The organism is Thalassospira sp. B30-1, from assembly GCF_015767575.1.
Classification (GTDB): Bacteria; Pseudomonadota; Alphaproteobacteria; order Rhodospirillales; family Thalassospiraceae; genus Thalassospira; species Thalassospira xiamenensis.
On sequence record NZ_CP065232.1, the window covers coordinates 4,706,675 to 4,763,898 of the forward strand.

Genomic DNA, 57,224 nt, shown 5'->3' on the forward strand with positions numbered 1-57,224 from the left:
ATGGCACCGCTTGCGGCCAAGGCACAATCGTCGGTGGACCTTGACGATATCCTGACCCATGCGGGGGCGTTTGGAGCCCTTGCAGGCCGTGATGATCGCCCACCGTGGTGACGTGATCGCGACGCAGGGCTACCATGGTAGTTCCCCCGATCAGGCGGCCAATATCAAATCCGCATCGAAATCGATTATTTCGGCATTGGTTGGCATTGCCATAGAACGTGGTGTTTTGACCGGTACGGATCAGAAAATCGCCCCCCTTGCTGCGGGATCAGTTACCTGCCGATCCCGACCCCCGACTGTTTGATATTACCATCGGGCATCTTTTGTCGATGCAGGCCGGCCTGGGGCGGACATCGGGGCAATATTACGGTCAGTGGGTCGCGCAATCGAACTGGGTGCGTGCTGCTCTTGCCCGCCCGTTTGCCGACGATCCGGGTGGTGACATGCTGTATTCGACCGGCTCAAGCCACCTGCTGTCGGCCATCCTGACACGCCAAACCGGAAAATCGACGCTGGAACTGGCGCGTGAATGGCTGGGGCCATTGGACGGTTTTGCTATTACCGCTTGGGATCGCGACCCTCAGGGTATTTACTTTGGTGGGAATCAGATGGCGATGAGCACCAGATCGCTTCTGGCTTTTGGCGAACTTTACCGGAATGGCGGGCGTACCGCGGATGGCAGACAGATCATCACGCAAAGCTGGATCGATCAAAGCTGGCAGCATCGGACAAATTCACGCTTTACCGGCGATGAATACGGTTATGGTTGGTTTATGCGCGATCTTGCCGGGCAGGATGTGGTCTATGCGTGGGGATATGGTGGGCAGATGCTTTACATCGTTCCTAGCCTTGAATTAACCGTGGCGATGACATCGGACGAAACAAAACCCTCGGCCCGAACCGGATACCGCGATCAGCTGCATGGCTTAATGGCCGATATCATCGACAGGATAGAAGCAGATGCAGGCTGATCGGGGTGAGCGGACTTTTTATTGAGCCGCAATCCGTTCTGAAAGGTATTCGGCGGTGTGGCTATTGCCGGTGATCGGTCCGCGCAAAACAACATGCGGATGACCAAGCGAATTGCGTTCGACATGCCCATCAACCTGGTACACATCACGCAAAAGATCACGATCAATCACATTGGCGCATTCGCCAAATGCCACCATGCGGCCATCGCGAATCGCCATGGCGTGATCGCAATATTGCAGCGCATGGTTAAGGTCGTGGATCGCGATCAGGATGATTATTTTCTGGCGCTTGGCGATATCGCGCATGAAAGACAGGACCTCCATCTGACGATGCAGATCAAGGGCTGAGGTCGGCTCGTCCATCAGCAGGATTTCGGGTTCACGCACCAGCGTCTGGGCAATGGCAACCAGTTGGCGTTGACCACCACTAAGTTCGCCCAGATTGCGGGCGGCCAGATCAGAAATCCTAAGGGCGGCCAGAATATCGTCAATCCGGGCCAGTTCATCGGTCTGAACGCGCAATGACGATCCCTGTTTGGCGGCAAGGATAACCGACTCGTAAACAGAAAGAACCGCGTTTGATCCGGTGTCCTGCGGCATGTAGCAAATCGTGTTGCGGCTATAATTCGCCGTTTCGACATGCACTTTTCCGCCACCCTTGGCAAGACCGGCGACCCGTTTGAACAGGCTTGATTTGCCCGCTGCATTCGGGCCGATGACGGCAATTACGTCGCCCCCCATCAGAACCGGCGTACTAACACCGGAAACCACCTCGGCGCGGCCATAACGGGTGCCAATGTCTTCAAGACGAAGTGTTGTTACCATGATTTCCTCCGGCTTGCGAAAATCAGCGAGAAGAAGAACGGTACGCCGACAAGCGCGGTAATTACCCCAATGGGCAGGATTGCGCCGGGGACCAGAAGTTTTGACAGAACCGACGTCGCCGACAGGATCAACGCCCCGCACAGGACGGATGCCGGCAGGAAGAAACGCTGATCCTCGCCCACCAGCATGCGGGCGATATGCGGCCCGACCAGACCGATGAACCCGATGGTCCCGACAAAGGAAACCGGGATTGCCGCCAGCATACTGACCAGCAACATCGTCTTCAGGCGCAACGACTGGACATTTACCCCGAAACTTTCCGCTTTGGCATCTCCCAGCCGAAGGGCGGTGAGTGCCCAGGCCTGGCGGGTAAACAGCGGAAGGGCGATGGCAACCGCTATGGCCGTGATGGCAACCTTGGACCAGGTTGCCTTGACCAGACTGCCCATGGTCCAGAATACGACCGCGGCCAATGCCTGTTCGCTGGCGAGATATTGCAGCAACGCCAGAAGCGCGTTGAAGGTAAAGACCAGCGCGATCCCCAAAAGGACGATGGTTTCAACCGTGACACCGCGCATCCGGCTGAAGAAATGAATGATCAACGCGGTCGCCATCGCCATGAGAAAGGCATTGATCGGAATAATGAATTCGACAAAAGCCGGCAGGATCGCGACCCCGAGAACCAGTGCCAAGGCTGCACCGAAACCGGCCGCAGCCGAGATACCCAGCGTAAACGGGCTGGCGAGCGGGTTGGCCAGGATGGTTTGCATTTGCGCGCCCGCGGTCGAAAGGGCCGCACCCACGGTCAGCGCCATCAGGGCGACCGGCATGCGAATTTCCCAGATCACGACGCGCAACTGATCGCTGGCATCCGACGGGTTCAGCAGTGCGAAAATCACATCAGCCAGCGGATAATTGGCCGGGCCGGTTGCCAGATCAACAGCAAATGACAGGAACAGCGTAATTGTCATGCCGCTCAGGATCAGGATACGACGCAGGGAACGCGCCTTGTAATGCGCGCTCCCTGCCATAACGGTGGTTTGATCGGAGATCATGGAAATCAGTTCTGATCGCTGATGGAAATGAAGTAACCCGGCTGATAATCGATCGGTAGAAATCTTTCATGCAGTTCGCGGAATGATGACTCCGGTTCGATATCGGCAAACAAATCCGGGTGGAACCATTTTGCCATTTGTTCGATCACCACGAACTGATAGGGGCTGTTATAGAATTGATGCCAAACGATGTGGATATTGTTGTTTTTGGTCGCCTTGATATCCCGGAATGCCGGGCGTTCTGTCAGGCCAATCAATTTGCGTTTGGCTTCTTTCATGTCAGCTCCGGGACCAACAGGAACCCAGCCCATGCCGGGTGCATATGCTTCCCAGTCACCGCCAGTACCGACAAATTGGTCGGGGTTGCTGGCAACAACCTGTTCCGGGTTAATTGTGCCGAAAGTGCCCGGAATGATATCGGCTGCAATGTTTTTGCCACCGGCAAGTTCAACCATTTTACCGAAATTCTCATTACCAAACGACATGCAGCATTCGTCGGAATAACCGGCAGCACGTTCGATGAAGACGTCGGGTATTTTGGGGTTGGCCTTGGCAAGGCGATCAGTGACCCGTTTGATATGATCGGCGCGGAATTTGATGAATTCCTCGGCGCGCGTTTCCAGACCGGTTAACTGACCAAGAATGCGCATACTGGTTTCCGTGTTCTTCATCGGTGATTCACGGAAGTCGATATAGACCAGCGGAATACCTACAGCAGCGAGTTTTTTGTCAAGGCTGGCATCATCGGTCGCACCCTTTGCTTCAAGGTTCATCACAATGACATCAGGTTTAAGCGATATGGCCTGTTCGACATCGAATGTTCCATCCTTGATACCGCCAAACGTCGGCAAGCTATCAATTTCCGGATACTTTGCTGCATATATGCCGTAACCTTGCGGATCGGCTTTTTTAAGATCATCGCGCCAGCCAACGACTCGCTTGAACGGCGCGTCGGTATCAAGCGTCGCGAGGCCATAAATCAGACGACCTTCGCCAAGAATAAGCTTTTCTGCCGGAACTTTGACCGAAACTTCGCGGCCTGCCACATCGGTAATCGTGACGGTTTCTGCTGCGTGAACGGTCCCCGCGACCATTAACGCAACGGCAGCAATAGCGCCAAAAATTTTCATCCCCGTACCCTTATTTAGGATTGCCTGACCGCGGCATTATCATTTATTGAGAATGCAAATCAATACTTTTCGCAATAATTGATTTTTTTATGGATTTGGTGATATTTGGCGCGGTATCTGCCGCCGTGTGATCCCCGCAAGATCGCGCGGCCTTTTGCAGAGACAGGCTATTGGGGATTCTTCGAACGATGACGACGCATTCAAGCAATTTCAATCTGCGTGACGAGATCAAGGAATACTGGTCAATGCGCGCCGACACGTTCGATCAACAGCCTGGGCACGAGATTTTTTCAGATCAGGAACGTCTGGCGTGGCACGACCTGTTTCGCCGTCATCTGGGCGACGGGACCGGCAAACATGCGCTTGACCTTGCCAGTGGCACCGGCGTTATCAGCCATTTGATGCATGACATCGGGTTTGAGGTTACCGGGCTTGATTGGTCCGAAGCGATGCTGGAAAAGGCGCGCGCCAAATCGAAACAGCGTCAGTCCAATATCCGTTTCCTTCTGGGCGATGCGGAAAACACGCTTGAAGACGATAACAGCTATGACGTCATCGTCACCCGGCATCTGGTCTGGACGCTTGTTGATCCGACAGTAGCCTTTACCGAATGGTTCCGGGTTTTGAAACCGGGGGGTAAGCTTCTGGTGGTTGATGGTGATTTTGTTTCCCCGACCTGGATCAGCAGCTTAAACAAGGTGATGGCAGGTTTCCTGAAATCCCTTGGTTTGAAGCGCGAAGCAGCCGAAATACCGCAACTGAAAACCCATCAAGATATTCTGTCGCGCGTTCATTTTTCGCAAGGCGCGCGGGCCGATGAAGTGACATCGATGTTGAAAACCGCCGGATTTGATCCGGTTGTTGCCGATTTCAACATGCGCCAGATTCACCGCGCCCAGTCAAAACACCTTACGCTTGCCAAGGGCTTGGAACGGGGAGCCCAGCACCGTTATGCCATCTGCGCGACCAAGCCGTAGAAGGTCACACAGAATTGGCTGATTGCAGGCGACCGGAAAACATTGCGATGTCGTGGCGCATCGCATCCAGCAACGGGTGAAGTAGCGCAAGTTGCGCATCTTCCGTGCCCAGCTTAACCGTCAGGTAATTACCCTAATCAAGTTTGATGCTGATTTCGGTTTTGACCGAATTGGCAAGAAAGCAGGCCTCGTGGGCCGCGTGATGCAGTTCGGCCTCGACCTCGGCCGTCGGCGCTGCAGCGGCATAGGTGACCTTGGGGTAAAGTTCGACCCGGGTGATGACGGTTTTGCCGTCCTGCTTTTCCATGACACCGGTTGCAGCATCGACATAACTGTCGACGACGATTTTCCGGCGTGATGCGAAGTCAAGGAAGAACAGCATGTGGCAGCTTGAAAGGGCCGCCACATAGGCTTCTTCGGGGTCGACATTTTCGGCGACGGAATAGGGCAGTGGCACGACATGCGGGGATGAGGATGCGGGGACTTCGACCCCGCCGTCAAATCGCCAGAGATGACCACGGCTATAGCGGCGGTCGGCAAAGTTTGCGCCGTCGCGTTGCCATGTGACTTCTGCACCGAAACTGCTCATTGAGGGGCTCCGCTTTCGGGGTGGACGACAAGTTGTCGTGATGTGATGCCGATGTGTTTTTCAATGATTTCGACGGCTTTGTTGACATCGCCAAGGCTGCATACGGCTAGCAAGTCATTATGTTCTTCATAAAACGCTTTGCGCGCCTGCGATCCTGCGGGTTGCCGGTGATAGGAACGGCGCGCTTCGCCGCGTAATTCGTCAATCATCTGCAACAGGCGACCATTACCACACGGGGCATACAGGGTCCGGTGAAAGGCGATATCGAGTTCCTCAATGATCTCCGGGTCTTCTTCTTCAAAAAGTTCGTCGTTCAGGCGGATCCCCTTGCGCAGGTCGCGTTGTGTCAGATGCGGGATCGAGAGGATAAGAGCGGTTGATTCAAGTGAAATACGAATTTGCGACAGTTCGTGGGCCTCGTTAGCGCTTAAACCGTTTACCGCGAGGCTGCGGTCGGAACGTTTGGTTAGTAATCCGTTTGCCAGCAAGCGTTCCAGCGCTTGACGCACCGGCTGGCGGCTGACGCCAAATCGTTCGGCCAGCCGTTCCTGTTTCAGGATTGTGCCGGGCGAAAGGGTGCCGTTTTCTATTTCGCTTTGAAGCGTTTCAGTGATTTTATTTGGATCCATGGATCCAAAGTCATGCAAATTTGCCAAAGAGTCAAGTGGGTTCCGTTGGGATGAATTCACCCAAAATTAAATGCGACAGCGTCGAAAATCCTGGCCGCGGTTTATTTGTATGAGGGTTTAACTCGCGGTGTTGTGGAGGGGGCGTGGGCGTTGGGCGTTTGCCCGAGGGATGCTCAAGGGCTCCGGGGGCTCAGGGGGGATTCGTCGGGCATTCTCTCAGGTTATTGGGCCGGGATGGCTGCGGTCAAGGTGCTGTTGGTCGGGGCGGTTTTGGAGATGAAGTCGATCACGCGATTGACCGCATTGTCGATATCCTCGTTCAGGATGCCGTGCCGGTCGGATGCCAGCATCTGGATATCCAGTTTGCTGCATCCTGTGGCGTGGCGTTTGATCAGGGTGGCACTGGCGGGGTCAACCACCTGATCGCCGTCGCCCTGCAAAATCAGGATCGGACAGGCGATATCGGGCAGACGGTTTTGCATTTCGGCAACCGCCAGGCGCAGGTTGTGCAGGCCGCCAATCGGGATGTTGCGGTAATTGATATCGGGATGTTCGGATTCGTTAAGCCGGAAACTGAGCATTTCCTGTGCCGAAGGTACCCAGCCCATCAGTTTGTTGGCACCATAAAGCAACGGCACAAACATCAGGTTGCGGTTTCGGAATTTAAGCGGTGTTGATGCCACGACGAGCCCGGCCAGTTTTTCGGGCCGGTCGGCTGCCAGAATAGCCGACAGCGCCCCGCCGGTTGAAAAACCGACAACAATGATGTTGTCGCAAAAGGCCGACATGATTTCATAGCCGCGCCGAACCGATGCCAGCCAGTCACCCCATGTGCGTTTTTGCAATTCATGCGGTGATGTGCCGTGCCCGGCAAGGCGCACCCCCATTACGGCATAATCGCGCGCGGCCAGCCGATCCCCAAGATTGCGAAGTTCGGCCGGAGAGGCAAGGAAGCCATGCACGACCAGAACGCCGGTGGTAAAATGTTCGTTGCCATTGGGCAGCAATAGATAGGGGCGGCTATCGGCGGTGGCGGTTTCCTGATCGTTGATTGAGGCATATTTCGGTTTTTGATATTTCGCGCGGTTCCATTGCCATGCGCGGATTTCATCATCAAACCGGCGTTTGGCAAAATCGCGCGGTGTCAGGTGATCGACTTCGTCCCGCGCCTTTTCAAGCGCAGTCCAGGCCGCATTGATCGGGGCCATTTCATTGGCATAGACCATCACCGGATTGTCCATGCGGATCTGGTCAAAAGTGGCTTCTTCCTGCAATTTCGGCAGGAAGCAATATTTGCCATCAGCGCGTTCGATCAGGCCAAGTTGTACGGCGGCATCGATATATTCGCGGATCTGCGGGCATTTCAGATCAAAGATGCCAATATAATCTGCCGGGTTGCGCATGCCGCGATGCAGATGAACGCCTTCGGCCTGCTGGACATTTTTGATCGCCAGATAAAGGGTGCGGTCGAAATGGGCGATATCGACCTCGGTCACGCCATCGGCCAGCCACATCATGATCAGGCGCGATGCCAGATGACTGACATTGAGCGTGAGGTTCGAATACATCACCGCCATGCAATGATCGCGAAGCGGGCTGATATGGCGGGTAATGGCGTATTGCGTGATGCGATCAGGAATCTTTTCAAGCGTCTTGGCCGGGCGGAACAGATCATCGATGCAGGTCGCGGTTTCAACCCGATGGGCCAGCATACGCCGATCAATCCAGTTGAATTGATGGCGTGGATCAACCGGATCGCCAAGCCGGATATCCATATCTGTGCGTTTAAACAGAAGATTGCCTTCGATAATCAGTTCTTCGGCCATCTTGGGGCTAAGCCCGCCGGCGAAAAGATCGGCACCGCGCGCCAGCAGGTTCTGATCAACGCGGAGCGGATGGAAGGTGATGTTGGCGGGAAACATCAGGGTCGGCTTGGCAAGGGCGGCTTTGAGAATTTCGGGCGTGGTATCAATCGCAGTTGCCCAGCGATCAAGTTCATCGTGTTTGCCTTTGTCCAGCAGCATCGACAAACCGGTTTTAAAACCATCGATGCAAAGTGCGAGCAGGGCCGCGCCGCTATGATGGGCGCGCCGTTGATCGGCGGAGCGGGAATAGATGCTGTAATCCGGGCGTTTGGGATGCGGGCGTTCGGCGGCCAGAACGCGCCGGTCCTTGACCATGCCGCCTTCGGGAAAGATTACGACCTTACCGCCGCGCAGGATTTCTTCGGCAAGGAACGGCAGCAGACGTTCGTAATCATTGGGTACACCGCCAAGAGCCCGCAAGTACCGAGAAAATTTGTTGTCTTCGACGAAAAACTCGCCCGACGCGATGGACCGGCAAAACACCCCGGTTTCAAGCGCGATCAGATATTGCGGGATAAAGGTTTCAAACCGGGCGAAATGGTTGAACATGAAAATGTCGCCCTGGGCCAGATGATCGCGGTCGCCATGCATCTTGATGTTGATGTCGACCTTGGCGCGCAGTGCGGTCATGGCCCTGAGGGTCCATTCGCAAGTCTGGTTGCGGATCGCGAATTGTTCGCGTTCGATTTCCCGGAAATTCTGATGCATGGGTGATTTCGCCCCGAAGGCCTGAATGCCAAATTGATCGGCGTTATGATTAACTGGTGTCGTTTCCTTTAGGTCCTGATGCCTGAAACAGATATGTGTTTTCCCAATGGGTTTGAGAAGGCCAGCTACACGCATCAGGCGAACAATCTGTGGCACGCATCTTTGCGTATCCCTATAATCGTTACGATACGTTAAATTACTGTTCTGTCCGGATAGCAGGCCATTTCGCCCCAAATATGGCCGTCAAATGCAACCGTCCGGTGCAACATGATCCCGCCCCGTCATGAAAACTGGAAAATCCGTGCTGCCACCAACCGCCGAGCCATCCCGGAAATCGATCTTTCAGGATCGCAACTTTGTCCTGTTTCTGATCGGGCAATGCATCACCACACAAGGACTTTGGGTGCAGAAAATCGCCATGTCGTGGTTGGCATGGTCATTGACCGGGTCGGCATTCTGGACAGGGTTGATTGCGGCACTTAATTTCGCCCCGGCTTTTATTCTGGGGCCGGTTTTCGGCGTGATGGCGGATCGGGTCAATCTACGCAAAACGGCGGTGACATTGAACCTTATGATGGCGGCGACGGCATTTCTGTTGATGATGCTGTCGATGGCAGGGCAAATCAATCTGTTCTGGATGGTGGTTCTGGCCGGGGCGAACGGGGTTTTGGCCAGTGCGATGACGCCCATTCGGCTTTCACTGGTGCCGGTGATTGTTCAACGCGAATTCATGAGCCGGGCGGTGGCCTATGCCGCGATGAATTTCAATATTTCACGTCTGGTCGGCCCAGCGGTGGGTGGTGTCGTGATCGCGACATGGGGAACCGGGGCGGCATTCATGATCAATGCGGCATCCTATATCCCGATGATCTTTGTTCTGGCGACTGTCAAAATCCATGTTGAACGGGCACCCGATGCCAAAAGCAAACGGGTGCTGGCGGCCCTTGTCGACGGGGCCAACTACGCCCTTCATCACCCGATGATCCGGTCTGTTCTGGCGCTATCGTGTTTTGTCGCACTGGTCGGAACCGGGATGGTCGAACTGATGCCGGTCTTCGCCGAGGCGGTTTATGACCGCGGCGTCACCGGGCTTGGCATGCTGGCATCGGCAAGCGGGGTTGGCGCAGTTGCATCGACATTCATGTTGTCGCGGGTCAGATCCGATCCGGCCGCCTTTCAGCGGGTGACGGTTATCGGGGCCTTTGCCGCCGGATGCGGCATGCTGGGGCTTGGTTTTGCACCGTGGTACGAGCTTGCCGTGGTTCTGGTTGCGATTACCGGTTTTGGTTTGACGGCGGTCGGGGTTGGGTCGCAAACCGCATTGCAATTGACGGTGGATAACAAGCTGCGCGGTCGGGTGATGAGCTTCTGGAGTGCGACAAGCTTTGGCGGGATTGCCTTGGGCGGCACGATGCTGGGTGCGATATCGGAGGCCGGACACATTCAATATACCGCACGTGGATCAGGGATATTGATTTTGTGCGCGGCGGTTTTCGGGTTTTGGCGCTTGTATCGCATTGCGACAAATAGTTCGAAACCTGCCACAGAAACGGCAAAATGATCTTGTTTTTCGGGGCTCTTTGTAAACGCTTGTTTAAAACTCGTCGGGTTAGGGTGACGGATCATTTTGCATTTCTTGGGGGAATATCGCATGCGGCTGGCGGTCGTTATCGGATTTTGTATGCTTGTATCGGGATGCTTTGCATCTGCAAGTACGCCAAAACCCAATAGCGGCCTTGAAAGTGACGGCGTTTCGACCGTGACCAATGTCAGCTTGCCGTCATCGCGTCTGTTGCCCTTTGCCCCCACCGACGAATTTTTGCAATGCGTGCCTTATGCGCGTGCTGTGTCGGGCATTGAAATTTATGGCGATGCCTGGACATGGTGGGATCAGGCGAAAAATACCTATAACCGGGGCAAAAAACCCGAAGTCGGTGCGGTTCTGGCGCTGAAGAAGACATCGCGGTTGAGATACGGGCATGTGGCGGTGGTTGCCGCCATCCTCGACAGTCGCAAGATCATGGTCAATCATGCCAACTGGGGCAGCGATTCGCGTACGCGGGGCAAGGTGCATTATCGCCAGCCGGTTGTGGATGTTTCGCCCAATAATGACTGGTCCGAAGTGCGGATGATGAACACGATCGGCACATTCGGTCGGGTTTATCCGGCACATGGCTTTATCTATCAGCCACACGAAACCGCCGAAGCCCACTAGATTTTCCGTCCTTTTCCTGCCTGCTTCCCTCTTCCTGCTTTCCTGACCCGTTTATAAAAAAGGCGAAGGCCCAACTGAGGGGCGCTTCGCCAAGGGGAACCTTGCGCGGGTGGGGCGCACAAGTTCGGGGGTTGATGTGGATATTTTCAGGCCGCCGATGTCGGAACCGGACCAAGCGCTGTAAACAGGGCGGTATCGCTATCTTCTTCCGGGTTTGGTGTGGTCAAAAGTTTTTCGCCGTAGAACACCGAATTGGCCCCGGCCATCAGGCACATGATCTGGGCTTCGCGGGTAAGGTCGGTACGCCCGGCCGAAAGGCGGACGGTGGATTTCGGCATGGTGATGCGGGCGGTTGCGACCATGCGAACCAGTTCAAGGGCATCGACGGGCTCGCGGTCGGCAAGCGGTGTTCCGGCCACTGGTACCAGTGCGTTGATTGGTACACTTTCGGGATGTGGCGCGAAACCGGCGAGGACATGGAGCATTGATGCGCGGTCGCGGATGCTTTCGCCCATGCCGATGATCCCGCCGCAACACAGGTCAATCCCGGCACCGCGCACGGCAGCCAGCGTATCGAGCCGGTCCTGATAGGTCCGGGTGGAGATGATCTGGCTGTAATATTCCGGACTGGTATCAAGATTGTGGTTATAGGCGGTGAGGCCAGCCCCGGCGAGGCGTTCGGCATGGCGGGTTTCGAGCATGCCAAGGGTAACGCAGGCCTCCATGCCGAGATTGCGGACACCGCGCACCATTTCGATCACGGCATCAAAGGCCGCACCATCGCGCACGCGTCGCCATGCGGCCCCCATGCAGAAACGATCCGCCCCGGCGGCCTTGGCACGCGCCGCCATTTTCAAAACCATACCGGGGTCCATCAACTGTTCCCTGCCCAGCTTGACCTCGCGGTGGTGGGCTGATTGCGGGCAATAGGCGCAATCTTCGGGGCAGCCGCCGGTTTTGATCGACAGCAGGCTGGCCTTTTGCACGGCATTGGGATCGTGATGGGTGCGATGGACCGCGCTGGCGCGGCCCATCAGTTCAAGCAGGGGCAGGCGATAGATCGCCTCGATCTCGTCCACCGTCCAGTCGTGACGGATGGTTTGATCAATTGCCGGGTTTTGTGCGGGAAGGCTGTTCATCAGGCGGTGCCGCCTTTGTTGCGTTTGATGAAGCGGGTGCAGGCGGCGCTGCCAAGGGCAACGAGGGAGATTTTGATGGTGTCGCCCAGAATGAACGGGGTGAAGCCGTATTCAGCAACCTTTTCAAGCGGCACAAAGGCGGCAAGCCATGCCAGACCCAGAACATAGACCGGGATCATACCGGCCATCATGATGCCAAAACGCGCCAGCGTACCGCGCCCCTGTGCCAGTGCGCCGACCAGCCATGAGGCAATCAGATAACCCAGCAGATAGCCGCCGGTCGGCCCGGCCATATAGGCAAGCCCGATGCCACGTTCCGGCGTTCCGGCAAAGACCGGCAAGCCAGCCGCACCCGCCGCCAGATAACCCAGCATGGTGGCACAGGCGACGCGTGGGCCGGTGGCGAGTGCAATAGCCATGATCGCCATGGTTTGCAGGGTCATTGGCACCGGCCAGAAGGGAACGGTGATTTTGGCGCTGGCGGTCAGGATGGCGACACCGGCCAGAACCATCAGGCTATATTTCATTCCTATCGAGATGCGGGTTTCGGCCGGTTTAGAGACTGCATTGCTCATGGTGATTTCATCCTCCTCTGGATCGCATTCAAAATTATAGATAAAAAACGAATCTCATCTATTAATTACGCCGTGATCGGAGGGTGAAATCAATCCCCAAAATAGATAATCGGATGAAATTGGCCGATATTTGCGGAAATGTATCGTTAGTATATTGATTTATATGTTATATTTTTATCTATAAAATTGGAGATTTGCACATAAACAGGCGTCCTGCATTGCCAAAACGCAGGCAGGAACAGGTTCGAACCGTGGATTTTGGGTTCGGGAGACAGTTCTGGAAGGGGTCAGGAAAGGGTTTGCGGGCGGATTTTAGGCCCCGGTTTGGTGCCGATCCATTTGACGTGACGCGCAAGGGTGGCGGCAGAAATGTCAAACTGCCGTTCGCGGAGCGCCTTCAGGATGGCGCGGTGATCCTGATCGGTCGGGGCTTCCCATTCCATGCGGAAGCCGGAAAACAGGAAGCGGGCACTTGCGGCATGCAGATCGTCAATGGTTGCCAGCAGGCGGGGCATGCCGCACGGGGTCAGGATGAGGCGGTGGAAGGCGCGATTGGCTTCTTCCCATGCCCGGACATCGGGGGCATTTTCGCCCGCACGGTTGATCGCCTCTGCCTCGTCGAGAATGGCGCTGGTCAGGTGCGGGGCGGCATGGCGAAGGGCGAGGACTTCGAGGGATGCGCGCATTTCAGCGACTTCGCGGACTTCTGCGATATCAAAGCTGGCAACCCCGCACACCGCGGCGCGGTTCGCTGACGACCAGCCCCTGTGCTTCGAGGCGGCGAAAGGCTTCGCGCACTGGCACGTGGCTTGCGCCGAATTCCTCGGCAAAATGGTCTTGGCGCAACTTCGTACCCGGTGCGATATGCCCGGCGATGATGCGGTCAGCCAGTTCGCGGGTGATCCTGCCTGTAACGGTATTGTCCATGTCGCTTTTCATGATTTTATAGATAATTTGCGCGCCCGATTTTGTCGAGCACGCATATCCGTAACCGGTAAATTAATCGCGCGATATCAGAAGGTTTGTTTAGCAGTCCGGTGCACAATGTTCGTCAGGCATATCGGCGAATGCTTCGCGCAATGCCTGCGACCATGCGTCCGAAAGGGCTTTGAACCCGGCATCTTCGGCATCAATCCGGCGATGTTCGGAGAAATGGCACGATCCTTCGGGTAGGACGGCAAGATCAAGCGGCATGCCGACCGACAGGTTGGATCGCAATGTTGAATCCATCGACAGCAATGCGGCTTTGACGCCGTCGGCAATCGGCGTTTCCGGGGTGATCACGCGATCAAGGATCGGTTTGCCGTATTTATGTTCGCCGATCTGAAGGTAAGGCGTGTCTTCGGTGGCCTCTATAAAGTTGCCCGCCGCATAGACCAGAAACAGGCGTTGTGCCCCGCCCTTGCGCTGCCCGCCGACCATGATCGAGGCCGAGCTGCTTTCCTTGCGTTGTTCGAGCGTGTCCTGATATTTGTGCTGCACTTTCTGCATCGCCTCGCCCATCAGTTCGGCAACGCGGAACATGCTGGGTGCGCTCAGGATACAGTCGCCCGGTTCGGTTTCCGGGTTGTCGATGGCTTCCTGCAGGGTGCTCATGACTGCCTGCGTGATCGCGAGGTTGCCCGCAGTCAGCGCCACGATGGCGCGTTCACCGGGTACTTCCCAAGTGAACATCTTGCGATAACGCGAAATGTTATCAAGCCCGGCATTGGTTCGGGTGTCGGAGAGGAACACCATCCCCTCATCAAGCATCAAGCCCACGCAGTAGGTCATATTCTATTCTCGGGTCCGGCTATTGCTGTGATTGCGCAACGATGACTGTTACATCCAAATCCTCGTTTGCACCACCAGTATGTACACCCCGTATAGGTGTGGCACCCTGTGCATCAAGTCCAGACCCCAGACGAATATAATAATCGGTCGGGCAGCAGCGGTTTGCCGGATCAAACCCGACCCAGCCCAGTTCGGGCAAATGCAGTTCCGCCCACGCATGGGATGCTTCGTGTGATTTGCCATCCTGATCGGCAAACAGATAACCCGATACATAGCGTGCGGGAATGCCAAGATGGCGGGCGGCCGAAATCATGACATGGGCGTGGTCCTGACAGACGCCCTGACCATCGGCCAAGGCGTCGGCGGCGGTGGTATGGACATGGGTGCTGCCCGGGACATAGGCGACGGCATCGGACACGGCTGCCGAAAGGGCGTGGGCCCGTTCAAGCAGGTTATCCGGGCTGGTTTTCTTTTCGACTTTGGCGGCGAGTTTGCGGATCGCGGCACTGGATTTTGTTACGGGCGTTGAACGCAGGAACACGGTTGGAAAGGCGCGTTCCTTATGCCCGCGAAGCATGCCTGTGGTATCGGTGGTTTCGACTTCTCCGGACACAACGACATCAACAGAATCAACTGGCCCGGTTGCGGTCAGCGTGCTGATGGTGTCGCCATTGCCATCGACAAATTCTGAATTGATCACGCATCCCTCGGCCTTGATCGACCAGCGGATGATTTTTTGTCCGTCAAACAGGGACGGCGTCAGCTTCAGACTTTGCACGACATAGCGTGCCGACGGGGAAAACCGATAATGGGTGCGGTGTTCAACAGTCAGGCGCATCTTACTGGCCCCCGAAATAATAGGTTTCGGCAATTGCCGATGACAGGGTCTGATTTCGTTTGAGGAAATCAGACAGGAATTCGTGAAGGCCCTGGCTGAAAATTTCGTCCATGCGGGTTTGGGTCAGCAGGGAATATGTTTCGACTGCCAGGCTGTGCACCGGGCTTCGTTGGCCGTAATGGCGGGCCAGATGTTCCAGATGGTTGGTGATCTGTTCCGAACAATGGGCCAGCGACCGGGGACTGAACGGATTGAGGATCAGGAAATGCGCTATGTGATAGGGTGAATAATCATCGCGATAAACCCAATGGAAGGCACGCAGGGATGATGCTGCCCGCAGAACCGTCGTCCATTGATAGTTATCGACCCCGTCGCCGACCATGCTGGTTTCGGGTAGCAGGACATAATATTTCACGTCAAGCAATCGTGCGGTGTTATCGGCGCGTTCGATGAAAATGCCAAGACGGATAAAATCGTACCCGTCGTTGCGCAGGATTGTTGAATCGGTCGCGCCGCGAAACAAGGCACCCTGCCGTTTGACCCAGTCGATGAATTCCGGCAGATCGGTTTTTGCAAGGTTATGCATTGCCGTTCGGCGCAATTCCATCAGGGCATTGTTCAATGCTTCCCACATTTCGGCGGTGATGGCGGTACGCATGGCGCGCGCGTTGGCGCGTGCATTTTCAAAACAGTTCAGGATCGAAGACGAATTATCGCGATTGAAAATCAGATAATCGGCAACCTCGGCCTGACGGAGCGGCATGGCGGGATCGTAACCCTGGGCGCAGCCCGATGCAGACAGGACGGAGGCCCATTCTGACCGGTTACCGTCACCGGCGGCCGGCATCAGGGCCATGCGATAGCCCATTTCCATCAGCCGGGCCATGTTTTCGGCCCGTTCCACGTAACGGGACAACCAGAAAAGGTTGTCTGCTGTACGACTAAGCATGTGACTTCCCTTTCTTCTCTACTCGGCCATGATCCAGGTGTCTTTTACCCCGCCGCCCTGCGACGAGTTGACGACTAGTGATCCTTCGCGCATGGCAACGCGGGTCAGGCCACCCGGCGTCAGCCGGATGTCATCGCCGACAAGGCAGAAGGGCCGGAAATCGACATGGCGCGGGGCGATGCCGCTTTCAACGAAGGTTGGGCAGGCGGAAAGGGCAAGGGTCGGCTGGGCGATGAAATCGCCCGGATCGGCCTTGATGCGCTCGGCATAGGTCGTCTGTTCTTCCTTGGTGGAGGCCGGGCCAACCAGCATGCCGTACCCGCCCGAACCATGGACTTCCTTGACGACCAGTTCGCCAAGATTTTCCAGCACATATTTCAGATCGTCCGGGTTGGCGCATTTCCATGTCGGTACGTTATTCAGGATCGGTTCCTGCCCAAGGTAAAACCGGATCATGTCGGGCACATAGGTATAGATTGCCTTATCGTCGGCAACACCGGCACCCGGTGCCGAACAGATCGCAACCCCGCCTGATCGATAGACATTCATCAGGCCGGGAACGCCCAGCACGGAATCGGGCCGGAAACAGAGCGGATCGATAAAGGCATCGTCGATCCGGCGATAAATCACATCAACCCGGGCGGGCCCGCGCGTTGTGCGCATATAGACGCGGCCTTCGGACACGAACAGATCCTGCCCTTCGACAAGTTCAACACCCATCTGGTCAGCAAGGAAGGAATGTTCGTAATAGGCGCTGTTCATTGCACCCGGTGTAAGGACCACGATATTTGGCTCGCGATCGCACCGTTTGGGCGCGATGCTTTTGAGCGTCTTATGGAGCATGTCCGGATAGCTTTCGACCGGTTCGATCCGTAATTTCGAAAACAGTTCCGGGAACATCCGCATCATGATTTCGCGGTTTTCCAACATATAGGAAACGCCCGACGGGGTGCGGCAGTTATCCTCCAGCACATAGAAATCATCCGGGCCGACGCGCACGACATCAACGCCGACAATGTGGCTATAGACCTTGCGCGGGGGATCGATGCCGATCACGGCCGGCTCAAACGCGGCGTTCCTGAACACCAGATCGGCGGGGATGATCCCGGCCTTGATGATTTCGGCGTTGTGATAGACGTCATACAGGAAGGTGTTGAGCGCGCGTGCGCGCTGCTTGACGCCACGTTCGAGCTTGCGCCATTCCGTGGCGGTGAAAATGCGTGGAATAAGATCGAACGGGATTAGCCGTTCCGGATCGCCACCTTCGCCATAGACCGCGAAGGTGATGCCGATTTTGCGAAAAAGAGTTTCTGCCTCTAGTCGCTTCTGCTGGAGGGTTTCGGGCCCGCTGGCCTCCATCCAGTCAACCAGTGCGCGATAAGGTTCGCGTACTTCATCGTTCATCATCATTTCGTTGAACATGCACACTCCCCTTGCTTATCCTTTGATTAAAGGCGGTGCTGCAAGGGGCGGTCAAGCATGTTCACGGTTGAAATGTTTCTTTTTTCAGCAAAAACAGGATTTGCTGAAAATTTGGGCCGGGTCGTTTAACTGATTGTGCAAAAAACGGGCGTTTTACAGTTCGGTTACGGTTTTGCTGGCCGCAAAACATGGGTGTGATCGGCAGCATACAGGCGGGAATCGGTGAAATCCTTCCGCCCAAAGACCCCGCCCACCATGATCAGAGCCGTCCGGGTGATACCACTACCTTTGACCTTGGCGCGGATATCGCCAAGCGTCCCGTGGATGAATTGCTGATCGGGCCAGGTGACGCGATAGGCGACAACAACCGGGCAATCTTCCCCGTAATGCGGGATCAGATCGCGGACGACATTGACCAGATTATTGATCGAAAGATGCACCGCGAGGGTGGCGCGCGAACGACCCAATTCGGCCAGGCTTTCGCCTTCGGGCATGCAGGATGATCGCATGGCGGTGCGCGTCAGGATGACGGTTTGCGAAATATCGGGCAGGGTCAGCTCTGCCCCAAGTTCGGCGGCAGTGGCGGCATAGGCCGAAACGCCCGGCGTGATGTCATAGGGGATGCCAAGGTCATCCAGACGTCGGATCTGTTCGGCAATCGCGCCATAGATCGACGGATCGCCGGAATGCACGCGCGCGACATCCTGCCCCGCGGCATGTGCCATTTCAATCTCGGCCAGAATTTCATCAAGGTTCATCGGCGCGGTATCAATCACGCGCGCGCCGTCGGGGGCGGATTTGACGATTTCCTCGGGCACGAGTGACCCGGCATAGAGGCAGACCGGGCATTTTTCGATCAGTTTAAGCCCGCGAACGGTGATCAGATCGGGGGCGCCGGGACCGGCACCGATAAAATGAACGGTCATCAGTTTGCCTTATCGTTTTTGGGATCGTTTTTGGGATTATCGAGGCTGTGGACCGGGGCGTTTGCAGCGTCCGGGCCCTTTTTGGCATAGCCGCGCGGGGTATAGACCCAGCTGTTTTCGCCGCGTGTGATATGGCGGCTGTTGCTGGAGCCGACCAGAACGGTGGTCAGCATATCGACCATATCGACTTCAAGTTTCGCAAGCGGAACGACTGTTATCTGTTCGTCAGGGCGGCCAAGCTGTCGACCCAGCACGACCGGTGTTTCCGGCCCGCGATGTTCAAGCAGGATATCGCGGGCTTGTGCCAGAAGATCACGGCGGCGTTTGGATACCGGGTTATAGAAGGCGATGACAAAGTCGCCCTCGCCCGCGGCCTTGAGACGACGCAGGATATCCTCGCGCGGGGTCAGAAGGTCCGAAAGCGATATCGCACAGAAATCATGGCCCAGTGGCGCACCGATCCGTGATGCGGCGGCTTGCAGGGCGGAAATGCCCGGAGATACCTGCACGGCAACGCGGTTCCAGTCAGAACGATCTTCGCGATCCAGCAGTTCAAACACAAGCGTCGCCAGCGCATAAATCCCGGCATCGCCAGACCCGATCAGGGCGACGTCCCTGCCAGTGGCGGCCAGTTCAAGTGCGTGTCTGGCACGGGCCTCTTCGGCGCCAAGGTCGGAATGATGGCAGGATTTGCCGTCAATCAGTGGCCCCAGAAGATCAAGATACATCTGATAACCGACAATATCGGTCGCACGCGCAATCAGGCTGCTGGCTTCGGGACTGCGCCAGCCGGGCTGTCCAGGGCCGATGCCGACAATCGACAAACGTCCCTGCGGACGACCCGATTGCAGCGGATCAATGTCATCGATTGAAAGCCCAATGGCACAGGTGGCCCGTTTTAATTTCTGTTTCGAAACGATCAGCGTGCCGTTCGTGCCGATGGTGGCAAGGGCCGCGCCCTCAGCAACGCCATGGCAGCCGGTTTCGGCAAAGACGATATCGGACGGATTGGCAAGGCGGGGGGCTTCGGCTTCGAGTGTTGCGGCGTCATAGAAACGCGCGGGGACGCCCAGATGATCGGCCAGTGCGTGAACGGCGGCTTCATCGGCCTTAAGATCAATGGATGCCACGCAGGCAACGCTTTGCGCGCTCAGGCCATTTTCGGCGAGGGTTTCGGTGGCGAGTTTGATCAGCTCGTCCGGTTCGCAATGACGTTCGCATCCGACGCCAAGCGCCAGAACCGGCGGGTGATAGACAATCTCGTGATTGTTCTTGTCGTCCCTGTTCGTGTCCATCGCCTTGGCGGTGGTGCGAATGATGACCTTGCCAGTGTCGCTGCGTTCGATATTGCTGTTGGTCAGCCAGGCGGCTGATCCTGCCTCGACCTCGAACCGGGCGGTTTCACCAGCCAGAAGGGCTGCGGTGGCTGGTTTGACAGCCTGCGGATTAGCAAGATGCCAGCCGACCGGCGGTTCATCAAGGGCCAGTCCCAGCATCGCATCGCCCGGCGTGGTGATCGCCGCCTGCCCGCCCAGCCGTTCGGCCAGATCGCGCGCCAGCCGATTGCCACCGTGATGCCCGCCCAGAAGCGGGATGAAGGTGCTGCCGGCCTCGTCGACTGCGATGACGGCGGCGTCCTGCCATTTATCTGCCAGAAGCGGTGCCAGAGCGCGGATCAGGATGCCTGATGTGCAAACGCCGATGATTACATGATCAGTCGAAAATGTTTGTTGCAGATGTGTAATGGTATCCTCGAACGCGACATCGACATCGCTTGTCGAGACGCGTGTGCGCAGGCCGTGGACTGATGCACCCTGCAGGTTTGCGGCAATGCGTTTGGCGGTGGCAAGGGCGCGCTGCGTCAGACAGATGACCGCAATTGGCGCAATCGGGTCCGTCGGCAGGATCGGGTTGGTATTGCTGGCGGTGGGGATATTCGGGGGCGTCATCGCCATGCGTCTCCGCGACGGTGGATCAGGATCATCGAGAAATAGGGTGCTATGGTATCTTCCGGAAGGTCACCAAGCGGGACCATTTTCTGGGTTTCAAGCGTCGCGCGTTCGATATAGCGCGCCCGGTCGGTCAGGCCAAGTTCTTCGATCACCTTGCGGACTTTGGCGAAGTGGCGGCCAAGTTTGATGATGGCAGCCGCATCGGTATCGCCAAGTTGCGCGCGCAGGCGTTCTTCGGACAAGGGTCCCGGAATGACCTGCAACACATCGTTTCTGGCGGCAAGCGGTGCGCCAAGCTGGGCGGCGCAGGCCATCATGGAACTGACACCCGGCACGGTTTGAACCGGATGCCCGGCTTCGGCCAGACGGCCAAACAGATACATGAAGCTGCCATAGAAGAACGGATCGCCTTCGCACAGAACGGCAACGCTTTTTCCGGCTTTCAGATGGTCGCCGATTTCAAGGGCCGCGGCGTCATAGATCGGGTCGGCGGGCTGGCCCATGGTAATGCGGATGGCGATCTCTATCCGTCCTGTGGGGACATGCGGCGTGACGATTTGCCGGGCAAGACTGGCGCCGTCTTCGAGGGCGGGATAGGCAATCACATCTGCCTTTTGCAGTATGTTATAGGCTTTGAGCGTGATTAGGTCGGGTTCGCCCGGCCCGATGCCAAGGCCATAGGCCGTACCCGCCACGGGTAATGCGCTGGCGGGTGTTGTGGCCGCGTCGCTCATGCTTTTACTCCGACATAGTGGGTGACGGGGGCAAGGTTGCTCCAGCCCCTGAAACTGCCGCGTGGAACCAGCCGGGAAACCGACAGGCGCGATAGGGTGCCACCGTTTTTATTGTAAAACCGTAATAATTCTTCTTCGCCTTCCAGCGTGACCGTATTGGCCACCAGCCGCCCATGCATCGGCAGGATATCCCAGCACCGATTCATCAGACTGGATGTCGTGATGCCGCCGCCGACGAAAATCGCATCGGGTGTCGGAAGTTGATCGGCGAAGGCAATCACATCCTCGATCCCCTTTTGGCGGATCATCAGATCGGGTGTACCAAGGCGGATGGCATTTTTTGCGATCAGGTCGCAGCGTTTTGCATCGCGCTCTATGGCGATGGCCTGCCCCCCGGCGCGCATCCATTCGATTGAAACCGAACCGCATCCCGCCCCCAGATCCCAAAGCATGGCATCGCGCCATGGGGCAAGGGATGACAAGGTTTGGGCACGGATTTCGGATTTGGTGATCATCCCGTCATGGATGAAGGCATCATCGGGAAGACCGGCCCCATTGCCCAGAACGCGGCTTTTGGGACCGGCCACCAGATCAATCATGATCAGGTTCAGTGGATCAACCGGTTTGACATCGGGCATTGAGGTTGCCGTGGACTGCCATGTTTGGGCGGTCTGGGTGGTAATGCGTTCTTCTGTACCGCCCAGCCGTTCGCAAATCGTCATATGGCTTTGATCGTAGCCGGCTTCGCACAGCATGACGGCAACCAGTGCCGGGGTGCTGCCATCGGCACTGAGCGTGATCAGTTTGCCGCGCGGGCGCAGGTGCGATCGCAGGATTTCCGGGTCGCGCCCGTGCAATGTGATGACATCGCATTCGGCAAGCGCCCAGCCCATGCGGGCGGCGGCCAGACTGATGCTGGACGGGTGCGGGATCACGTTAATTGATCTGGAACCGAAATAATTAACCAGTGTATTGCCGACACCAAAGAACATCGGGTCGCCACTCGCGAGAATGACCGGGTTCTGATCAAGGCAATCCTCGATCAGGGGCATATTGGCCTCGAACGGGGTGATCCAGCTGTTCTGGGTGGCAATATTTGATCCGGGCAGCATGGCGATGTGGCGTTTGCCGCCAAAAATCACGCTGGCGGTTTCCAGAATCTGACGTGCAATCGTGCTTAGTCCGTCATAACCGTCTTCGCCAATGCCGATCACGGTGATTTTGCCGTTCAAGGGCGATTGTTCGTTCATTTGCCATTCCCCTTGTCAGGGTCGGTGGGTTTTGTGGCCGTGCCATCCGGTGTCTGCCCCGGCGATGCGAGGCGCGCCAATGCGTTAAGCGTTGCCGCGGTGACCGCACTGCCGCCAAACCGGCCGCGCAATGTGACGAACGGGATGTCACCGGCATGGGCAATCAGGGCTTCTTTGCTTTCCTCCGCACCGACAAAGCCCACCGGCATGCCGATGATCAATGCCGGTTTCGCCAGACGGTTCGAAATCAGGGCCTCAAGCAGATGAAAAAGCGCCGTTGGCGCGTTGCCGATGGCAATTATTGCACCATCGATATGATCTGCCCAATCTTCGATGGCGGCAGCCGACCGTGTAGTAGCAAGCTTGGCTGCGCGTTCGGCGTTGCCATCTATATTCAGGGTGCAAATGACCGGGTTCTGTTGGGGCAGAAGGCGGTAAATGATCCCGTGACGGACCATTTCCGCATCACACAGGATCGGTTTGCCATTTTGCAGGGACCTGATTGCTGCGGTCACCACGTCGCCGCCAAAAGCAATCAGATCTCCCTTTTCAACCATGCCACAGGCATGAATGATCCGTACGGCAACCGACCGCAATTCTTCGGGAAAGCGGGCGAGATCGGCTTCGGCTTCGATGGTTGCAAAGCTTTGCCGATAGATTTCCTGCGGGTCCCGCAGATAGTCGAACATCGCCACACCTTTCGCAAAGGAACGAAGGGCGACCGGTTAGGAACCGGTCGCTTTATTGGTTTCGTGGCTGTGATCGTGGCTGTGCCCGTGATCATGGCTGTGGTCATGAGAATGATCATGAGAATGACCGTGGGAATGCCCATGATGATGGTGACCGTGATCATGACCATGACTGTCGCCGTGACTATGCCCGTCGGTGCCAATCCCCATCACATGATGATGATGCCCGACCTGAGGTGTTGCAACGTCGCCTTCATATCCAATGATCTGTTCGCGATATTTGCAAAGCTGGCAGTTCATATTGTTGTCGCCGGTGTCAATTTCAGCCAGGCGTTCGGCAAAGCTTTCCAGCACCAGCGGATGATCGCGCAGATATTCCGCCTTGATGAATTCAACATCTTGGAATTCGGCCGCGATTTCGTCTGTATGGGCGTAAATCCGGTCGATCAGAATGCCAGCAAACAGGAAATACGGGAATACCACCACACGCTTGTAGCCAAGCTTCATGGCTTCGCGCAGACCGGCATTGACACGCGGATGGGCAACCCCGGAATAACTGATTTCGGTACGTCCGAAACCAAGCCCTTCCTGTAACATGCGTGCGACCTTATAGACGTTTGAATTGGCATCCGGGTCATTGGTGCCACGCCCGACGACCATCAGAAGCGTATCCTTGCGCGAGATGCTGTCATCAGCGGTTGCAAGGGCTTCTTCGATGCGATCAGCACTGGCACGCAGAAGTTTCGGGTCAATCGCCAGATCACGTCCGAATTTAACGTCGATATCCGGGTTTTCATGGGCGAAATTGTTCACTTCGCTTGGCAGGTCATTTTTGACGTGACCGGCGGCAAACAACATGCCCGGCAGGGCATAAATCTTCTTGTGGCCCATAGCTTTGAGTTTTTCAAAGCCATCGCGCAGGATCGGGTGCGCAAATTCGAGAAAGCCGCTTTCGACATCATAATCGGCCAGATGGGTCTGCTTCATTGTTTCAACCATGGCGTTGAACTGTGAAACAGCGCGCTCATCACGCGAACCGTGTCCGCATATCATTACGGCGCCTTTGGGGGACATAAAAGGCTGCTCCTTTGTCTCTCTCGTGTTTTGGTGCGCGACGGTCACAAACCGCCACGGTACCCGATGCCACCCCCGTTTTCACCGATTGGCCTGCGGAATGCAAGCCACAGCTGATTGGATAATCGTCGCAAGGGCGGGTCGGATAGAAAATACAAACTGTTGTGGTTTGTTTTACGGGTGATTGCAGATGTTGTGGTCACAAATCTTGCTACCCGAAATGATGGAAGGGGTAAGTAACAGGTTTGAGGCCTCCTGATCTGGATTTTGAAGTATGGTATGAAGAAAAAACAAAAAGTATGAAATTCTTTTATCAAAGCCCGTACCGATTGGCAAATCGTGCTGTTTGTTCGGTAATTTGCCCGTGTAATCCCGGATGATGATTGACGGGCATGTGCCTGCGACGCACATTGCCGCAATGGAAACCATGATTCTTGAATTTCTGATTCCGCAGCCCGGTTTCATGGGCCCGCTTTTCACCGTGCTGGTTCTGGCACTGGTGCTTGATGCGGTTTGTGGGGATTTCCCTTGGCTGTTCGGGCGGGTGCCGCATCCGGTGGTCTGGATTGGCAATCTGATTGACTGGTTTGAAAAGCGCCTGAACAAACCGCGATATGGTAACAGTGATCGCTTTTTACGCGGAAGCCTCTCCAGTCTGGCGGTGATTGCCTGTGCGGCGTCGTTTGGCGGCGTGATCCAGCTGATATCGTCATTTGGCGATGTTTTCCGGTTTGCCGATATTCTGCTGCTTGCCATCCTGATTGCGCAAAAGGGGCTTTATCAGCATGTCAAAGACGTCTCGGTCGCCTTAAAGCGCGATGGCCTTGCAGGCGGAAGGGCAGCGGTTTCGATGATTGTCGGCCGCGATCCGCAATCACTTGACGATGCCGGGGTCAGCCGGGCGGCGATTGAAAGCTGTGCGGAAAACTTTTCGGACGGCGTGGTCGCGCCGCTGTTCTGGTACGTGCTGGTCGGGCCGATTGGGCTTTGTGCCTATAAAGCGATCAATACGCTTGATTCGATGATCGGTCATCGCAGTGACCGTTATCTTTATTTCGGCAAGTTCGCGGCACGTCTTGATGATGTTGCGAACTTTGTCCCTGCACGGATTGCCGGTGGGGTGATCTGCCTTGCCGCTGTGATGGGCCGCAAAACTTCCGGCGCGCATGCCTGGAAAATCATGCTGCGCGATGCGTCAAAACACAAATCGCCCAATGCCGGGTGGCAGGAAGCAGCCTTTGCCGGGGCGCTTGACCTATCGCTTGCCGGGCCGCGCCAATATGGCGCGGAACTGGTCGAAGACCCCTATATCGGGGATGGCAGGCGGGATGCGGATGCCAGCGACATCGACCGTGCGCTAAAACTTTACACCACGTCCTGTATTCTGAACGCGGCATGGCCGTTGGTGTTAAAGATGATCTGGGTCGGGCTGGTCTAGTCTTTGCCCTGATTGATGCGCGCAATGGTCGATGTCGTCGAGAAGCCATCGGCGAGATTGGCTAGAACAACCTTGCCGCCATATCCTTGCACGATATCTGCGCCGACAACCTTGTCGATGGTGTAATCGGCACCCTTGACCAGAATATCGGGTTTGAGGGCCTCGATCACCGTGATCGGGGTGTCTTCGCCGAAAATCACCACACCGCTGACGGTTTCAAGAGACCCCAGGACAGCCGCACGGGCAGCCTCGGATTGCACGGGGCGTGCTTCGCCCTTAAGGCGTTTGACCGATGCATCGGAATTAAGCCCGACAATCAGCCGGTCGCAGTTGGATCGTGCCTGTTGCAGGAGGCTCAGATGGCCCGGATGCAGAAGATCAAAGCAGCCATTGGTGAAGCCGACCTTATAACCCTTGCGCCGCCAGCGTTCGACACGGTCCACCATGCGGTCAAGCGGCATCAGTTTGGCTTCGCCGATCATCAGGTCGTGATGATGCAGAACAGAAATCAGTTCGTCCGGATAAACAACAGCGGTGCCGATCTTGCCAACCACGATGCCTGCGGCAACATTGGCAATACGCGCAGCGTCTGAAAGTGATGCACCCCCGGCAATCGCCGATGCAAGGCAGGCAACGACCGTGTCACCGGCCCCCGATACGTCAAATACTTCGCGTGCTTCGGTCGGAAGGTGGGTTGCCTCACCTTTGCTGGTGACAAGCGTCATGCCATCCTGGCTTCGGGTCAGAAGGACGTTTTCAATACCGCATTCGGTGATGATTTTGGTGGCTGCGGCAATTGCATCCTCGTCACTTTGAATGTCGATGCCGGTTGCGGCCTGGGCTTCGGCTCGGTTCGGGGTGACGACCGTCGCACCGCGATAGATGCTGTAATCTGTACCCTTGGGATCGACAATAACCGGTTTTACGGCCTTGCGCGCGGCAGCAATGGTTGCGGCGACAACGTCACCATGCAAAACGCCCTTACCATAATCGGAAAGGATAATGGCACTGACATCGGGCGCTAGTTGTGCAGCCAAGGCAGACAGGTTGCTGATGGTTGGGGCGGCAAGCGTTGCGGTAGTTTCGTTATCAGATCGTAACAATTGTTGTCCGCCCGCGATATAGCGGGTTTTGATCGTTGTCGGGCGGTTGCGTTCAATCTGGATATAGGGCTCGACACCCTTGTCATTGGCGACATATTCCATCACCTCCCGGCCTGGAAGATCATCACCGACAAGGGAAAGAAAACGAACCGATGCGCCAAGGGCCGTCGCATTGCGGGCAACGTTGCCCGCACCACCCAGCATTGCACTTTCGCGTTCGACCCGGATGATCGGGATCGGTGCCTCTGGCGAAATACGGGTGACCGAGCCATAGACAAACCGGTCAAGCATCACATCGCCGATGCAAAGTACCTTGGCATTGGGCAGTTGTTCAACCAGTTGGGCCAGATGGCTGAGATCGGTCATGTGCGTATCGTCTTCTGTTCGTTAAATCGAAAGTGGCTCGGATCAGGCCTTGGTCAGGCCAAGGGTATGTTCGAGTGCGCCAACAAGCATTTGCCCGAGCTGTATATGCATTTCCTGAATACGGGCGGTGGTGTTGCTTGGCACGATCATCAACGGATCACACAGATCAACCATGGCGCCACCGGTTTTACCGGTCCAGCCAGTGGAAATCAGCCCCATCTCGCGCGCCTTTTCAAGGCCGAGATTGACGTTCCTGCTGTTGCCGGACGTTGAAATGCCAATTGCGACATCTCCTGGCCGACCCAGTGCCTCGATCTGGCGGGAAAACAGATAATCAAATCCGAAATCATTGCCGATTGCGGTCAATGCCGAGCTATCGGTTGTCAGGGCAATGGCCGGCAATGCACGCCGGTCATTGATGTAACGAACCGTGAATTCGGTTGCGATATGCTGCGCGTCGGCTGCTGATCCACCATTGCCAAAGAACAGGAGTTTGTTGCCTTCGTTCAGCGCATTGGTGCAGATCGATACCAGTTTTGCAAAGGGCGCACGCGTTGCTTCGCGGGTTTTGTCGACCAGATCAAGATGCTCGTCAAATTCGGCATCGAAGAAGGCATTGATATCCATTTCTTCACTCATACAACTCGGTGATTGTCTAGCTGCGGTTTTTCACAAGATCACGGAAATAGTCGATGGTTGACGCCAAGCCGGTTTCTAGTGCGACAGTCGGATTCCAGTTCAGGATTGTTTGCGCCTTGGTGATGTCGGGTTTGCGCTGCAACGGATCATCCGCCGGCAAATCCTTGAATATGAGTTTGGATTTCGCGCCAGTCATATCAATTACGCGCTCTGCAAGTTCGCGAATTGTGATTTCATGCGGATTGCCTAGATTGATTGGGCCGCTGACCGATTTTTCGGTCGCCATAAAGCGGACAAATCCCTCAATCAGATCCGAATAGAAGCAGAATGAGCGTGTCTGCCGGCCATCGCCATAGATGGTAATATCCTCATCATATAAAGCCTGAATGATGAAGTTTGATACAACGCGGCCGTCTTGAGGATGCATACGGGGACCGTAAGTATTAAAAATTCGCGCGACTTTGATTTCCAGCCCGTGCTGGCGATGATAGTCGAAGAACAGTGTCTCTGCGCAGCGCTTTCCTTCGTCATAGCAAGCACGCGGCCCGATCGGATTTACACTGCCACGGTAATCTTCGGTCTGTGGATGAACTTCCGGATCGCCATAGACCTCACTTGTGGAGGCCTGGAATATCTTCGCTCCGACGCGTTTGGCAAGTCCGAGCATGTTGATCGCACCATGAACGCTGGTCTTGGTGGTTTGAACCGGATCGTGCTGATAATGGATTGGGGACGCAGGACAGGCGAGGTTATAAATCTCGTCAACTTCAAGATATAGCGGGAAGGTTACATCGTGACGCATCAGCTCGAAATGCGGGTTGTCGAGCAAATGGACAACGTTGTCCTTTGTGCCAGTGAAGAAGTTGTCGACGCACAGAACGTCATGGCCTTCCTGGAGCAATCTTTCGCAAAGATGGGAACCGAGAAAACCGGCCCCACCGGTGACCAGAATGCGTTTGCGCCGCCACATAATCTTTTAATCCTGACAGGTTGAACTTAAATCGGCCTGAAACTAGCAGCTTGGATGATCCATTGCCATGACTTATCGTTTTTAAAAGTGGTGTTTTCGGCAAATATCGGAACGTCAGGAAATGACTGATTTTCGGGTTTGGTTTCAATTTGTCACAATGATAAATACATAAGCTGTTAACGGCCCGCGAACTATTGTATTTCAATCGGGACTTTCGCCGCGCGTTGCACATTGGAAAATCTGGTCATCCTGTATGTCTGAAAGCACGTTACCCTCACCCGAAGCCTTTTTGGTCGATTATGTGCGCCGTCTTGAGCGTCGCAAGGATGGCGTGGGGGCGGTTCATGTGCATTTTTCAAAGCTGCTGCCGTTCAACCGGCGCGATCATCATATCCGGACGGCAATTGCATCATTCGAAGAAATCGTTCCTGATGTGACCGGGCGTATTTTCACGCTGTCCAATCAGGATCTGATTTTCATCTTTGATGCGGCCGAGATTGACGAGGTCAATGCAGTCATCTTCCGGCTCAAATTCCTTTTCAATGATGATCCGCTGATCAGTGACGGCAAGGATGAAAGCGGTGCGCCTGCGACCTTTACCGACTATTTCGATGTCGCACAGCAATACAAGGATTTCCTGCATCTGACACAAACGCTTGTGCGCTCAAACGCCAACCGTCCGCGTCAGGTCAGCAAGGCGGCCGAGCGTCACAACGACAGCCCGATGCTTGAAGATGATCGTGCACCGCTGACACCCAAAATACTGGGGCGTATTGACGAAGCATTGCGCAGGGCCGATCTTTCGAACCTGATGCGCAGGCAGGCGATTTGTGCGGTTGTCGGTGATGCGAACCCGACGCCGGTTTTTCACGAATTGTTCATTTCGATCAAGGATTTGCAGCAAACACTGCTGCCCGATGTCAATGTTTTGTCCAATCGCTGGCTGTTTCAGCATCTGACGGAAATTCTTGATCGTCGCATGTTGTCGTTGCTGACACGCAGCAATGATGCATCGGTGACCGGTTCGGTCAGTATCAATCTGAATGTTTCGACCCTGCTGTCGCCGGATTTCCTGACATTTGACAGCAACGTCAAGGCAGGTCAGCGCGGAACCATCGTGCTTGAACTGCAAAAGATCGATATCTTTGCCGATCTTGGCGCATTCTTTTTTGCGCGTGATTTCTGCCGCGATCGTGGTTACCGGATTTGTATTGACGGGATCAGCCACCTTTCGCTGCCCTATATCAACCGCAACAAGCTTGGCGTTGATATGATCAAGATGATCTGGGACCCGGAAATGGAAAATCTGGACGAAGAGCACGGCAACGCCATGCGCGAAGCTGTGGCGCAATCAGGCGATACGCGCGTGATCATGTGCCGCTGCGATGATGAGCGGGCGATCAAATTTGGTCATTCGATCAATATCACCATGTTCCAGGGTCGCCATGTCGAGCATCTGCTGAGCGAGCGCACCAAAAAATAACGCCAGCAAACGGCCGGTATCTTTTTAATTCCGAAATCAAAACGATTACGCGTCGCGGCTTGTGACACCTGCCTTGACAAAGGTTGCCATGCCGTTGTGGCATTCCGCCGATGCCCGCAATAGCGGAATGGCAAGGGCTGCACCCGATCCTTCGCCAAGGCGCATGCCAAAATCGAGAAGTGCCTGTTTTCCAAGCTTTTCAATCAGTCGTTTATGGCCCGGTTCGGCCGAAATATGCCCGACCAGACAATGGTCAAGGGCATCGCTGCGAATAGTGCCAAGGATTGCCGCGGCTGCACAGGAAACATATCCATCAAGAAGAACCGGTACCCGTTGGTAACGTGCGGCCAGAATGGCACCGGCCATCGCGGCAATTTCGCGTCCGCCGACACAGCGCAGAACGTCGAATGCATCATGGAACTGATTTTTGTGCAGGATGATGGCATCCCCGACCACGCGTGTTTTGCGTTTAAGCGTTTCATCGTCGATGCCGGTGCCGCGTCCGGTCCAGTCGGCGGCTTCACCGCCAAACAGGGCATAGGCAATGGCGGCGGCCGAGGTGGTATTGCCGATCCCCATTTCACCGGGCACAAAAAGGTCAATCCCCTTTTCGATGGCGCTCATGCCAAAGGCCATTGCTTCGGCGCAGCCTTCGTCATCCATGGCGGGTTCTTGCGAGAAATCGTTGGTCGGGATTTCAAGGGCGACTTCCATCACGCGCAGTTCCGCGTCAACCGTTTTGCAGATCTGGTTGATTGCCGCACCGCCATTGATGAAGTTTTCAACCATCTGCTGGTTGACCTCGACCGGGAATGCCGACACGCCCTGTGCACAGACGCCGTGGCTTCCGGCAAAGACCGTGACACGCGGGCGTGTCATGTTCGGTCGTGAATTTCCTTGCCACCCTGCCAGCCAAAGGCTGATATCTTCCATCCTGCCGAGCGCGCCTGCGGGCTTGGTCAATTGTGGCTCGCGCGTACTTACGGCTGCCTGTGACTCTGCATCGACACCGGGCAATTGGGCCATAAGGGTGCGGATTTCATCAAGACTTTGGGGGGGATGCTTGGGATCGAACATGGAAAATCTCCGGCTGGCGGACAAGGATGCAAAGCGTCTTCTGCTTGGCTTCTGTCGCGCCCATGATTAGTCTGATTGCGTGCAAAATGCCAGTTCGAATATCGGAACACACCCGTGAACAATGATCATAATCAAACCGGAATGAATTTGCAAAACCTTGATGATGATCAAGTTGATGCCAAACAGCCAGAAACCGGATCTGAATCAGAACCTGAGCCTGAAGCCCCCCCCAAGGGGATGCTTGCTGATTTTTGGCGTGCTCTTGCCCTGCTAAGCCGGATACCGGTTTTCATTCCATGTGACTTCAGCGCGCATGCGATGGCACGATCAGTTTGGTGCTGGCCGCTGGTTGGGTTGTTCATGGCCGGGATTGCGATCATTCCGGCCTACGTCATCGAGATTCTGACCGGCAATGTCATGATTACGGCCATTGTCGCGACTTTTACCCTGATCGCGTTGACTGGGGCGATGCATGAGGATGGCATTGCCGATTGTGCCGACGGATTTGGCGGTGGATTGGACCGTCAACGCAAGCTTGAAATCATGCGCGACAGCCGGATCGGCACTTATGGTGTTGTTGCGCTTGTTTTATGCCTAGCGATGCGCATCGCCCTTCTGGATGCTGCGGGTGAAAGTGGCAGCATGGCCGCCATCCTGATTGTGATGGCGACACTATCGCGCGCGGCGATGCCGATTGTGACCTATGTGTTTGATCCGGCTCGTGAAGATGGTCTTGGCAAAAGTGCCGGACGACCCGACATCAAAGTGGTGAGCGCGGGTATTGCCATCGCCTTGGTTCTGGTGGTGATTGTTGCGGGTGCGGTGACCGCGTTCATGTGTCTGATAGCCATGATGGTCGGGGCATCGGTTGTCGGATGGATCGCCCGGCATCAGATTGGCGGCCATACTGGCGATGTGCTGGGCATGACTCAAATCATCTCCGAGCTGCTTGTCGGTATTGCATTTATCGCGATACTTCAGATTGCCTGATGATAAGATCATGAAAAGGACCGTTTAAAACGGAGCCCAAACCCGGGTCGTATTTTTCGACCGCATTTTTCCTTGGGGGAAGAATGGACAAAGCAGTGACAACCCGTTGGTGGCTTGTTCGCCATGCGCCGGTTCTCAACCCGGAACGGCTTGTCTATGGCCGAAGCGACATGCCGGTTGATCTTACCGATGAAAAGGCATTGCGCGCCCTGTCGCGCCATTTGCCAAACGACGCGGTCTGGATTACGAGCCACCTTTCGCGCACGCTTGATACCGCGCTTAAACTTCTTGAGCTGATGGATGAAAACATCCTGCCGACGCGTGAAACCGGCTTTGCCGAACAGCATTTTGGCGCATGGGAAAAGAAACACTGGAATGATCTGCCCAAAGGGGAAACCACCCGTTTCTGGACCGATTTCGCGCGCCAGCATCCTCCGAATGGGGAAAGTTTCAGCGACGTTGTCGAACGGGTTGGGCCAATATTTGACCGGCTGACAAGATATTGGGCCGGGCGCGATATTGTGGCCGTTATTCACGGCGGGACGGTGCGCGCGGCCCTTGCCAATGCGCTTGGTCTGTCGCTTGAGGCGGCCTTATCATTTCATATCGATACGCTTGGCGTGACCCGGATCGAACATATAACCGGCGTCGATCAACCGGGCTGGCGGGTGACCGGGGTTAATCTGCGTTACTGATTAAAGGGGGCTGTGCAGTTGCCGATACCCTGTTGGGCTTGAATGACATGCCACACAGGGTATCAGTTTTCAGGCGGATTTCCGTTGATCGGTTTCCTGCGCATCGACAAGTGCATATTCCGACAAAAAGCGATCTACCATATCGGCAGAGACATCGTATCTGCCACAGATTGACGCGACATCGTCAAGATAGGCTTCGTAGTAGGGAATAGGCCGACTGCGCGATTTGCCGCGAAGCTCGTTGATTTCCGTAAAGTCGGATGCAAATTCCGGTGCTTCGATAACCTGAATGATCGTGTCGTCGATGATGGCGGCGGGTTTGCCTTTGTATTTCTTGCCACAGGCTGAAAGCATTTTGCTGGCGGTCGGGATGGATATCCCGGGCTGGCCCAGAAGCAGTGACATTTGATCTTCGTCGAAATCGTCATTTTCGAACAATTCTACGAGTTTCGTCAGGTCACGGACCAGAAGAGAAAGCGCATTTACGCGGATGCCACGCGCATGCGACCAAATGATGGTCGCGACAACACCACAGGTCGGGCGGCTGGCATAAATGTTTCGAACATCACGACGCGCCAATGATATTTCACCATTTACAGCATGATGTTGCAGGAATTCGGGAAAGGATTGATCATTATAGCTCAATCTATCCAGCAGCCCGCGCCACATGTCTTCGCGTGATACGGTCTGCCAGGTTGTTGATTTCAGATTCCGAATTCGTTGAATTTGTTCATGAATTGCCATTTGATCAGCAAATTTCCAATTAACCCCAAGAAGTTTTTCCGAAACCCTTTGCGGTTTCGGCATCCGGACTTTGTTTGTTTTGTAATGTCCGGCGGTCACGCGGGCGGCTTTTGTCGGCTCTGATCCATCGTGACAAAATTATGTTCTCCTAAAGAATAACCGCCGACAAGCAGTCAATTCTTACAAATACTGACCTTATGGCTAGGTCGGAGTTTGGGCTTTGGTCGTGGGGGTAAAGCTGCTAGGTTCGGCGCTGCCGTTTGGTGATGGGAAACCGGTGTGATGCCGGTGCTGCCCCCGCAACTGTAACGGGTTGGGTGATCCGGGTGATGTGATGTCACAAGCCACCGGTAATGTTGATTTGCAGACAACATGCCGGGAAGGCGGATTGCTTTCATGCCCGCAGCCAGGAAACCAGCCATCGGTATTCCTGTTCGTAAGGATATGGGGTAACGCAATCCGGCCTCGGTGGGAGGTCAAGGCGAAGGAAAGTGGGTATGACCCAGAATATGGCTGATAGCAGCCAGCTTGCCGGGATCCATCTGATCCTTGGCGGTGCCAGATCGGGCAAAAGCCGGTTTGCTGAAAACCGGATCAACCATGCAGGCGGCGGTATTTATGTCGCGACCGGTCGTGCATGGGACGAGGAAATGGCAAATCGCATCGAACTTCACAAATCATCGCGCGGCGAAATGTGGCAAACGATTGAGGAACCGCTTGATCTTTGCGCTGTCCTGTCTGCCTGCAATCACGACGGCAGTAAACCGGTTCTGGTCGATTGCCTGACGCTTTGGCTGACCAATCTGATGCTGGAAGATCGCGATATCGGGGCCGAGTTTGACCGGCTTTGCGACCTTTTGCCGGGGCTGGATATCCCAGTTCTTCTGGTTTCGAACGAGGTTGGTTTCGGGATTGTGCCGGAAAATGCCATGGCGCGCAGCTTTCGTGATCATGCCGGACGATTGCATCAACGGATTGCCGAGCTTGCCAATCAGGTGACGCTTGTGGTTGCGGGCATTCCGATGTCGGTTAAATAGATCAGAATTCATAGATTTAAGGGTAATTGAATATGGCACAGCTTGGAAAAATTCCGGCAACAGTGATCACCGGTTTTCTTGGTGCAGGCAAAACCACGATGATCCGCAATATGCTGGAAAATGCCGGGGGTAAGCGGATTGCGCTGATCATCAACGAATTTGGTGATCTGGGCGTGGACCGCGAGGTGATTAATGGATGTGGCATATCGGGTTGTGCCGAGGACGACGTTGTCGAACTTGCAAACGGTTGCATCTGTTGCACGGTGGCCGATGATTTCCTGCCGACCATCAAGGGCCTGATTGATCGCGACACGCCGCCTGATCATATCGTTATCGAAACGTCAGGACTGGCATTGCCAAAACCGTTGGTCAAGGCGTTCAACTGGCCGGAAATCCGTTCACGGGTCACGGTAGATGGTGTGGTGGCTGTTCTGGACGGGGCGGCATTGCGCGACGGTCTGTTTGCCCATGATCATCATGCGGTTCAGGCCCAACGTGAGGCTGATGATAATCTTGATCATGAAAGCCCGCTTGAGGAACTGTTTGAAGAGCAGCTTCATTGTGCGGATATGGTGGTTCTGAACAAAACCGATTTGCTGAGCGCTGCCGAAATTGCCAAGGTAGAGGCAGATATCCGGGCCGAGCTGAAACGCCCATCGGTCAAGATCATCGCGACCGCGCATTCGAAGGTCGAAAATGCTGTTTTGCTGGGACTTGGAGCGGCGGCCGAAGACGATCTTGATAGCCGCCCCTCACATCATGACGATGGTCACGAACATGACCACGACGATTTTGAAAGCTTTGTCGTGTCACTTGACGCGGTTGACGATGCGGCCGTACTTGAAAAACGCCTGATTGATGTCGTGCGTCAGTTCGATGTCCTACGGATCAAGGGTTTTCTTGATATTCCCGGCAAGCCGATGCGCCAGGTTGTTCAGGGCGTTGGTGAGAGGTTCCAGCGTTATTTCGACCGGCCGTGGGCCGAAACCGAAACGCGCCGGTCGGAACTGGTGGTGATCGGCTTGCATGGCTTGGATCGCGGTGCCATCGAAGCGGCAATCAAGGCATCGTGACGTTTTGAAATTGTAAGATCATCCGGTCGACAACGTTGTGCGGGCGGATGATCTTGAACCAGCACACGATAAAAGAAACGGACATTTCCGATGCATCTGCTTGCCGCCCAGCCTGGACTTGTTACCGATGGAAGCGAAGCCGTCGATCTGGGGCAAAGCCCGGGCGATGTCGTTATCCTGTCGGCGGCAGAGTCCGAGCTTGCCTGTCTGGCGGGGGCGCAGGCGCGATTGACTTCGGCATTTGGTGATGTGACACCATCGCTGCGATTGGCAAGCCTTTTGCAGTTGGGCCACAACATGTCGGTCGATCTTTATGTCGACGATGTTCTGGCCGATGCCAAATTCATCATCGTGCGCATTCTGGGCGGTCGGGGATATTGGGAATACGGGATCGAACAGCTGGTCGAACTGGCCCGTCGCAACGACGTGCCGTTGGTACTGTTGCCAGGTGACGATCAACCCGATGCGGAACTGTTGTCGTTATCGACGGTAAAGGGTGCAACGTATCAGCAAATCTGGCGTTACCTGATCGAAGGTGGTCCGGGAAATGCTGAACATTTACTGCGTCTTATATATGAAAAATTGAACCCGTCTGTCAGTTGGGACTGGAAGCCGGCGGCACCCTTGGTCAAGGCAGGCCTTTATTGGCCGGGGAAAATCACCGCAAATCTCGAAGAAATTGAACAGAATTGGAAACAAAATCATACTGTTGTCTCGATCATCTTCTACCGTGCATTAATTCAGGCTGGTAATCTGGATGTAATTGATGCGCTGGTTGAGGAGTTGTTGGGTAATAGCCTCAATCCATTGCCTGTTTTTGTTGCCAGCCTCAAAGACCCGGTTGCGGCGGCCTTGGTTGAAGAATGGCTGGGGTCAACACGTGCGGATTTGATCCTGAACACCACCGGCTTCTCTCTTTCCGTTCCGGGTGTGGAACGAAAAGATGGGCCGTTTGATGTTGTCGATGCACCGGTTTTCCAGGTGGTGCTATCTGGCGGTGGTGAAGCATCGTGGCGGGATGGGGTGAACGGCCTTGCCGCGCGGGATATTGCGATGAATGTCGCACTTCCCGAAGTGGATGGCCGTATTTTATCGCGCGCCGTGTCGTTCAAGGGATCGGCGGGCAAGGATGCCCTGACGCAGATTGATCTGGTCAAATATATCCCGGTGCGCGATCGGGTGGCGTTTGTTGCCGAACTGGCGGCCAATTGGGTCAAATTGCGCAAGACGGATGCCCCGGTGCGCAAAGTTGCGATGATCATGGCCAATTATCCCAACAAGGATGCGCGCCTTGGCAATGGTGTGGGGCTTGATACACCGGCCGGGATGATTGAAACCCTTCGGGCGATGAAGGATGCCGGGTACAGGATTAATGAGCTGCCGGAAAATGGCGATGACCTGATCGCAGCGGTCAAGGCCGGACCGACGAATGATTTCAAGTCGCTGGCGGATCGCACCGTTCGTGTGACGATCCCGGTTGCCGATTATCGCGCGGCATTTGCCGCCCTGCCCGCACGCATCCGTCAGCAGGTAACGGATGCCTGGGGAGAGCCGGAAAGTGATCCGTTTTATCTGCCAGATCGGTCGGCGATTGCCCTTTCGATCCTGCCGATGGGCAATGTTGTAGTTGGGCTGCAACCGGCACGCGGATACAATATCGATCCGCTTGAAAGCTATCATTCGCCCGATCTGGTGCCGCCGCATAACTATTTCGCGTTTTATATCTGGCTGCGCCATCATTTCGGGGCACAGGCAGTCATTCATTTCGGCAAACACGGCAATATGGAATGGCTGCCGGGCAAGTCATTAGCGCTGTCGGAAGAATGCTTCCCCGAAGCCGTGTTTGGCCCGACACCGCATTTCTATCCCTTTATCGTCAATGATCCGGGTGAAGGCACACAAGCCAAGCGCCGTGCACAGGCGGTGATCCTTGATCATCTGACCCCGCCTTTGACGCGAGCAGAGAGTTACGGACCCCTTAAGGATCTTGAGGCGCTAGTTGATGAATATTACGACGCAGCAGCAGTTGATCCACGCAGATTGATCATCCTGAAGCGTGACATCCTTGAGCTTGCTATTCGCATCGGGCTTGACCGCGATTGCGGGATTGAGCCGGACGAGGACGAGGAAAGCGCGCTTGCCAAGCTTGATAACTATCTGTGCGAGTTGAAGGAACTTCAGATCCGCGATGGTCTGCATATCTTTGGTAAGGCACCGGAAGGCGATCTTTTGACCGATCTTCTGGTCGCACTGGCAAGATTGCCGCGCGGGGCGAGCGAGGGGTCGAAGGCGTCACTTCATCGGGCCTTGGCCGCCGATATCCTTGGTGATCCCGATTTTGATCCGCTTGATTGTGCCTTTGCCGAATTCTGGCCAGGAATTAGGCCCGAAATTCTTGCGCAATATGACGTTGGTGCGTGGCGTACCATGGGCGATACGGTGGAGCGGATCGAGCTTTTGGCGCGTGATCTGGTACGTGGGGAGGTGGTCGCGGATCAGGCATGGCAGCGGACAATTGAAGTTCTTTCCGATATCGAAATATCTATTCGTCCGGCGGTGACAACCTGTGGCGAGGCAGAGATTGCCGGATTGCTGCGCGGTCTTGCGGGCAAGTTTGTCGAACCGGGGCCATCGGGGGCGCCAACGCGCGGGCGGCCAGATGTTTTACCGACCGGGCGGAATTTCTATTCGGTCGATACGCGCACGATCCCGACCCCGGCGGCATGGCAATTGGGGTGGAAATCAGCCGAATTGTTACTGGAACGGCATGTGCAGGATCATGGTGAATGGCCCGCGGCCCTTGGTCTTTCGGTTTGGGGCACCAGCAATATGCGCACTGGCGGTGATGACATTGCCCAGGCGCTTGCCCTGATGGGTGTACGGCCAACATGGGACAGCGCATCGCGCCGTGTGACCGGGTTCGAGATTATGCCAGCATCTCTGCTGGGGCGACCGCGCGTTGATGTGACGTTGCGCATATCGGGGTTTTTCCGCGATGCGTTCCCGGGTCTGATTGACCTGTTTGACAGCGCGGTGCGTGCGGTGGCCGAACAGGCGGATGAAGCGCCCGATATGAACCCGATTGCGGTTCGGGTGGCGGCAGAAACGGCAAAGCTGTGTGACGCCGGGGCCAGTCCTGATCAGGCCAGAAAACAGGCGGCATTTCGCGTGTTTGGTGCCAAGCCCGGTGCCTATGGCGCGGGATTACAGGCGATGATCGACGAAGAGCTTTGGGAGGACGAGGCCGATCTGGCGGATGCCTATCTGGCGTGGGGCAGTTATGCCTATGGCAACGGGGCGGAAGGTGAAGCCGCGCGTGATATGTTTGAAACACGGCTGTCGCGGGTTGATGCGATTGTCCATAATCAGGACAACCGCGAACATGATTTGCTGGATTCCGATGATTATTATCAGTTCGAAGGCGGAATGACATCGGCAGTTCGGCATCTGTCCGGCAAACAGCCGACGGTTTATCACAGCGACCATTCCCGCCCGGAAAGCCCGAAAATCCGCACATTGGAAGAAGAAATCGCCCGTGTTGTCCGGGCACGCGTGGTCAATCCGAAATGGATCAAAGGCGTAATGCGCCATGGTTACAAGGGCGCATTTGAGATGGCGGCGACGGTGGATTACCTGTTTGCCTTTGCCGCAACGGCGCGCTGTGTTGCGGATCATCATTTTGATCTGGTTTATGATGCGTATCTCGATGATACGGATGTGCGTGATTTTATCAGGGATTACAATCCCGACGCACTTTCTGATATCCGCAATCGTCTGCGCGAGGCGATTGATCGTGGCCTTTGGCAGCCGCGCCGGAATTCCGTATCAGTCGATCTGATGGGGAATGGCGCGGCATAACCGGGCCTTAGACGTTATCGTAAATCACGAGAATTTTACCGTTGAAATGGATGGTCGGAACAAACCGGGCGGTTGAAACGTTTCGTTTTCGCACCATATCTCTTTTAACCAAGTGTTAATCTATTGGTTGAGGGACGGGGCACACCTATCGAGCCGATAACCGCACAAGACGGATCGGCAACAGAGTTAGGAGGCCACTATGGAAAGAACGAAACACGTTCGTTTGCCTGACTATCTGCGGACCCCTCTGCCGGTTCATGCCGGACATGCAAAAATTGTCGATTTCCTGCTTGCTGATGCCGACCTTCCTGACTGGTTACGTGCCGATTTGCACGGCCAGGGCCGTTATCGCCCGGCCCGCGGTGCGATCCGTTCGGTTCTTGACCTGCGTGAACGGTTTCACGGCGTTCATGCACCGGTCAGTATTGAAGAATTCCGTGATGACCTGGACGAACTTGCGCGCCATCTGCCGGGGCCGGATCAAACAACCATTAAAATTGATGCCAAGGTCCGGATTTACTGGCGTTACCTGCAAGGTGTTGAACGCCAGATATGGCGTGCAACCATTTCAAGGGCCCATGTGGCGTTAAATCATTTCCCGGTGGTTCGCGAATTGAAGTCACTGATTGCGGATGTGGTTTCGACGCGCAACTGGCTTGAGCGTCGGCTCGAAGTGATCGAAAAAAGCTTCCAGAAACCGGTTCATGCCCCGAATGATGCGGTGCGCAAGGCATTGCTTCGCCTGCGTCAGATGTCGCCGGGCGACCGGTTGCAGTTATTTAACAAGGCGCGGATGCGTCGCCCCGAATTGCGTAATACCGACATGCGTGAGCCTGATAAATGGGCCGATTTGGTGACCGGCGACCTTGGTTTATCGTCAGGCTGAAGGGCTAAAAGATATATCGATTGACCGAGCCCGGCGGGTTTCGGGGGATCGCACCCGTTACGGGTGCAAGAGCGCGGCTGGAAACGGCCGCGCTTTCTTTTTGGGTGGTTGTCTATTGCCCGCCAGACGGGCAAACTCACAAAATTGATTTTCCGGGGGTATGGATGCGCGCGTTTGTTGCCGTTGCTGGTTTTGTTTTGCAATTTTCTGCAGGGGTCGGCATCGCGGCGGCGGATGACTGGCCAACGGTGCCGGACGGGTCGCTGCATTGGCAGTTGCAGGGTGACATTGATGTTAGCGGCAATATCCGCGTAATCGATAGCGATCTGTTTGAAACGACGGCCGAGCAGGTTCGGGAATGGCACGCGGCCGGTATTTTCCCTATTTGCTATATCAATGTTGGTGCGGTCGAGGAATGGAACGACGATTACGGACAATTCCCAAAGGGTGTCATCGGGAATCCCTATTGGGGGTGGGAAGGTGAAAACTGGCTTGATATCAGCCGCTTTGACCAATTCGCCCATATTATGGAAGTCCGGCTTGACCTGTGTCGGGAAAAGGGTTTTCTGGCTATTGAGCCGGATAACATTGATGCCTATGAAGCGGATACAACCAACAAGAAAACCGGGTTCGATCTGACACGGTCCGATCAGGTTCGATATATCGGATGGCTGATTGAGCAGGCGCATGCGCGCGGGCTTGCCATTGGGCAGAAAAATGCTGCCGAACTGGTGCCTGATCTGATCGACAGAATGGATTTCGCCCTGCTTGAATCATCTTATCGGTTTGGCTTCATGGATGCGTTTTTGTCCTATGTGCAGATGAACAAGCCGGTCTTTGCCATTGAATATATCGAAGAGGGGGTCAATCCGGACCGGTTCTGCCCCGAAGCCCGAAAATACGGTTTTCAGGGTGTCATCGCGCATGTCGAACTGGATCGAAAACCCGAAAACTGTCCTTGATCCGGCGTACGCTTCGCCGCATTGTTCGGGCAGAAATGCAAAGGGATGAAGCAATGACCGACACCAACACGCCCAATACCGATCTCAATACCCGCCACGACGAAAAAATGAAGAAGATCAAGGCCGCGCGCGACAAGATGATGGCGCAGAAGATCGACAAAAAGGGCCTGATCATCGTTCATACGGGTAAGGGGAAAGGCAAATCATCGTCGGCATTTGGCATGGCGATGCGCTGTGTCGGGCATGACATGAAAGTTGGCGTGGTCCAGTTCATCAAAGGCGGCTGGGAAACCGGCGAGGCAAAGCTTTTGAAGAAATTCCCCGATCTTTGCGAATTTCACGCCATGGGAGCGGGCTTTACCTGGGAAACCCAGAACAGGGCGCAGGATGTGGCTTTGGCACGTGAAGCCTGGAACAAGGCGCTTGAGATGATGCGTGATCCAAGCTTTGCCATGGTTATCCTCGACGAGATCAACATCGTTCTGCGCTATGATTTCCTGCCCCTTGATGATGTTCTGGCAGCCTTGGCCGACAAACTGCCCGACCAGCATGTAGTCCTGACCGGGCGTAATGCGCCTGATACCCTGATCGAGGCGGCAGACCTTGTGACCGAGATGACAATGATCAAACATCCGTTCCGCGAACAGGGCATCAAGGCGCAGATTGGTGTCGAGTTCTGATTTGCGGTCTTGGCATACAGCCAGATAAAAGAAAGTTTTGAAACCGGAATGAGCGTGCGCCCTGTTCCTGCTTTGATGTTGCAAGGTACCGGTTCGGATGTTGGAAAATCCTTGCTGGTGGCGGGCCTGTGCCGTGCCTTTGCGCAACGGGGGCTTCGGGTGCGACCATTCAAACCGCAAAACATGTCCAATAATGCGGCCGTAACCGAAGATGGTGGCGAAATTGGCCGGGCACAGGCGTTGCAGGCGCGGGCGTGCGGTGTGCCTGCGTCGGTCCACATGAATCCGGTTCTGTTAAAACCCCAAAGTGAAATTGGTGCTCAGGTCGTGGTACAGGGCAAGGTCCTGACCAGTGCGAAGGCACGGGATTATTATCGGTTAAAACGCGATTTGCTGCCGCGTGTGGTGGAAAGCTTTGATCTGGTTTCTGCTGATGCCGATTTTGTGCTGGTCGAAGGTGCCGGATCACCGGCCGAGGTTAATTTGCGTGCCGCCGATATTGCCAATATGGGCTTTGCCGAGGCGGCCAAAGTTCCGGTCGTTCTGGTGGGGGACATTGATCGGGGCGGGGTGATCGCATCAATCGTCGGTACGCATGCCCTGCTGTCCGAGGGGGACCGTCACTGGCTGCGCGGTTATATCATTAACAAGTTTCGCGGCGATGTGTCGCTGTTTGAGCCTGCCTTGCAGATCATTCATGATCAAACCGGGCTTGAAAGTTACGGTATCGCAACATATTGGCAGGGGGCCAATCGCCTGCCGGCCGAGGATGGCGTGGCGCTTGAAAAAGCCGGGCGTTATGTGCGGTCGGGCGTGGATGAGAACCGGATCAGGATTGCAGTGCCGCACCTGCCGCGGATTGCGAATTTTGATGATCTTGATCCGCTTGCCGCCGAACGAGATATTGATCTTCTGATCATTAAACCGGGCGAAGTTATTCCTGCCGATATTGATCTGGTACTTTTGCCTGGCAGCAAATCGACCACATCCGACCTTCGTTTCCTGAAACAGCAGGGCTGGGATATTGACATTCTGGCGCATTACCGCCGGGGTGGCCATGTCGTCGGAATTTGCGGTGGTTATCAGATGTTGGGGCGCATGGTCCATGATCCCGATGGTATAGAAGGTGCGGCGGGATCAGAAGCCGGGCTTGGATTGCTTGACGTTGAAACCGTGATGGGCGGTGACAAGACGCTGCGTCAAACCACCGGGCTGGCGGGACTTGGTGGGGTTATGGCCGATATCCCGGTCAGTGGTTATGAAATCCATATGGGCGAGACAACCGGGCCGGATCGTGACCGAAGCTGGCTTTGTCTTGATGGCGGGATTATTGACGGTGCGCAAAGTGCCGATGGACGAGTTACGGGATGCTATTTACATGGCCTGTTTGGCAGTGATCCGTTCCGGTCGGCTTATCTGAGCGCGATCGTCAACCGGGACCGGAACAGTACCATCGATTTTGAAGCTGGCATTGATGCCGCCCTTGATGAACTGGCCGATCATGTTGGGGCGTGCCTTGATCTTGACGGGCTTTTGGCATTGGCACAAAGCCGGTCAGGATGACAGGATGACAAAAAGCGCAAGATTGGTGCTGTTTGGCGCGACAAAGCCTTTACATCGGCGCATTTGCGTGGTTTGAGAGAATTTGAAATTCCGGTCCTGTAATGAATGGCGCACAGACGCCATATGGTATCAAACTGCCATATGCGGCCCGGTTTGCAAAACGTTCATCCTTGGTTGGGTATCTTCAATTCCATGCGTCAATTACATCATTTCTGGCTATCACCGTTTTCGCGCAAAGTGCGTCTGGTTCTGGCCGAGAAGAAGCTTGAATTCGAGCTTAAGGCAGAACCTGTCTGGGAGCGACGCGATGCGTTTCTGTCGCTGAATCCGGCGGGCGAAGTGCCGGTTCTGGAAGAAGAAGATGGCACGGTGTTGTGCGATTCAACCGTCATCTGCGAATATCTGGATGAAGTTTATACCGACACGCCGCTTTTGGGTTCGGATGCCAAGGAACGTGCGGAAATCCGCCGCCTTGTTGCGTGGTTTGATGGTAAGTTCAACCGCGAGGTCACCGATCATCTGCTCGGCGAGAAATTGTTGAAACGATTCTTTTCGACCGGGACGCCGGATACCAAAATCCTGCGCGCCGGGCGGACCAATGCGGCCTATCATCTGGATTATATCGGCTGGCTGTTTGAACGCCGGAACTGGCTGGCTGGCGAACATCTGACCATGGCTGATATTGCTGCCGCGGCACAGATTTCTGTCATTGATTATATGGGTGACATCAACTGGTCGAAACATCCGCGTGCCAAGGATTGGTATATGCGGATCAAAAGCCGCCCCGCGATGCGCGATATTCTGGCGGACCGGCAGGCAAGCTTCCCACCGTCCCCGCATTATGCAGATCTGGATTTTGAATGACGGGTTCGTCGAAGGTCGACAGCTTTTACCCGCAAGGTGGCCTTAACGCCGCCAGCTACGACCTTCGTGCCGATCTTGATCGCAAATTATTCGAAGACCCGATTCCGTTTTATCGCGATATTGCCGTCAAAACCGGTGGCCCTGTTCTTGAACTGGGGTGTGGCACCGGGCGCATTGCGGCTGCCATTCACGAGGCCGGTATCGCGATTGAAGGACTTGATCTTTCCGATGCGATGCTGACCAAGGCACGGACGAAATATCCCGATATGGTCTGGCACAAGGGCGATATGTGCGACTTTGATCTGGGACGGAGATTTGCCCTGATCATCATCCCGTTTCGTGGTTTTCAGGAAATCACCGATGGCGAGGATCAGAAACGCTGCCTGATGACGGCCTCTGATCATTTGCTGCCTGGCGGGATGCTGGTTCTTGATCTGATTGATCCCGACCTTCAGTATTGCCTTCCGGAAGGTGATCCGGAAAGTGTTGAACTTCCGCTGTTTCCGATGCCAGAAGGTGTTGGAGCACAAGATAGCAGGTTGCGGATCACCGCAATGGAGCGAACAAGCGACCCCCTGACCCAGCGGTTTGAAGAACACTGGCGGTTCGAGGAAATCGATCCGTCAGGAAAGGTTCTGCGATGCGAGGATTGCTGGCATCACATGCGATGGGTTCATCGTAGTGAAATGCGCCTGATGTTAGAGATTTCAGGTTTCATTTCGGTGTCGGAATTTTCGGATTTCAAAGGCAGCCCGCCGCGATATGCTGCCAATCAGGTCTGGATGGCAAAACGACCGGACTGATGTCCGGCCGTTTGTTCATCCATTTTGCGCGGGCTTAGTTCCCGACGAATTTCTTTGCCCCTGCAAGGGCTTCTGCACGTTCATCATCGGGCAACGGGACCAAGCCATTTTCGGCAAGCAGGCCTTCCTCGCCAATCACCGTGTCCGAGGTATAGGTCGAAATGAACGAGCCAAGCGTTCTGACCAGTTGCTGGTGATCATCTTTAACATACAGGTAAAGGGCGCGCGATCCAGGATAGCTTCCGTCAAGGATCGTATCGTAATCGGGGGCAACGCCATTGATCGATACACCCTGCATGGTGTCGCGATTGCGGTCCAGGTTGTTGAAACCCATAATGCCGTAGGACTTCGGGTCTTTCTCAAGTTTGCTGATGACCAGACGATCATTTTCACCGGCAGCGATATAGGCACCGTCTTCGCGGATGGTGCGGCACAGAAGGCGGAAGCTTTCGGGGTCGCTGGCTTCGAGGCTGGCGATGTCACTGAAAGTTGCGCATCCCTTGTCCATGAGAAGCTGTCCCATAAGGTCGCGTGTACCCGATGTCGGCGGCGGACCATAGACGCGTATCGGAATATCGGGCAGGTCGGCATCGATATCGGACCATTTGACATTCGGATTGGGAACGCTTGCGCCCTGAACCGGGACAGTACGGGCCAGTGCCAGATAAAGCTGCCGTGCAGTCAATGACATGGTCGGTGCATTACGTCCTCCCATAAGCACGATGCCGTCGTAACCGATTTTTATTTCGCTGATATTGCGTACCGAATTGGCAGCACAGATGGCGGTTTCCGACCCGGTGATCTGGCGTGATGCATCGACAATATCGGGATATTCCGCACCGATCCCGCCGCAGAACAGTTTAAAACCGCCACCAGAACCGGTGCTTTCAACCACCGGGGCGGGTTCACCGGTGGTCTTGCCGAAATATTCGGCGACCTTGGTGGTCAGCGGAAAGATGGTCGAAGAACCGACAATTCTTATCTGGTCACGCGCCTGCGCAGTGTTTGCGGCAAGCATCATGGATATGGACGCGGCGATGGCGGTCGTGGCAATCAAACGACGCATGGGGTCCCCCGGCTGAAAATCTGGCGATATGGTCCCGAAACCGGCGGGCACATATCAAGTACGGATCAGAACCTATTCCGATCCGGTTTGAACATCCATCTTTTCTATATTCGCTCTTGCCGCATCAGCGACAGGGGTTCCGTTTGAATTTTCTATGACAGTTAGATAATCCTGACGCGCAAGGTCATTGTCTTTGTTGATCCGGTGCAGGTTCGCACGTTCAAAAAGCGCCTGAATATTTTGGGGCGAGAGTTCCAGCGCGCGTTGAATATCGGTCATGGCAAGGTCGTATGTTTCAAGCATGCGCCATGCCGTGCCGCGATAAATCAGTGCTTCGACATTGTTTGGATCAAGATCAAGCGCGTTGTTAAGGTCATCGATTGAATCCCAATACTGACCGGCCATGCCAAGTACCATTGCCCGATCAACCCAAAGGGTCGGATCGTTTTTAACAATGCCAAGTGCGCGGGACTGGTCGCGCCAGGCAAATTCCAGATTTCCCGCCATCATCCAGCTTTGTCCTGCTTGGGCCAAAAGCCCGGCGACAACCTGTTGGGGGGATGTGCTTTCATCGGCAAGTGCATCAAGGCGGGTTGCGGCTTCTTCGTATTTTTCAAGTGCAATCAGGGCGACCGCAACGCAATGTTTCGCCGGTTCACCGCCGCCCATATCGCGCCACGCGATGGCGCTTTCAAAACCGTCTTCGGGTTTCAGGCGGGCGAGTTTCAGGCAGTCCTGATATTGTTTGGCGTCCTCCGCGCTCATATCCGTGCCTTGCGCCAAGGCTTGCCTTTGCAGGCCGAGCGAAACCAGAACCATGCCAAACAAAGTCATCGTAACAAGGGATGATGCGCGCAGGGTTTTGCGTGCAAGCAGTTCAGACATGATGGGCCTTTCAGTTTGGCGTTGGTTGCAAGGCGGATCGATAATGATCAGCATAGGCGGATGTTGTCGATTCTGACCAGAAGCCGTTTATAAGGGCCGCATTGCAAATCATGAAAGCGGCAAGAAAATGATTGTGATTTCAAAGTTTCCGAAAACCGACCGGAAAGCTTTTGTCATGCGCGTTCAGGGCCGATAGTGTTCCACACACAAAGATAGTCGCCCCGGCATATGGATTTGATAATGACCGAAAAGCTGTTTTGCTTCGGATTGGGATTTTCAGCGCGCCTTGTCGCAAATCAGTTACGCGAAGAAGGCTGGGAAATTGCCGGCACCACGCGTAGCGCAGAAAAGGCCGATAAACTGCGCGCAGAGGGGATCGAGCCGCACATTTTTTCCGATGACAAGCCGGTTGCCGATATTCGCGATGCCTTGAAAGATGTGACACATGTCCTGATTTCTGCACCGCCGGGTGGAAATGGTGATCCTGTTCTGGCCCATCATGCCGGTGATCTTGCCGCGCTGCCGGGTGGTACATGGATCGGATATCTGTCGACAACAGGTGTTTATGGCGATTACGACGGTGCGACCGTCACCGAAGATGACGACCTGATGCCAAGCGGCAAACGTGGTCGCAGACGGGTGGCCGCAGAAAAGGCATGGTTCGATCTGGGGCAGCGTCATGATCTTTGTGTGCAAAGTTTCCGATTGGCCGGGATTTACGGACCGGGACGTAATGCCCTGGAAACGGTTCGATCCGGACGGGCGCGGCGGGTTGTAAAGCCCGGACAGGTTTTTTCACGTATCCATGTCGAAGATATTGCACAGACGGTTCTGGCATCCATCAAACGTCCGAATGCCGGTGCGGCTTATAATGTGTGTGACGATGATGCCGCTCCTCCGCAGGATGTGATCGCGTATGCCTGTGGTTTGCTGGGTATGGACCCTCCGCCGGAGGAAGATTTCAAGACGGCATATCTGAGCCCGATGGCTGCAAGCTTTTATGAAGATAACAAGCGGGTTGCCAATGACCGGATCAAGGCCGAACTTGTTGTGAAGCTGCGTTTTCCCGACTACAAGGCGGGTTTGCTGGCGCTCCATGATGAAATATTGGCCAAAATCAACGGGGGCGGGACACATGCGCTTTAAAAGCGCATTGTTGACGCACCCTATGGGTCGTATATAACCGCTTAGGAATTTTGATCGGGCCGATATCCGCATTTGGCCCTGATGGTACCCAGCGCCGGATCGTGATGGCGGGATCATCGCGACATTACCGACCGGCAAGGAGAGAGCAAGCATGGATCGTCGTATCGCAACCGTTTTTGGCGGCACCGGATTTGTCGGGCGTCATATCGTCAAGCGCCTGCTTGAGCGCGACTTTATCGTCCGCGTTCCGACCCGCAGCTTTGAGCGCGTCAAGAAACTGAAGCCGATGGGCTATCTTGGGCAGGTGGTTCCGGTGCATTGCGATGTCCGCAATGAAGAGTCGCTCAAAAGCGCGATCGAAGGTTCGGAAGCGGTGATTAATCTGCTGGGCATTCTGTATCAGCGCGGCAGCAGCAGTTTCATGAATATCCATGTCAAAGCGGCCAAGCGTATTGCCGAGGAAGCCAAGGCATGCGGTGTGAAAACCTTCCTGCATATGTCGGCGCTTGGTGTGGATAAGAACCCGCATGCGCTTTATGCGACTTCGAAACTGGCTGGTGAAAAAGCTGTTCGCGCAGCCTTCCCGGATGCGGTGATTTTTCGTCCGTCGGTTATCTTCGGCCCGGAAGACAATTTCCTGAACCAGTTTGCCACCATGGCGCGCTATTCCCCGGTTCTGCCGGTCATTGGTGCGCCGGGCCTGCCGAAGGTTGAACTCGACAAAGGCAAGGTCGACATGCTTGGCGATGGCGGACCGAAATTCCAGCCGGTCTATGTTGCCGACGTTGCCGAGGCATTCGTGACGGCACTGGTCGAAGGTAAATCTGCGGGTAAAACCTATGAACTGGGGGGGCCGGAAGTCTATAGCTTCAAGGGACTCCTGCGCGATATGCTGCAGATCACCCGCCAGCGCGCCATTCTGATGCCGGTGCCGTTCTGGCTGGCGTCGATCAAGGCGTTTTTCCTGCAATTCCTGCCAAAACCGCTTTTGACCCCGGATCAGGTTCGTCTGCTTAAAACCGATAATGTCGTGTCTGACGGTGCCGAAGGTTTTGCCGAGCTTGGCATTACGCCCAACAGCGTTGAAGCAATTGCGCCGACCTATCTGAAGCGTTTCTGCCCGCCGCGCAAAAGCGGTGAGTTCCGGCGTTTCGTCTAATCACTAAATCTTTCAGAACTGATATTAAAATCCCCGCCGATTATTTCGGCGGGGATTTTTGTTGATTTCAGGCATTCTCAAGCAGCCTAACCGGCGCGAACACGGGCTACAAAGCTGTTGGCTTCGTCTTGCAGACGATGGGCCTTTTGCAGAAGCTCTTCGGCAGTGTTGCGGGTTGAACCTGACAGTTTCTGAACTGCCTCGGCGGCACGCGATACATTGAGCATGTTTTCAGACACGTGACGCACACCGTTGGCGGCTTCTTCCGATCCGCTGGCAATCTCGGCCGTGGCAGAACCCTGTTGACGCATGGCGGCTGCGATCGAGCTTGAGATCGTATCGATTTCGCCGATAGTCCGGGCGATGGTCGAAATCATCTCGACGGCTTCGCTGCTGACCGAACGCATTTCTTCGATCTGCTTGCCGATATCCTCGGTCGCGCGCTGGGTTTGGGATGCCAGATTTTTGACCTCGTTTGCGACCACGGCAAAACCCTTGCCTGCGTCACCGGCTCGCGCGGCTTCTATGGTAGCGTTAAGGGCCAGCAGGTTGGTTTGGTCAGCAATGGTCGTGATCAGTTCAATGACTTCGCCAATGCGATTTGCCGTGTCAGACATCTGGCGAACGGTTTCATCAGATTTGCGGGCTTCGGAAACGGCAGCGCGGGAAACTTCCTCTGCCTTGGAAACCTGTCGTTCGATTTCGGCAATCGATGCAGACAGTTCCTCGGTTGCGGACGAGACCGAGCTGACATTCTGGGATGCATTCTGGGATGCTTCGCTGACTTCGATTGCGCGGTGAACGTTGTCACCGGCGTTATGTGCCATGTTGTCGGCGGCATCGCGCATGTCACCAACCTGGGACAGCAGTTCCGTGACCAGCCCATTGACGGAGCTTTCAAAGCCGTTCGCCATTTCCAGCAATGCTTCGCGACGTTGTTGTTCCGCACGAATTTCTGCGGCTTTGTTTTCTTCCCGAAGACGTTCTGCTTCCTTCGCGTTTTCCCGGAACAATTCGACTGCCGATGCCATATCTGCAATTTCGTCGCTGCCATGATCGGTTACCGGTGTTTCAAGGTCGCCTTTGGTCAAGCGATCCATGGCAACGTTCAATCCGATCAGACGGGCCAAAAGGTTGCGTTGGACATAAAGCCATATGATCAGTGCAGAAATAATCAGTGCTGCGGTCGCAACCCCGATCATGATGTTTTTCGCAATGCCGATGGTGGTTGTAACCCCCTGATTGGCATCGTTGATTTTCGCGCGCATATCTTCCAGAAGTTGTTGCGCGGTTTGGGCCATTTGTTGGGATGTCTCTGTTGTTTGTGTCAACAGATCGGTCAGCAAAGCTTCGCTAACGAATTCGTTCTGACGCAAATTGAACAGATTGTTACTGCCGTTCGATGTCAGACCATTTGCAATTGTTTCAACCGACGATCTTGCCGTTTCGCGATCTTCATCCGACGGAATTTCATCTGAGCCACTTTGCATTTGGGGGATAAGCGGCGTTGATAAATTCTTGATCTTGTCGAGTTCTTCGGGGCTGCTTGCCGTGAAAGTCATGCGGGCCAGTGCGGGAATCTTAAGTGCCACCGCGCGCAGTTCCAGCATGTTCTTTGTTGTTGGCGCGTCCTCTCCGCGAAGCGTATTCAGCGTTTGAAAGACTTCTTTGGTTTTCTCCGGATTGCGGACCAGGCCATATAGCTGGCTTAAGTTGTTTTCCAGATTGCTGTTCGCCATGTCACTGGCGCTGATTGTGATCGATTCAATTTCATTCACGGCGCGAATGATGTCACTCATGATAAGTTGACGCGTTTTCTGCGTGTCAAATCGTGACTTCATGATATCGGACAAGCTATTAATATTATTGATCATCTTCCCTGTTTGTTGGGAGAATGAGCTTAGTATTTCGCCATCAATATCGTATCTGGCCAACTCGGCGATTTGATCGTTCATGCGATTTTCGATCATGCCGAGTGCTTTGGTCGTGTTTTCCAACTGTGCTTCTGATTGCGCAGTTGTGACACGACGCGCCATGCCTGTGACGGCATCGCTAAACGCGCTTAGTTCCTGGCCGGAAATCAGGGCCGGGATAGCTTCTTCTGCTACGACTTTTTGCTGTTGTTCTGTGATTTGGAAAGAAAAAACCGCTAGGGCGGCGGCACATACAGCGAGCAAGGCGATTGGCACAATTGCCAGCATCAGCCTTCCGCGCAAACCAATTTTGCCGGTCATGACAATTCCCATTAAAGGATTTCAGGGTGTCGGCGGCTTATTTTGCCCTTCTCGACTGTTGTTACTTGGACCGCCCTGAAAGGTCCAAATCACGAGAAGAAATATCTTTTTGAGTCAGTGTTTTGCAAGCGTATTTCTGATTTTTTCTATTATTTCTTGTATTTTCTCTGCTTGTTCAACCGGAGCTGCACCGGGCCGTTCAACCATGATGATCGGTATGTTCAGTTCGCGGGCAGCCAGAATCTTGGCTTCGGTAGCATCACCGCCGCTATTTTTGCTGACGATGACATCGATTTTGTGGCGTTGCAGAAGTTCGATTTCCCCTTCGACCGTGAAGGGACCACGGGCAATCAGCCATTCACCCAGAGTCAGATTGAATGGATCTTTGGGAGACTCGACAGTCCGCACAAGCAGCCATGTTTTTTCCAAGCCTTCGAAATGGGCAAGATCCTTGCGTCCGCTGGCGATCAAGGCGCGTTTTCCGTGTTCGGGCAGGATTTGAGCTGCCTCTGCGAGGCTTCTGACGATGATCCAGCGGTCTTTATCCGTTTTTTGCCATGCTGACCGCTGAAACTGAATGCAGGGTGTCGCCACCGCGTGACAGGCTTGGGCAATGTGGCTGGATATCTGTGTGGCATAGGGGTGAGTTGCATCGATCACGAGATCGATTTTTTCCGAACCCAGACAGGATATGATGCCTTCGGCTCCGCCAAAACCACCAATGCGGACGGGGATGCCATCCGGTAATCTGGGGGCACTGGTACGACCGGCAAGAGAAAGCTGCAGACGCACATCTGATCCGAATTCCTGTAACAGGTCAGCAGCGATACGGTTGGCATCCCCCGTGCCGCCAAAAATAAGAATGTTCAGCGGGGTTTCTGTGTTTCGAGGGGGAGTCATATGTTGCGGGCCTGTTCTTGTTCATTTTAAAGGTTCGGCTTTGTGCCTTCGGCGGGAAGAAAGGCGTCAAAATCACCATGTCCGGCACGGGCGATGATCCTGCCAACACGATCAACAACGACAATTTCGATGGCGGAAGCGCCGTCGATGGTTGCGCGGGCGGTTTCACCAGCCTGAAGGGCAATGGTGCGTGCTATATCAACGTTTCTGGATGAGCAAAGTTCCAGAACCTGTTTAGCCGTATTGGCGTTGGCAATTTCAGATACCAGTTCGGCATCACCGCCAAGTGCGGCAACTGTATCAGAGAGCTTGTTGAAATCGACTTCGGACCGGCTGCTATGCAGATCCATATGGCCCTGCGCCAGTTTGACTAGTTTGGCAAATCCGCCTGAAATTGTGATATGATCGACTGGATGGCGACGCAGATATTTTAGCATGCCGCCAACAAAGTCGCCCATATCCAGGATAGCCTCGTCCGGCAGATTATAAAATTGCCGAATGGCTGCTTCGGACGTTTTGCCGGTGGCCCCGGCAACATGTTTGCGGCCGGTGGCGCGCGCGACATCAATGCCACGATGGATGGAATGAATCCACGCCGAACAGCTGAACGGAATCACCACGCCGGTGGTTCCCAGTACGGAAAGACCGCCAACAATTCCCAGTCGCGGGTTCCAGGTTTTCAGAGCGATTTCCCGCCCGCCGGGAATGGAAATTTCAATTTCGACATCGGTAGTCGCGTTAAACTTGTTTGCCAGTTCGACGATCTGCTGTGTCATCATTTCGCGCGGTTTGGGGTTGATCGCGGCTTCGCCCACCGGGATGGGCAGGCCAGGTTTCGTAATCATCCCGACACCGTCGCCGGCATGGAAGGTGATGCCGGACCCCTGTTGTCCATGGCGGATTGTTGCAATGATTTCCGCGCCATGGGTGACATCGGGATCATCGCCAGCATCCTTGATCACGCTTGCCCGTGCCCAGCCATCGCCGGTTTCAGCCTTGATCAGGTTAAAGGATGGTGTTTCACCCCGGGGAAGGATGATGGTGACCGGATCAGGAAATTCGCCAGACAACAGCGCTTGCCACGCCGCGCGGGTTGCCGCGGTGGCACAGGCCCCCGTTGTCCATCCCTTGCGTAGTGGTCCGTCCGGTTTTCGGGTCATGGGGCGGGCGATCCCGGTTTATGGCTTTGAAGATTTGGGTTAACCATTATTATGGCACCACGCATTTTTTGACAGAGCTCATATATTAAACATTATAAATGATGTGGTATTAGGTAAATAACGAAAAAAATACGGATTAATATGTTGGACGTAGCACCAAGATGCTGTTTAACATATCCAAACGATCCGGTCCTGCACAGATGGACCAGTTGGCTGAGAGATAAAGAATTCCGCAATGACGACACTTGGTCTTGATTTTCCGGTATTTGAGCCGGGTTGGGTTTGGCTGGTCGGCGCAGGTCCGGGTGATCCCGGTTTGCTGACGCTTCATGCTGTCAATGCGATGCAGCAGGCCGATATTGTTGTCTATGATGCGTTGGTTGATGACCGGATTCTCAATCTTTTGCGTTCGGATGCCAAGCGTGTTTATGCCGGGAAGCGCGGTGGTCGGCCGTCTTCAAAGCAAACGGATATATCCCTGCAGCTTGTTGATTACGCCAAGCAGGGCTTAAGGGTTCTGCGGCTTAAAGGTGGTGATCCGTTTGTTTTTGGCCGCGGTGGTGAAGAAGGCCTGACGCTGGTTGAACATAATGTGCCGTTCCGGGTCGTGCCGGGTATTACGGCGGGGATTGCCGGTGCGGCCTATGCCGGGATTCCAACAACGCATCGTGATTGCAATTCATCGGTAACCTTTGTCACAGGCCACGGTTCAAGTGGCGAAATGCCCGATAACATTAATTGGGCGGCTCTTGCCAAAGGGGCGCCGGTATTGGTGCTGTATATGGCGATGAAGCATTTGCGCCGTATTTCATCGGAACTGATGGCCAATGGACGATCCGGTGACGAACCACTTGCGGTTATCAATCAGGCAACAACCCCCAATCAGGGCATTCTGATTTCGACGCTTGCCAATGCGGCCGATGATGTCGAAAAAGCCGGTGTGGAACCGCCGGCAGTTTGTATTCTGGGCAAGGTGGTCGACTTGCGCGACCGGTTGAACTGGCTTTCGCCGCAGGATGACGTCAAAGCCGTGCGCCATGTTCCGTTCGAACAGGTTCTTGACCTTATTACCATGCCGGCGGATGCGAACGTTTCCAAATCCTGAGTTCCGGATTGATCTATATCGTTGTTCACAATGGATCGGCGCGTCACAATCGACGCAACTGATCATTTCGGGTGGATCATGGACGAACAACAGATACTGATCCGCATCATCGAAAGCGGCTGGGCACAATGCATGACTGTTTTGCAAGAAGACAGCGGCGTTTTGGCGACAGCATTGATTGCCGGACTTGTCGGCAGTGCCACGCACTGTGTTGGGATGTGTGGGCCATTTGTGATCAGTCAGGTCACGTCGCGCATGGAAAAGCTGCCGCTTGAAAAGATGAGCGAGCTTCGCCGACTTACCGGGGCCGCCTTATTGCCTTATCAGTTTGGCCGATTGACGACCTATACCCTGCTTGGTGTGATGGCGGGCTTTTTCGCCGATAGCATCACGGTGCTGACCAAAATCTGGTGGTTGGGGCCTATGTTGCTTTTGTGTGCGGCACTTTTCTTTCTGGTCTTTGGGGTAATCGGTCTGGTGCCACATCTTGCCGGGCTGTTTCCAAACGTGGCTGGAGGAAACGCTGCGGGGGCATGGTGGAACCGTGTGGTTGGTGACCGCATTAAACCGCTATTTGGTGCGCCATTTGGCTGGCGGGGTTATCTGCTGGGGATCATGCTTGGATTTATTCCCTGCGGTCTGATTTATGGTGCGCTGGTTCTGGCGGCCGCAGGTGGCAATGTATTGACCGGCGGGTTCGTCATGGCGGTATTTGGTCTTGGCACCGTGCCGATGCTGTTTGCAACGGGCGTGATCGGCCAGTATGCCACCCGACGTTTTCGTGCTTTTATGGCACCGGTCGGTCGGGGGCTTATGGTCGTTAACGCCATCATCCTTGCCATGCTGGCATTTCATCAGATCGGATAATTTTGCGAATTCGCAATGACGCTATTGTGAGCCATGGCACAGTCACGGGTCTTGCATGATCGTTTTGCGGATTTATAGTGCCCGCAAGACAGTGGGTTATTCATCCGGTTGATTGCGGCAAAGGTAATCCCGGGACAAAAGGAACAGGTAGCGGCGTGAGCAGGAAAACACTCGTAATCATTCTGGCGATTGCGCTGGTTCTCGGAATCGGATTGACCTATCGACTGATGATGATGGGATCGGAAACCGCATCTTCAAGTTCGGGTGCTGCGGCAATTGGCGGACCGTTTGAACTGGTTGATCAAAATGGTCAGACCCGCACCGAACAGGATTTCCGCGGAAAATACATGCTGATTTATTTCGGTTATACCTATTGTCCGGACGTTTGCCCGACCGAATTGCAGGTGATGGGCAATGCGCTTGATGCTCTTGATCCCGAAATTGCCAATGAAGTAACGCCGGTTTTCATTTCGGTTGATCCGGAACGCGATACAGTTGACGCGATTGCGGCTTATGTTCCCCATTTTCATGAACGTATGGTCGGCCTGACCGGAACGCTTGAACAGACTACAGCCGCGGCAAAGACTTTCCGTGTGTATTACGCTAAGGCATATGCTGACGGGGAAGCAAAGGATTCGGATGCCTATCTGATGGACCATTCGTCCTTTGTGTATCTGATGGGACGTGATGGGTCATTTATCCGTCACTTTAATTACGGAACAGCCCCGGAAGATATGGCAAAGGGCATTGCCGAAGTCGTTAAGAAGAACGGATGATTACCGCGTTTCTGTAGGGATCAGTTTGTGCGGCATTCAGGGAAATCGGAAGAATATGGAATTATCTGCAATGCAGCTTCCGGGCCTGATTATTGCCGCACCTTCGTCAAATAGCGGCAAGACGGTTCTGACGCTTGGCCTTTTGCGTGCACTTGCCAATCGGGGTGTTCGTGTAGCGGCGGCGAAAACCGGACCGGACTATATAGACCCGGCATTTCAGGCCGCTGCATGCCGAGAAAAATGTATCAATCTTGATCCTTGGGCGATGTCCGGTGATCAGATCGTTGCGCTTGCCCAGCGGCAGGCCGGGGAGAAGTCACTTCTTCTTTGCGAAGGTGTGATGGGGTTGTTTGACGGGGCAGCGGACGGCAGTGGGTCAACGGCCGATCTTGCGGCGATGATGAACTGGC

General features: G+C 55.0%; 54 protein-coding genes and 1 riboswitch (1 of these 55 cut by a window edge). Of the genes, 24 read left to right on the top strand and 30 right to left on the bottom strand.

Features of this window, described 5'->3' with window-relative positions; translation table 11 throughout:
• Positions 1-88: 88 nt before the first annotated feature.
• Positions 89-304, top strand: a complete 216-nt coding sequence (locus tag IT971_RS22490; protein WP_252724165.1) for a hypothetical protein — start codon at positions 89-91, stop codon at positions 302-304.
• A 25-nt stretch (positions 305-329) separates the two neighbouring features.
• On the top strand, positions 330-971 hold the full coding sequence (locus tag IT971_RS21925) for a serine hydrolase (RefSeq protein ID WP_252724166.1): 642 nt from the start codon (positions 330-332) through the stop codon (positions 969-971).
• A gap of 18 nt (positions 972-989) precedes the next feature.
• On the opposite strand, the gene IT971_RS21930 is transcribed toward IT971_RS21925, so the two are convergent.
• From IT971_RS21930 to IT971_RS21940, 3 genes are read right to left on the bottom strand one after another with little or no spacing between them, the layout of a single operon-like run.
• Positions 990-1,796, bottom strand: a complete 807-nt coding sequence (locus tag IT971_RS21930) for an ABC transporter ATP-binding protein (protein WP_063092198.1) — start codon at positions 1,794-1,796, stop codon at positions 990-992.
• Positions 1,790-2,851, bottom strand: coding sequence for an iron ABC transporter permease (locus IT971_RS21935; protein WP_063092197.1), 1,062 nt, complete (start codon positions 2,849-2,851; stop codon positions 1,790-1,792). Before IT971_RS21935 ends, IT971_RS21930 begins: the two co-directional genes overlap by 7 nt.
• A 5-nt stretch (positions 2,852-2,856) precedes the next feature.
• Positions 2,857-3,981 carry an ABC transporter substrate-binding protein gene (locus IT971_RS21940; protein WP_063092196.1) on the bottom strand — a complete coding sequence of 375 codons (1,125 nt, stop codon included), beginning with the start codon at positions 3,979-3,981 and terminating at the stop codon, positions 2,857-2,859.
• 188 nt (positions 3,982-4,169) lie between these two features.
• Here IT971_RS21940 and IT971_RS21945 point away from each other — a divergent pair, with 188 nt between their 5' ends.
• Positions 4,170-4,958: a class I SAM-dependent methyltransferase gene (locus IT971_RS21945; protein WP_063092195.1), complete on the top strand. Its 789-nt coding sequence runs from the start codon at positions 4,170-4,172 to the stop codon at positions 4,956-4,958.
• Positions 4,959-5,091: 133 nt separating this feature from the next.
• Here the strand turns inward: IT971_RS21945 and IT971_RS21950 are convergent, their stop codons facing one another.
• The 3 genes from IT971_RS21950 to IT971_RS21960 form a co-directional block, all read right to left on the bottom strand.
• Complete coding sequence (locus tag IT971_RS21950) at positions 5,092-5,547, bottom strand: OsmC family protein (RefSeq protein WP_063092194.1); 456 nt, start codon at positions 5,545-5,547, stop codon at positions 5,092-5,094.
• On the bottom strand, positions 5,544-6,176 hold the full coding sequence (locus tag IT971_RS21955) for a GntR family transcriptional regulator (RefSeq protein ID WP_063092347.1): 633 nt from the start codon (positions 6,174-6,176) through the stop codon (positions 5,544-5,546). Before IT971_RS21955 ends, IT971_RS21950 begins: the two co-directional genes overlap by 4 nt.
• A gap of 221 nt (positions 6,177-6,397) precedes the next feature.
• Complete coding sequence (locus IT971_RS21960; RefSeq protein WP_065702165.1) at positions 6,398-8,749, bottom strand: alpha/beta fold hydrolase; 2,352 nt, start codon at positions 8,747-8,749, stop codon at positions 6,398-6,400.
• A 283-nt stretch (positions 8,750-9,032) separates the two neighbouring features.
• Here IT971_RS21960 and IT971_RS21965 point away from each other — a divergent pair, with 283 nt between their 5' ends.
• Together IT971_RS21965 and IT971_RS21970 are read left to right on the top strand one after the other, a co-directional pair.
• Complete coding sequence (locus IT971_RS21965) at positions 9,033-10,310, top strand: MFS transporter (RefSeq protein ID WP_063092192.1); 1,278 nt, start codon at positions 9,033-9,035, stop codon at positions 10,308-10,310.
• Positions 10,311-10,400: 90 nt separating this feature from the next.
• Positions 10,401-10,964, top strand: a complete 564-nt coding sequence (locus IT971_RS21970; RefSeq protein ID WP_007088400.1) for a CHAP domain-containing protein — start codon at positions 10,401-10,403, stop codon at positions 10,962-10,964.
• A 146-nt stretch (positions 10,965-11,110) separates the two neighbouring features.
• Here the strand turns inward: IT971_RS21970 and bioB are convergent, their stop codons facing one another.
• The 14 genes from bioB to IT971_RS22035 all read right to left on the bottom strand — a co-directional run bounded on the left by bioB (position 11,111) and on the right by IT971_RS22035 (position 24,285).
• Entirely contained in the window at positions 11,111-12,103 is a 993-nt protein-coding gene (gene bioB / locus IT971_RS21975) for a biotin synthase BioB (protein ID WP_063092191.1), read from the bottom strand.
• A complete protein-coding gene (locus tag IT971_RS21980; protein WP_063092190.1) occupies positions 12,103-12,678 on the bottom strand; it encodes a biotin transporter BioY in 576 nt (191 codons plus the stop codon). The genes bioB and IT971_RS21980 overlap by 1 nt, the downstream gene beginning before the upstream one ends.
• A 287-nt stretch (positions 12,679-12,965) precedes the next feature.
• Complete coding sequence (locus IT971_RS21985; protein ID WP_252724167.1) at positions 12,966-13,415, bottom strand: GntR family transcriptional regulator; 450 nt, start codon at positions 13,413-13,415, stop codon at positions 12,966-12,968.
• Positions 13,393-13,605 (bottom strand): GntR family transcriptional regulator, encoded by a 213-nt coding sequence (locus tag IT971_RS22495; protein ID WP_252724168.1) that lies wholly within the window; start codon positions 13,603-13,605, stop codon positions 13,393-13,395. Before IT971_RS22495 ends, IT971_RS21985 begins: the two co-directional genes overlap by 23 nt.
• 99 nt (positions 13,606-13,704) lie before the next feature.
• A complete protein-coding gene (locus IT971_RS21990) occupies positions 13,705-14,451 on the bottom strand; it encodes a proteasome-type protease (protein WP_063092188.1) in 747 nt (248 codons plus the stop codon).
• 19 nt (positions 14,452-14,470) lie between these two features.
• The gene (locus IT971_RS21995; RefSeq protein ID WP_063092187.1) at positions 14,471-15,289 is read right to left on the bottom strand and encodes a transglutaminase family protein; all 819 of its coding nucleotides are present in this window, start codon (positions 15,287-15,289) and stop codon (positions 14,471-14,473) included.
• Between the two features lies 1 nt (position 15,290).
• Positions 15,291-16,238: an alpha-E domain-containing protein gene (locus IT971_RS22000; RefSeq protein ID WP_063092186.1), complete on the bottom strand. Its 948-nt coding sequence runs from the start codon at positions 16,236-16,238 to the stop codon at positions 15,291-15,293.
• Between the two features lie 18 nt (positions 16,239-16,256).
• Complete coding sequence (locus IT971_RS22005; RefSeq protein WP_063092185.1) at positions 16,257-17,660, bottom strand: circularly permuted type 2 ATP-grasp protein; 1,404 nt, start codon at positions 17,658-17,660, stop codon at positions 16,257-16,259.
• Between the two features lie 164 nt (positions 17,661-17,824).
• Complete coding sequence (cobM, locus tag IT971_RS22010) at positions 17,825-18,586, bottom strand: precorrin-4 C(11)-methyltransferase (RefSeq protein ID WP_063092184.1); 762 nt, start codon at positions 18,584-18,586, stop codon at positions 17,825-17,827.
• A complete protein-coding gene (gene cobJ / locus IT971_RS22015; RefSeq protein WP_063092183.1) occupies positions 18,586-20,541 on the bottom strand; it encodes a precorrin-3B C(17)-methyltransferase in 1,956 nt (651 codons plus the stop codon). Before cobJ ends, cobM begins: the two co-directional genes overlap by 1 nt.
• Positions 20,532-21,272: a precorrin-2 C(20)-methyltransferase gene (cobI, locus tag IT971_RS22020; RefSeq protein ID WP_063092182.1), complete on the bottom strand. Its 741-nt coding sequence runs from the start codon at positions 21,270-21,272 to the stop codon at positions 20,532-20,534. The genes cobJ and cobI overlap by 10 nt, the downstream gene beginning before the upstream one ends.
• The gene (locus IT971_RS22025) at positions 21,269-22,522 is read right to left on the bottom strand and encodes a bifunctional cobalt-precorrin-7 (C(5))-methyltransferase/cobalt-precorrin-6B (C(15))-methyltransferase (RefSeq protein ID WP_063092181.1); all 1,254 of its coding nucleotides are present in this window, start codon (positions 22,520-22,522) and stop codon (positions 21,269-21,271) included. Before IT971_RS22025 ends, cobI begins: the two co-directional genes overlap by 4 nt.
• On the bottom strand, positions 22,519-23,211 hold the full coding sequence (locus IT971_RS22030) for a precorrin-8X methylmutase (RefSeq protein WP_063092180.1): 693 nt from the start codon (positions 23,209-23,211) through the stop codon (positions 22,519-22,521). The genes IT971_RS22025 and IT971_RS22030 overlap by 4 nt, the downstream gene beginning before the upstream one ends.
• Positions 23,212-23,247: 36 nt before the next feature.
• Positions 23,248-24,285, bottom strand: a complete 1,038-nt coding sequence (locus IT971_RS22035) for a sirohydrochlorin chelatase (protein ID WP_063092179.1) — start codon at positions 24,283-24,285, stop codon at positions 23,248-23,250.
• A 418-nt stretch (positions 24,286-24,703) separates the two neighbouring features.
• Here IT971_RS22035 and cbiB point away from each other — a divergent pair, with 418 nt between their 5' ends.
• Positions 24,704-25,723: an adenosylcobinamide-phosphate synthase CbiB gene (cbiB, locus tag IT971_RS22040; protein WP_223304940.1), complete on the top strand. Its 1,020-nt coding sequence runs from the start codon at positions 24,704-24,706 to the stop codon at positions 25,721-25,723.
• Here the strand turns inward: cbiB and rfaE1 are convergent.
• The 3 genes from rfaE1 to IT971_RS22055 are packed head-to-tail and all read right to left on the bottom strand — an operon-like array spanning position 25,720 to position 28,801.
• Entirely contained in the window at positions 25,720-27,192 is a 1,473-nt protein-coding gene (rfaE1, locus tag IT971_RS22045) for a D-glycero-beta-D-manno-heptose-7-phosphate kinase (protein ID WP_063092177.1), read from the bottom strand. The genes cbiB and rfaE1 overlap by 4 nt on opposite strands.
• 42 nt (positions 27,193-27,234) lie before the next feature.
• Positions 27,235-27,819 carry a D-sedoheptulose 7-phosphate isomerase gene (locus tag IT971_RS22050; protein ID WP_063092346.1) on the bottom strand — a complete coding sequence of 195 codons (585 nt, stop codon included), beginning with the start codon at positions 27,817-27,819 and terminating at the stop codon, positions 27,235-27,237.
• Positions 27,820-27,847: 28 nt separating this feature from the next.
• Positions 27,848-28,801, bottom strand: a complete 954-nt coding sequence (locus IT971_RS22055; protein WP_063092176.1) for a UDP-glucuronic acid decarboxylase family protein — start codon at positions 28,799-28,801, stop codon at positions 27,848-27,850.
• A 253-nt stretch (positions 28,802-29,054) separates the two neighbouring features.
• On the opposite strand from IT971_RS22055, the gene IT971_RS22060 reads away from it, so the two are divergent.
• The gene (locus IT971_RS22060) at positions 29,055-30,284 is read left to right on the top strand and encodes a hypothetical protein (RefSeq protein ID WP_063092175.1); all 1,230 of its coding nucleotides are present in this window, start codon (positions 29,055-29,057) and stop codon (positions 30,282-30,284) included.
• Between the two features lie 45 nt (positions 30,285-30,329).
• Here IT971_RS22060 and cobT read toward each other — a convergent pair whose 3' ends face one another.
• Positions 30,330-31,361 carry a nicotinate-nucleotide--dimethylbenzimidazole phosphoribosyltransferase gene (cobT, locus tag IT971_RS22065; RefSeq protein ID WP_063092174.1) on the bottom strand — a complete coding sequence of 344 codons (1,032 nt, stop codon included), beginning with the start codon at positions 31,359-31,361 and terminating at the stop codon, positions 30,330-30,332.
• Between the two features lie 237 nt (positions 31,362-31,598).
• Here cobT and cobS point away from each other — a divergent pair, with 237 nt between their 5' ends.
• Both cobS and IT971_RS22075 read left to right on the top strand, forming a co-directional pair.
• On the top strand, positions 31,599-32,351 hold the full coding sequence (cobS, locus tag IT971_RS22070) for an adenosylcobinamide-GDP ribazoletransferase (RefSeq protein ID WP_037989300.1): 753 nt from the start codon (positions 31,599-31,601) through the stop codon (positions 32,349-32,351).
• A gap of 83 nt (positions 32,352-32,434) precedes the next feature.
• Positions 32,435-33,046: a histidine phosphatase family protein gene (locus tag IT971_RS22075; protein WP_063092172.1), complete on the top strand. Its 612-nt coding sequence runs from the start codon at positions 32,435-32,437 to the stop codon at positions 33,044-33,046.
• A 69-nt stretch (positions 33,047-33,115) separates the two neighbouring features.
• Here the strand turns inward: IT971_RS22075 and IT971_RS22080 are convergent, their stop codons facing one another.
• A complete protein-coding gene (locus IT971_RS22080) occupies positions 33,116-33,691 on the bottom strand; it encodes a hypothetical protein (RefSeq protein ID WP_223304942.1) in 576 nt (191 codons plus the stop codon).
• A gap of 312 nt (positions 33,692-34,003) precedes the next feature.
• A riboswitch (cobalamin riboswitch) is annotated at positions 34,004-34,228 on the top strand.
• 59 nt (positions 34,229-34,287) lie between these two features.
• Here IT971_RS22080 and cobU point away from each other — a divergent pair.
• The 9 genes from cobU (at position 34,288) to IT971_RS22125 (ending at position 45,516) form a co-directional block, all read left to right on the top strand.
• A complete protein-coding gene (cobU, locus tag IT971_RS22085) occupies positions 34,288-34,827 on the top strand; it encodes a bifunctional adenosylcobinamide kinase/adenosylcobinamide-phosphate guanylyltransferase (protein WP_082822647.1) in 540 nt (179 codons plus the stop codon).
• A 32-nt stretch (positions 34,828-34,859) separates the two neighbouring features.
• A complete protein-coding gene (gene cobW, locus IT971_RS22090; RefSeq protein ID WP_063092170.1) occupies positions 34,860-35,900 on the top strand; it encodes a cobalamin biosynthesis protein CobW in 1,041 nt (346 codons plus the stop codon).
• A 90-nt stretch (positions 35,901-35,990) separates the two neighbouring features.
• Positions 35,991-39,758 (top strand): cobaltochelatase subunit CobN, encoded by a 3,768-nt coding sequence (gene cobN / locus IT971_RS22095; protein ID WP_063092169.1) that lies wholly within the window; start codon positions 35,991-35,993, stop codon positions 39,756-39,758.
• 199 nt (positions 39,759-39,957) lie between these two features.
• Positions 39,958-40,644 carry a hypothetical protein gene (locus tag IT971_RS22100; RefSeq protein WP_063092168.1) on the top strand — a complete coding sequence of 229 codons (687 nt, stop codon included), beginning with the start codon at positions 39,958-39,960 and terminating at the stop codon, positions 40,642-40,644.
• 164 nt (positions 40,645-40,808) lie between these two features.
• A complete protein-coding gene (locus tag IT971_RS22105) occupies positions 40,809-41,606 on the top strand; it encodes an endo alpha-1,4 polygalactosaminidase (protein ID WP_223304944.1) in 798 nt (265 codons plus the stop codon).
• Between the two features lie 53 nt (positions 41,607-41,659).
• Positions 41,660-42,286: a cob(I)yrinic acid a,c-diamide adenosyltransferase gene (gene cobO, locus IT971_RS22110; RefSeq protein WP_063092167.1), complete on the top strand. Its 627-nt coding sequence runs from the start codon at positions 41,660-41,662 to the stop codon at positions 42,284-42,286.
• Between the two features lie 48 nt (positions 42,287-42,334).
• Complete coding sequence (locus IT971_RS22115) at positions 42,335-43,849, top strand: cobyric acid synthase (RefSeq protein WP_063092166.1); 1,515 nt, start codon at positions 42,335-42,337, stop codon at positions 43,847-43,849.
• Between the two features lie 192 nt (positions 43,850-44,041).
• The gene (locus IT971_RS22120; RefSeq protein ID WP_037989310.1) at positions 44,042-44,713 is read left to right on the top strand and encodes a glutathione S-transferase family protein; all 672 of its coding nucleotides are present in this window, start codon (positions 44,042-44,044) and stop codon (positions 44,711-44,713) included.
• Complete coding sequence (locus IT971_RS22125) at positions 44,710-45,516, top strand: trans-aconitate 2-methyltransferase (protein WP_063092165.1); 807 nt, start codon at positions 44,710-44,712, stop codon at positions 45,514-45,516. Before IT971_RS22120 ends, IT971_RS22125 begins: the two co-directional genes overlap by 4 nt.
• Before the next feature lie 34 nt (positions 45,517-45,550).
• Here IT971_RS22125 and IT971_RS22130 read toward each other — a convergent pair whose 3' ends face one another.
• A complete protein-coding gene (locus IT971_RS22130; RefSeq protein WP_063092164.1) occupies positions 45,551-46,582 on the bottom strand; it encodes a substrate-binding domain-containing protein in 1,032 nt (343 codons plus the stop codon).
• Between the two features lie 72 nt (positions 46,583-46,654).
• Positions 46,655-47,467, bottom strand: a complete 813-nt coding sequence (locus IT971_RS22135; RefSeq protein ID WP_223304946.1) for a tetratricopeptide repeat protein — start codon at positions 47,465-47,467, stop codon at positions 46,655-46,657.
• 240 nt (positions 47,468-47,707) lie between these two features.
• Here IT971_RS22135 and IT971_RS22140 point away from each other — a divergent pair, with 240 nt between their 5' ends.
• Both IT971_RS22140 and IT971_RS22145 read left to right on the top strand, forming a co-directional pair.
• Positions 47,708-48,613 (top strand): SDR family oxidoreductase, encoded by a 906-nt coding sequence (locus tag IT971_RS22140; protein WP_063092162.1) that lies wholly within the window; start codon positions 47,708-47,710, stop codon positions 48,611-48,613.
• A 151-nt stretch (positions 48,614-48,764) separates the two neighbouring features.
• Positions 48,765-49,772 carry a complex I NDUFA9 subunit family protein gene (locus IT971_RS22145; RefSeq protein WP_063092161.1) on the top strand — a complete coding sequence of 336 codons (1,008 nt, stop codon included), beginning with the start codon at positions 48,765-48,767 and terminating at the stop codon, positions 49,770-49,772.
• An 86-nt stretch (positions 49,773-49,858) separates the two neighbouring features.
• On the opposite strand, the gene IT971_RS22150 is transcribed toward IT971_RS22145, so the two are convergent.
• From IT971_RS22150 to IT971_RS22160, 3 genes are all read right to left on the bottom strand, one after another.
• Positions 49,859-52,006, bottom strand: a complete 2,148-nt coding sequence (locus IT971_RS22150; protein WP_158526691.1) for a methyl-accepting chemotaxis protein — start codon at positions 52,004-52,006, stop codon at positions 49,859-49,861.
• A gap of 114 nt (positions 52,007-52,120) precedes the next feature.
• A complete protein-coding gene (locus IT971_RS22155; RefSeq protein WP_051682189.1) occupies positions 52,121-52,906 on the bottom strand; it encodes a cobalt-precorrin-6A reductase in 786 nt (261 codons plus the stop codon).
• 26 nt (positions 52,907-52,932) lie between these two features.
• Positions 52,933-54,066, bottom strand: coding sequence for a cobalt-precorrin-5B (C(1))-methyltransferase (locus IT971_RS22160; RefSeq protein WP_063092159.1), 1,134 nt, complete (start codon positions 54,064-54,066; stop codon positions 52,933-52,935).
• 235 nt (positions 54,067-54,301) lie between these two features.
• Between IT971_RS22160 and cobA the strand changes: the two genes are divergently transcribed.
• From cobA to IT971_RS22180, 4 genes are all read left to right on the top strand, one after another.
• Positions 54,302-55,171 carry a uroporphyrinogen-III C-methyltransferase gene (cobA, locus tag IT971_RS22165; protein ID WP_063092158.1) on the top strand — a complete coding sequence of 290 codons (870 nt, stop codon included), beginning with the start codon at positions 54,302-54,304 and terminating at the stop codon, positions 55,169-55,171.
• 78 nt (positions 55,172-55,249) lie between these two features.
• Positions 55,250-56,038, top strand: coding sequence for a sulfite exporter TauE/SafE family protein (locus IT971_RS22170; protein ID WP_065702167.1), 789 nt, complete (start codon positions 55,250-55,252; stop codon positions 56,036-56,038).
• A gap of 155 nt (positions 56,039-56,193) precedes the next feature.
• On the top strand, positions 56,194-56,814 hold the full coding sequence (locus tag IT971_RS22175; RefSeq protein WP_063092156.1) for an SCO family protein: 621 nt from the start codon (positions 56,194-56,196) through the stop codon (positions 56,812-56,814).
• Between the two features lie 55 nt (positions 56,815-56,869).
• Positions 56,870-57,224: the 5' portion of a cobyrinate a,c-diamide synthase gene (locus IT971_RS22180; protein WP_063092155.1), read on the top strand. It continues 986 nt past the right edge of the window; only the first 355 of its 1,341 coding nucleotides appear in the window; the start codon lies at positions 56,870-56,872; the stop codon falls past the right edge of the window.

What these genes read in the sequence shown, in the direction of transcription:
- cobS (WP_037989300.1), top strand. Translation starts at nt 31,599, where the DNA reads ATGCTTGCTGATTTTTGGCGTGCTCTTGCCCTGCTAAGCCGGATACCG.
- IT971_RS21940 (WP_063092196.1), bottom strand. Translation starts at nt 3,981, where the DNA reads ATGAAAATTTTTGGCGCTATTGCTGCCGTTGCGTTAATGGTCGCGGGG.
- IT971_RS22115 (WP_063092166.1), top strand. Translation starts at nt 42,335, where the DNA reads ATGAGCGTGCGCCCTGTTCCTGCTTTGATGTTGCAAGGTACCGGTTCG.
- cobJ (WP_063092183.1), bottom strand. Translation starts at nt 20,541, where the DNA reads ATGGCGATGACGCCCCCGAATATCCCCACCGCCAGCAATACCAACCCG.
- IT971_RS21965 (WP_063092192.1), top strand. Translation starts at nt 9,033, where the DNA reads ATGAAAACTGGAAAATCCGTGCTGCCACCAACCGCCGAGCCATCCCGG.
- IT971_RS21960 (WP_065702165.1), bottom strand. Translation starts at nt 8,749, where the DNA reads ATGCATCAGAATTTCCGGGAAATCGAACGCGAACAATTCGCGATCCGC.
- IT971_RS21950 (WP_063092194.1), bottom strand. Translation starts at nt 5,547, where the DNA reads ATGAGCAGTTTCGGTGCAGAAGTCACATGGCAACGCGACGGCGCAAAC.
- IT971_RS21980 (WP_063092190.1), bottom strand. Translation starts at nt 12,678, where the DNA reads ATGAGCAATGCAGTCTCTAAACCGGCCGAAACCCGCATCTCGATAGGA.
- IT971_RS22060 (WP_063092175.1), top strand. Translation starts at nt 29,055, where the DNA reads ATGTCTGAAAGCACGTTACCCTCACCCGAAGCCTTTTTGGTCGATTAT.
- IT971_RS22120 (WP_037989310.1), top strand. Translation starts at nt 44,042, where the DNA reads ATGCGTCAATTACATCATTTCTGGCTATCACCGTTTTCGCGCAAAGTG.
- IT971_RS22000 (WP_063092186.1), bottom strand. Translation starts at nt 16,238, where the DNA reads ATGCTTAGTCGTACAGCAGACAACCTTTTCTGGTTGTCCCGTTACGTG.
- IT971_RS22135 (WP_223304946.1), bottom strand. Translation starts at nt 47,467, where the DNA reads ATGTCTGAACTGCTTGCACGCAAAACCCTGCGCGCATCATCCCTTGTT.
- IT971_RS22100 (WP_063092168.1), top strand. Translation starts at nt 39,958, where the DNA reads ATGGAAAGAACGAAACACGTTCGTTTGCCTGACTATCTGCGGACCCCT.
- IT971_RS22495 (WP_252724168.1), bottom strand. Translation starts at nt 13,605, where the DNA reads ATGGACAATACCGTTACAGGCAGGATCACCCGCGAACTGGCTGACCGC.
- IT971_RS22105 (WP_223304944.1), top strand. Translation starts at nt 40,809, where the DNA reads ATGCGCGCGTTTGTTGCCGTTGCTGGTTTTGTTTTGCAATTTTCTGCA.
- IT971_RS22025 (WP_063092181.1), bottom strand. Translation starts at nt 22,522, where the DNA reads ATGAACGAACAATCGCCCTTGAACGGCAAAATCACCGTGATCGGCATT.
- cobA (WP_063092158.1), top strand. Translation starts at nt 54,302, where the DNA reads ATGACGACACTTGGTCTTGATTTTCCGGTATTTGAGCCGGGTTGGGTT.
- IT971_RS22005 (WP_063092185.1), bottom strand. Translation starts at nt 17,660, where the DNA reads ATGTTCAACGAAATGATGATGAACGATGAAGTACGCGAACCTTATCGC.
- IT971_RS21990 (WP_063092188.1), bottom strand. Translation starts at nt 14,451, where the DNA reads ATGACCTACTGCGTGGGCTTGATGCTTGATGAGGGGATGGTGTTCCTC.
- IT971_RS22130 (WP_063092164.1), bottom strand. Translation starts at nt 46,582, where the DNA reads ATGCGTCGTTTGATTGCCACGACCGCCATCGCCGCGTCCATATCCATG.
- IT971_RS22155 (WP_051682189.1), bottom strand. Translation starts at nt 52,906, where the DNA reads ATGACTCCCCCTCGAAACACAGAAACCCCGCTGAACATTCTTATTTTT.
- cbiB (WP_223304940.1), top strand. Translation starts at nt 24,704, where the DNA reads ATGGAAACCATGATTCTTGAATTTCTGATTCCGCAGCCCGGTTTCATG.
- bioB (WP_063092191.1), bottom strand. Translation starts at nt 12,103, where the DNA reads ATGAACAGCCTTCCCGCACAAAACCCGGCAATTGATCAAACCATCCGT.
- IT971_RS21930 (WP_063092198.1), bottom strand. Translation starts at nt 1,796, where the DNA reads ATGGTAACAACACTTCGTCTTGAAGACATTGGCACCCGTTATGGCCGC.
- IT971_RS22125 (WP_063092165.1), top strand. Translation starts at nt 44,710, where the DNA reads ATGACGGGTTCGTCGAAGGTCGACAGCTTTTACCCGCAAGGTGGCCTT.
- IT971_RS22030 (WP_063092180.1), bottom strand. Translation starts at nt 23,211, where the DNA reads ATGTTCGACTATCTGCGGGACCCGCAGGAAATCTATCGGCAAAGCTTT.
- IT971_RS21970 (WP_007088400.1), top strand. Translation starts at nt 10,401, where the DNA reads ATGCGGCTGGCGGTCGTTATCGGATTTTGTATGCTTGTATCGGGATGC.
- IT971_RS22150 (WP_158526691.1), bottom strand. Translation starts at nt 52,006, where the DNA reads ATGACCGGCAAAATTGGTTTGCGCGGAAGGCTGATGCTGGCAATTGTG.
- IT971_RS22170 (WP_065702167.1), top strand. Translation starts at nt 55,250, where the DNA reads ATGGACGAACAACAGATACTGATCCGCATCATCGAAAGCGGCTGGGCA.
- IT971_RS21935 (WP_063092197.1), bottom strand. Translation starts at nt 2,851, where the DNA reads ATGATCTCCGATCAAACCACCGTTATGGCAGGGAGCGCGCATTACAAG.
- IT971_RS21995 (WP_063092187.1), bottom strand. Translation starts at nt 15,289, where the DNA reads ATGCGCCTGACTGTTGAACACCGCACCCATTATCGGTTTTCCCCGTCG.
- IT971_RS22055 (WP_063092176.1), bottom strand. Translation starts at nt 28,801, where the DNA reads ATGTGGCGGCGCAAACGCATTCTGGTCACCGGTGGGGCCGGTTTTCTC.
- cobU (WP_082822647.1), top strand. Translation starts at nt 34,288, where the DNA reads ATGACCCAGAATATGGCTGATAGCAGCCAGCTTGCCGGGATCCATCTG.
- IT971_RS22075 (WP_063092172.1), top strand. Translation starts at nt 32,435, where the DNA reads ATGGACAAAGCAGTGACAACCCGTTGGTGGCTTGTTCGCCATGCGCCG.
- IT971_RS22160 (WP_063092159.1), bottom strand. Translation starts at nt 54,066, where the DNA reads ATGACCCGAAAACCGGACGGACCACTACGCAAGGGATGGACAACGGGG.
- cobO (WP_063092167.1), top strand. Translation starts at nt 41,660, where the DNA reads ATGACCGACACCAACACGCCCAATACCGATCTCAATACCCGCCACGAC.
- IT971_RS21955 (WP_063092347.1), bottom strand. Translation starts at nt 6,176, where the DNA reads ATGGATCCAAATAAAATCACTGAAACGCTTCAAAGCGAAATAGAAAAC.
- IT971_RS21945 (WP_063092195.1), top strand. Translation starts at nt 4,170, where the DNA reads ATGACGACGCATTCAAGCAATTTCAATCTGCGTGACGAGATCAAGGAA.
- IT971_RS22035 (WP_063092179.1), bottom strand. Translation starts at nt 24,285, where the DNA reads ATGTCCCCCAAAGGCGCCGTAATGATATGCGGACACGGTTCGCGTGAT.
- IT971_RS22050 (WP_063092346.1), bottom strand. Translation starts at nt 27,819, where the DNA reads ATGGATATCAATGCCTTCTTCGATGCCGAATTTGACGAGCATCTTGAT.
- cobN (WP_063092169.1), top strand. Translation starts at nt 35,991, where the DNA reads ATGCATCTGCTTGCCGCCCAGCCTGGACTTGTTACCGATGGAAGCGAA.
- IT971_RS22140 (WP_063092162.1), top strand. Translation starts at nt 47,708, where the DNA reads ATGACCGAAAAGCTGTTTTGCTTCGGATTGGGATTTTCAGCGCGCCTT.
- IT971_RS21925 (WP_252724166.1), top strand. Translation starts at nt 330, where the DNA reads ATGCAGGCCGGCCTGGGGCGGACATCGGGGCAATATTACGGTCAGTGG.
- rfaE1 (WP_063092177.1), bottom strand. Translation starts at nt 27,192, where the DNA reads ATGACCGATCTCAGCCATCTGGCCCAACTGGTTGAACAACTGCCCAAT.
- cobI (WP_063092182.1), bottom strand. Translation starts at nt 21,272, where the DNA reads ATGAGCGACGCGGCCACAACACCCGCCAGCGCATTACCCGTGGCGGGT.
- cobM (WP_063092184.1), bottom strand. Translation starts at nt 18,586, where the DNA reads ATGACCGTTCATTTTATCGGTGCCGGTCCCGGCGCCCCCGATCTGATC.
- cobT (WP_063092174.1), bottom strand. Translation starts at nt 31,361, where the DNA reads ATGTTCGATCCCAAGCATCCCCCCCAAAGTCTTGATGAAATCCGCACC.
- IT971_RS22145 (WP_063092161.1), top strand. Translation starts at nt 48,765, where the DNA reads ATGGATCGTCGTATCGCAACCGTTTTTGGCGGCACCGGATTTGTCGGG.
- cobW (WP_063092170.1), top strand. Translation starts at nt 34,860, where the DNA reads ATGGCACAGCTTGGAAAAATTCCGGCAACAGTGATCACCGGTTTTCTT.